A 41,669-nucleotide genomic window follows, 5' to 3' on the forward strand; every position below is an offset into this window, starting at 1 on the left:
CGCGCCTTCACCCTGGGCCAGCCCATCGCCAGCCTCGGCATCGACGCGCAGGGCCAGTTCCTCGCCATCGGCCTCGGCCGCCCAAGCCACAAGGAGATCTACCGCCGCACATCGCTCAAGCAGCCGTACGTCACCCCGACGGGTGGACCCGCTCCCATCGTGGTGATGCAGACCGCCACATGCGTGCAGGGCACGGGCGCGACGCCCACCGACAAGGAAGCGTTCCGCATCAGCGGACCGGTGGGAGGCGCGCTCAGCGTGGCGTTCAGCGCTGACGGAAAGCGCCTGCTCGTCGGCGGCGCCGATGGCACCTTGCGCGTCTGGCTCATCACCGATGGCCGCGCCCGCCTTCTCTCGATGGGACATTCAAACGGATGACGCTCTGGGGCGGTCGCTTCGAAGGCAGCCCCGCGGCGGAGATGCAGGCCTTCTCCGAGTCGCTGGGCATCGATCTGCAGATGGTCGATGAAGACGTCGACGCATCGATGGCGCACGTGACCATGCTCGCCGAGCAGGGCATCGTCACGGCGCACGAAGGGCAGGTGCTGCGCGACGGTCTCGAGGCCGTGCGCGCGGAGATCCGCAGCGGAGCCTATCGCCCCGGCATCGACCGCGAAGACGTGCACATGGCCGTGGAGGCCCGCCTCACCGAAATCGTGGGCGAGGTGGGGGGCAAGCTACACACCGCGCGCTCGCGCAACGACCAGGTGGCCACCGACGTGCGCCTGTGGCTGAAGCGCCGCCTCGGCGCGCTCGATGGGCAGCTGCGTCGGCTCATCGGCGTTCTCGTGCGCCGGGTGCGCGACGATGGCCGGACCCTCTGTCCCGGCTTCACCCATCTGCAACGCGGCCAGCCCGTGTGGCTGGGGCACCATCTGCTCGCCCACGCCTGGCCGTTGCAGCGCGACCGCGAGCGGCTGCGCGATGCCCTGCGACGCATCGATCTGTGCCCCCTCGGCGCAGGCGCCATGGCGGGCACACCCCACCCCATCGATCGCCACCGCTCCGCTGCGCTGCTCGGGTTCAGCGACGTCGCGCCGAACGCCATGGACGCCGTATCAGCGCGCGACCACATCATCGAGGCCACCTCGGTGTGCGCCATCATCATGGTGCACCTGTCGCGCATGGCCGAGGAGCTGGTTCTCTGGTCGAGCGCGGAGTTCGGCTTCGTGCGGCTGAGCGACGACTGGTCGACCGGCTCGAGCATCATGCCGCAGAAGCGCAACCCCGACGCCGCTGAGCTGGTGCGTGGCAAGAGCGGCCGCGTCATCGGGGCGCTGAACGCCCTTCTCGTCATGACGAAGGGGCTGCCGCTGGCGTACAACCGCGACCTGCAAGAAGACCGCAGCGCGCTGTTCGACGCGGTGCACACCGCCACGCAGTGCGTCAGCGTCACCGCAGGCATGTACGACACGCTCGCGTTCCGCTCCGAACGCTACCGATCTGCACTCGAGGGCGACTTCCTGCTCGCCACCGAGCTGGCCGACCACCTGACCGCGCGAGGGGTGCCGTTCCGCGAGAGCCATCACGTGGCGGGTCGCCTGGTGGCATGGTGTGAAGCGCGAGGCGGGAACTTCTCGCTGCTGACCCCCGAGGTGCTCACCGCGCACCATCCCGCCTTCGACGCCGATGCGATGCGGGCCCTCGATCTCACCGAGGCCGTCGAGCGCAGGCGTTCTGCGGGGGGAACGGCCTGGTGCGAGATCGAGAAGCAGGCAACGCGTCTCGAGGCGCTCATCACATCGTGACATCAGCGACCCTGCCGCAGGCAACAGCGCGCTACTGATTGGCTGGCAGCGGCTTGAGCACGATGCGCACCGGATAGTTCGACCCGGGCTCCGGAATCAGGCGCACCTCGGCTTCCTGCTTGGTCATGGGCGGCAACAGATACTCCCCCAGACCGAACTCGCGCGGCCCTGAAGCGCGCATGAGCGGCGTCTGAGCGACGCGGCCGTCGATCATCACCGTTCCTCGCGCCAGACCGCCCCCCACCGCAAAGACCACGTACACCTTCCGCTGCTCGGCAGTCGGGTTGCGCAGCAGCAGGCGAATCCGATGCTCGACCCCATAGCTGCCGACGTTGGGCGAACCCTCTCCCAGAGGCTCATCGTACGGCGGGCCACCGATGGTCACGAACGTGTACGGTCCCCCCACCGAATACTCGGCCGTGCCTTCGCGAACGGGCGGTCCGAACAGCCCCTTCCCCCGCACCACCGCCGACAGGGGCGGAGGTGGCGCAGACGCTGTGCTGCCCTGCGAGGCGTCGGCGCTCATCGCCTCGACCACGAGGGAAGGGGGCGTTCCCGACAGCACGGCAATCCGACCCATGCCGCACGCAATCTCTCGCGAAGCCAGAAGGCGCGCATCGAGAACGAGCGCCTCCCGAGGCCCCAGTCGCATGCGCACCCCGCTGCCTCGCGCCAGCCATCGCACGTACCGCCAGGCGGCCAGATGTCCGGCGTAGAGCTCGTCGCGCGATGGACCCGCGCCGCTCTCGGCAAGCAGCAGCTCCACCGGCGACGCGGTCCGGTTGACCAGACTGACCTGGAGGAATCGGGGCGGTGCCTCTGGCGCGTTCTGGTGATGGAAGTAGAAGACCGTGGCACCGCTGCCGATGGGCGTGTCGAGAAGGGCGCCATCGACGTCGATGCGCTCCGGATGGTTGCTTGCCGCAAGGGCCGCCGCTTCACCGAACTGCGCCGATGACAGGGTCACCGATACGGTGACGCGACCCACCACCGGGCGTAGCATCTCTCCCTCGAGCCAGGCGGTATAGACGCGGCTGCCTCCAACACCCGCTCTCCCGCCCTGGCTGAAGAGCGTCAGCTGCGCCCCCTCCGCGGACGCCGCGGCCTGGTCGATGACGCGCTCGCACGCGTCGTCGACGAAATCGGCTTCCGGCGCGGCCCCGGCGATCTGCGCACGAACATGGGTGGGAAGACGCCCCGCGGATTCGAGGATCATGATCTCGAGATCGGCCACGGCAGTGCCCTTGACGAGATGGATGACAGCGTTTCCGGGAGACCGTCCGCAAACCCGCAGGCGATGGCCCACCAGCCCCGCGGTGAGGCCGGCCCCGTCGGGCAGCTTGACAGAAGCTCCGCTCCACGACGGCGGCAGCGCAACGATGCACGTCTCACCCACCCCCAGCTCAACCGCCTGGGGAACGCGCGTCGCGTCGCGCGCATCGCGCGCCGCCGCGCGCAGACGCGCGACCCAGCCCTCCACGAGGGCCTCGGCGCTCGTCAGCGACAGGCTCTCGGCCTGGGCCTGCGTGGCGGGCAGCACCACGCACCCGCGCCAGGTGAGTGCCGGGCCGTCATCGCCGCGCCCGACCGCCACCGCCGCCAGGGAATCGCGAGACGCGGCAACCAGCGCCAGACGACGGGCCAGTCGCGGGCCTTCGCGCCTCACCTGGGCGGCACTCGCGCATGGGACGAGAAGAGAGGCCTCCCCGACGGCGAACCGCACACAGGGGCGTCCGCTCGGCGTCGTGGCCGCAGACCACCGCACCTCCACCCGCTCTCCGGCAGCCGACGCGACCGACGTGCCCCCCCGTGAGGATCGCGAGGGCGGATCTGCTGCCGGCGCGCCGGAGGCGATCGTGCCGGCCAGCAACACGGCCAGCGTGACGAGGAGCGCGTGCCGGAGGCGTGCGCTACAGCGCATCGAAGGGGAGCCGCAGCTGCGTGGCATCCGCGTTCAGATCGGTTCTCGACTGGACGTACAGCCTTCGTCGGCTCGCAGCTCTGCGCGAGAGCGCGGGCACGGCGTCGTCGACATAGTCGTAGAGGCGGGTCAGGTTCTTGAAGCGCTCCATGATGCGCTGCACCTGGCCCTCAGAGCGGGGAGGCGCCGCCAGCAGGAGACGCGTTACAGCGGAGGCGTCGAACCCGGCGCCCAGCATGGAATCGATGACCACGAGCGCGCTGACCTGTGACGCGCGCACGCGCTCGAGGGTTGCGTGCCGATCGCTGCGGCCCAGGTCTCCGGTGAGCACCGCTGACGCAACGCCTCTCGACTCGAGCCCGGCCTGAAGAACCCGCGCGTGCTCCTTGCGGGTCGTCAGCACGAGGCAGAGCCCGGGAGGCGACTGCGAGACGCACTCATGCACGGCATCGTCGACGACCATCTCGTTGCGCGCGCCATCGTGGGAGATGGCATCGATGAGGGCGTTCCAGTCGCGCGCCAGGTCAGCGCGGGCCGTTCTGACCTCGGGCGCCGTCGGCAGTGCCTCCGGGTCGTCGAAGAGCCGCCCGGACTCGACCTCCGTCACGCGGTCGGCGTCCCTCCCCTGCCCTCTTCCCGACGCGGTGTGGGTGAACCGGGTGTGACGCGTGACCACCTCGACCACATCGTCGCGTCCCTGCTCGCGCGCACGAAGGACGGGGCCGACCAGCATCTCGACCATCCGGTCGAGCCCGTCCTCACGACGCCTGTCGGCGGAAAGCCCGAGAACATGGGCGGCCGGCACGGCCTCCAGCGCTTCCCACAGAGCGTCGAGAGGAACGCGATGACAATCGTCTGCCACCACCATGCCGAAGGGGCCATCGACCTCTGTGGCGCACCGCCGAACGTCGCTGTAGGTCGCGAGCACGAGCGGAGCGTCAACCGGCCCGGCCTCTTCGAAGCTGCGCACGTCGTGGGGCTCGAACCCGGCGAGAAGGGCCTGCTCGCGCCAGTGATCGCGTCGGGAGGGATTGGTGGTGAGAACGAGGGTGGGCTGACCGCGCTCGGCCACCACGGCGAACGCGACGGATGTGCGCACGAAGTCATCGCCATCGATCACCACACCGCTCTCACTGCGCAGGGCGACCTCCGCCAGGGCGCGCGCCTCCTGGGCCAGCACCGCGCCTGTCAGCCGAGGAAGCGCGGGCCAGCGCCACCGCACATCGAGCACCTCGCAGCGAACGCCATCCTCCTCGCACCACGCAGCCACCTGCTCGAACAGGCCACGCGGGACCCGCCAGGCACCATCGGCACGGGTCCACCCTGGCAGCAGACGGCGAGAGGGTCGCGCGCGTCGCTCGCCAGGGCGCTTCAGCCCGCGAGGATTGGGGAACGTGAGCCGTCTGCGCAACCGGCGGGCAAGGCCCGGGGGAAGGGGCCTCGAGAGCACGAGGCTGGCGCTGCGCACGACATCGACCTGCGAGAGCGCAGGACGACGCACCGCACGGCGCTCGCCCCCCTCGACCAGCGACGCGACGGTCGAGGCGCTGACGCGCCGGATGGACGCCAGCACCGCCGCTTGATCGGGCAGCACCCCAAGACCTCGCCGGCCCTCCACGAACAGGCCCCCTCCCACGTGGCGCGCGACACCGCCCAGGGGCAAGGAGAGGGTTCCGGGGGTGGGGCCGGGCACGATCTCTGAAAAGCTGCCGATGCGCTCGATATCGCCCCCGCTTGCGTGCATCAGCAGCGCCGATGCCAGGCGGCGAGCCTGCAGCACAGGGGTCTCCTCCTCGAGAAAGACCCAGGCGCGCAGACCCGGGTTGGAACCCGACAAAGCCTCCAGGAGAACCGGCACGCCGAGGGCGGCAGAGGCTGCGGCAAAGTCAACGGCATCGGTCTTCCACGCGCCCCCCTTCTTCCGGCGAAAAGACAAGGTGACATAGTGGCAGACGTCGTTTACGGCGGGATCGACATCGAGGGTGACGCTTCCCTCGAGATGCGCCCGGATAGCTTCGTGATCGAGCGCCGGATGGACCCGAGGGTCTATCGCGAAGGCGCGTGCGAACAGCGCGACGTGCGCAGGCGACACGGGGAGAGGGGAGGCAGGGGGGCGTTCCGTCGGGCGCGAAGAGGGCATGGAAGGATGTTCAATAAACAACGTGGCCTCCCTCTCTCGAGGAAGGCCACGTGGGGCGCGCCGCTACTGTGGGCGCGCGACTCCTTCTGGACGACATCACGGCCCGCCAGCGGCAGCTGCAACGAGATGCGTCGGTTTCAGGTCAGGGCGTCGAAGGAGATCAGTCGCAGTTCAGCTTCTTGTACATGATGTAGTGCGAGATGGAGCCAGTTGATTTGAACAGATCCCAGAAGATTTCCGGCGTCAACAAGGTACTACCCCTTTCGCGCGTCATTCTGAACCCACGCAAGTATAACACAGCCCCCCTGGTTTGGCAACGAGCCGTTTCAGGTTTTTTTCAGGTTCTCCCTGGCCTGGAGGTGAGCGGACGATGAAAGGCAGCGAATCACCGATGATCACCAGCCGCCAGAATCCGCTGGTCAAGGAGATCGTGGAGGCGGGTCGCAGACGACCGTCGGGCCTGTTCGTTCTCGAAGGCCCGCATCTCGCTGATGAGGCCCTGCGCGCCGACGTGCGCATCGTGCGGGTGCTGCTCGGACCGAACGCCGACCCTCACATTGCGGCGCGGCTTCGAGAGCGCGCTGAACGGGTCTTCGACGCCTCTGCCGAAGTCGTCGCGCACGCCGCCGACAGTCAGCATCCCCAGGGAATCGTCGCTCTCGCGGAAGAGCCCCCGCTCGCGCTCGAGCCCGATCGCGCCCGCGTGGGCCGGCTGCTGCTGCTCGATGAGGTGCGCGATCCGGGAAATCTGGGCACGATCATGCGAACCGCCTGGGCTTCCGGCGTTGCGGGCGTGATCACGGTGGGAAGCTGCGTCGATCCCTGGAACCCCAAGGCGGTGCGCGCATCCGCCGGAGCCTGCTTCCACGTGCCGGTGCTGCGCATCGCCGATCGCGCCGAGCTGCCCCCCTGGCTCGAGACGCACGGACAGCGGGCGCTGCGGGTCGAGGCAAACGGCCGACGCTCGTGCTTTGAAGCCGACCTCTCGTCGCCCGTCACACTGGTGCTGGGCAGCGAAGCGCACGGGGTGCACCCTGAGACCGCGGCAGCCTGCGCCGACTCGCTGCACGTGCCGATGCGCGGAGGGTGCGAGTCGCTCAACCTGGCGGCGACGGCGGCCGTTCTCTGCTACCTGGCCCTCGATCGGGAGACGCGGCTCAGGTCTTGAACCTGCTGCCCTTCTTCTTGCTCTTTCGCACCAGCACCGGCGCCTCGATCTTGGTGACGTCGTCGCCCACCTCGAGGTTGTCCTCACGGCGCTTGTGAAGCGGCAGCATGAAGAGAACGAAGTCAACGAACTTCGACCAGACGGGGCGGGTGCCGTACGAGGTGAGCCAGTCGATGGGCCCGCGATTGAGACGCCACGCGCTGATCTTGCGACCATGACGCTCGACGTGGATGAGCTTGGCGAGAAGCTGTGAGGCCCGCAGCTGATCACGCTCGTTGTGATCGACATCGGAGCGGGTGATGAGGGTGGCCTTCCCCTCCACGAAGAGCTTGCGCACCACCCGACGCACCGCGGGCACACCGCTGTTGATGCGGTAGAGCACGAAATCGCCCTCGCGTGTCTTCACGTAGTTCGTCGACTTGAAGACCATGAGATCACCCGGCTGGATGAACGGCATCAAGGTGGTGTCGGTGACGCGAACGTTGAACGCATTGCCCGCCGACAGGGTGTCGATGATGCGCTGGATGGCGTCCGCCGCGCCCTGCATGGCGAGAAAGCTGCCACGGTGCAGGCTGCCAGGGGAGATGTCGAAGCCTTCTTCGCTCACGCAGACGCCCTCCAGACCCACGAGCTCATGAGTGACCCACTGCTGCCGCAGCGTCGTCGGCGACCGCAGGCGGAGGCTGCGCACCCGTCGTGGGCTGCGCCTCCGTCGGATCGGCCAGCACGCCTTCCCAGCGCGCCACCACGGCGGTGGCGAGGCAGTTCCCGAGAACGTTCACCGCGGTTCGCGCCATGTCCATCACGGCATCGACACCGAGGATGACGGCAACCCCTTCCACAGGCAGGTTGAAGGTGGCAAGGGTTCCCGCGAGGATGACCAGCGACGCCCGAGGCACCCCCGCCACCCCCTTGCTGGTGAGCATCAGGGTGAGCACCATTAGCATCTGCTGGCTCAAGGGCATGTCCACCCCCGCTGCCTGCGCCACGAACACCGATGCCAGGGACAGGTACAGCGTGGTGCCGTCGAGATTGAAGCTGTAGCCGGTGGGAATGACAAACGACACGATCTGACGGGGCACGCCGAACCGCTCCATGTTCTGCATGGCGCGAGGCAGCGCGGCTTCGCTGCTGGTCGTGGAGAATGCGATGGTCACTGGTTCGCGCACGGCCTCAAAGAACCGGCGCACGGGGATTCGCGCGATCGCCATCACCGTGCCGAGCACGAAGACGACGAAGAAGAACAGCGCCAGGTACAGCGTGCCGATGAGCTTGCCCAGATACCCCAGCACCTGCACGCCCTGCCCTCCGATGGTCGCCGCCATGGCGGCCGCCACGCCGATGGGCGCGTACCGCATGATGAAGCCGGTGTACTTGAACATGACCTCGGCCACGCTCTCGCACAGCTCGATGACGGGCTTGCCACGGTCGCCCGCCGCCACCACCCCCATGCCGAACAGCACCGCGAAGACCACGATCTGGAGCACGTCGCCACGGGCCATGGCGTCAACCACGCTGGCGGGGAAGGTGTGAAGAAGGATGTCGGCGGCGCCGTGCATCTTCTGGGCATCGATCTTCTCCGCGCTTGCCGCGAGTGTCAGGTTGACGCCCGCGCCGGGCTGCACGAGGTTCACCGCGGCCAGCCCGACCAGAAGCGCAAACGTGGTCACCACCTCGAAGTACACGAGCGCCTTGAGGCCCATGCGCCCCACGGCCTCGAGCGAGCCGACCCCCGCGATGCCCACCACGAGCGTTGCGAACACCAGCGGAGCGATGATCGACTTGATCATCTGCAGGAACAATGTGCCGAGGGGCTTGAGGCTCACCGCCAGATCCGGGCGCACCACGCCGAGGGCCACACCCAGGGCCAGTCCGATGAAGATCTGGGCCGTGAGCCCGATTCCCTTGGCGGGAGCGGGTGGGGCGGCGGAGGCCTCGGCATCGATGCGCATGCCGTGAGGTTCGTCAGGAATGGCGTGAACGTCCTTCCGCGGCAGCGCACCGGACTGCACAGCAGACTCGAGCCTGCGGCAGCGCCCCCACCTGACGCAGACGGCTCGCGTCAGTGCGCGGGCAGGGGCCTGAGAAGACGGTCGAGCATCACCGCCAGCCGCACGCCGCCGACCAGCATCCTCCGCATGGCAATGCTCTCCGCCTGCGCCACATAGTGCGCCGAGAGCGGCTCGACCTCCCGGGGCAGGTGCTTCGGGTCGGTGATGACAGCCCCCGGCACGGCCCCCTCGCAGTAGACCCGCGTGACCGCAAGCTTCTTCCCCTCCGTGATCCACACGGTCGAATCGCCACCGCAGAACTTCGGGCGCCCCCCAACCTCCAGTGCGCGCGCACGCGCCGGCACGTCGGTGGACGCATGGACCACGAGCCCGTCCCAGAGCGCGTGCAGGTTGATGACACGACCCTCGGGCCGACAGACCGCCCAGAGGTTCCCCCCCTGATCGCCTCCGGGCAGCGCGCGGCTCACGCGCTCGACGCAGTGCAAGGGCTGATGCAGATCGCCGACGAGGTGCAAAATCCAACAGATCGCCTCAGCGCGCTCGCGGCGGGTCGCCCCGGGCCGGCGAAGCGTCGCTTCGCAGCACGCAAGGGCCGTGACGGCGTTGGGGGTGGGCGGTTCGGTCACACGGGTGCCATCGAACGAGATGCGCTGGTCGATGTAATGCCAGTCAGAGTGGACCTGATCCGGCTCGACACGAAAGGGATTGTCGCTGCTCCTGCGCTTGATGTCGTCTGGCCAGACCGCCGCCCGCCCCACCACGTAGGCACGCCAATCGGCGACAGCGGCAGCAACAGCCTCCTTCTCCCAGACGGGAAAGGACGGGTGCGCGCGCAGGATGATGAAGAGACGGGAGCGCGTCTCCTCGTCGAGACGGTTCCACGCGAGGTGCGCCACCAGCTCGTGACCGGGCCGGCTCCACGCGTGACAGAGCCCCGCGAGCTGCAGCCACACCAGTGCGCACATCACGACCCGTCTCGATCTCATGACAGCCTCCCCGATCTCGCCTCCGCGCCGAGCCCCCCGCGTCAGCCGCGCGTGCCCGGCGCAGGGAAGCGTTCCGCTCCGGCGGGCCACGATTCCTTCGCGGATGCGCCACCGCCCTCCGCCGTGCCGATGTCGCGGCCATCCGGAACGCTGTTCTGGCAGGCGTTGCCCTCCCCGACTGCGAACCCGCGCCTGCCCCTGGCTTGATAGCGAGGGCCCAAGACCCGACAAGGAACGTCATTCACGTGGAGCTCGCCAGACTGCTCGGCGGAGCGCACCCGCTCCTGGTTCACTTCCCCATCGCACTTCTCCCCATGGCCACCCTCATCGACCTCTTGGGCTGGTGGCGTCGCAGCGAACGCCTGGCCTGGTGTGGCTACTGGCTCACCTTGCTGGGCACGGTCGGAGGCGTCTGCACCTTCGTGTGCGGCATTCTCGCCGAGCTCTTCGCGGCGCGCAGCGGCGTGCCGCAGCACATGATCGAGGTGCATGAGTGGCTGGCGACCTTCGCCGTGTGGACCTTCATCGCCGTGGCCGTGGCGCGCATCCTGATGGGGGTCACGCTCCACCGGCGGAGCGCTCCGATCTACCTGCTGGCTGCCATCGCGGGCTGCGCGCTGCTCGTGATGGCCGCGCATCGCGGGGGGCAGGTGACCTACGCCTACGGTGCCAACGTGACCGGCGTGCAGCTGCAGCGGCTGCCGAGCGACGAAGACCTTGCGGTGCTGGCCCAGCATCAACGCGAAGACACGCTGCAGTACTCCAACCAGATGCACTGGATCTTCGGCGGCATCGTCCTGGCGCTCGCCGCGAGCGTTCTGCTCGAGCGCCTGCCGCGAGGACGGGTGCGCGAGCTGCGACGGATCATGCCGCTCGTGTTCGTGGGCGGCGGCGTCTACCTGGCCATCTTCAGCGACTGGGACAGCTGGCCCATCTCGACGCTTCGCCCCCTCACCGACCCCGAGGTGCTGCTGCACAAGTTCATCGCCTTGCTGCTGGTTGCCATGGGCGTGCTGTCGTGGCGCAAGCCGCCCCAGGCCGACACCTCGGCATCGACCTGGCAGAACCGCGTCATCGCCGTCATGTCGGCCATCGGTGGCGGCCTGCTCTTCACCCACGTGCACACCAACGCGCCCTACACGAACGTGGCCGTGGGCGTCTACCTCAATCACAGCGCCCTCGGACTGGCCGCCTTCGGCGTCGGAGCCGCAGTGCTCCTGGCCGACGCCTTCCCCCAGTCGAAGCGCATCGCGTGGCTCTTCCCGCTCTTCCTCGCCATCGAGGGCGCGCTGCTGCTCACCTACAACGAAGATCTGCCATGGTTCGCAGGCTACCACCGGATCTCGAACCAGCCAACGCGCGGCGGCGTGCTCGCCCACCTCGAGAAGGGTCGTGCTGAGCTGACCTTCGACCGCAACAAGGGGGTGCTCGATCTGTACCTGCTCGGCGCCCACGACGCACAGCCCCTCGAGCGGTCGGAGCCGACGCTCGACGGCGTCATCGAAGCCCGCCAGCGGGCCTTCCCCATTGCGTTCACGAGCGTGGAGAGCGGGCACTACCAACTGGCCCTCGACTGGCTGCGCGCCGTTCCCGTGTTCAACGTGCGCCTGGGCGCGCCGCTCGACACCTCGTTCGATCCCATCGTCACCGCGCCGCTGCTGCCCCCCCTCGAAGGCGCGGAGGTGGTCTACGCCTGCGCGATGTGCCCGGATGTGCGATCGTCGATTCCGGGCACCTGCAGCATGTGCGGCATGACGCTCGAGGCGCTGCCGAAGCCCGAGATCACGGCCCCCGCCGTGCCGCCCCACGACCCGGAACTCGACTGCCGTCTCGCAGTGCAGCGCCCCCCGAAAGCGGGAGAGCCCGTCAAGATGACCCTGACGCCGGTCGGACCCGGCGGCGCCACGCTCACCAACCTGCACATCATGCACGAGAAGTTGATGCACCTCATGATCGTGCGCGACGATCTGAATGCATTCGATCACGTGCACCCGATCCGCCAGTCGGACGGCTCGTTCGTCATCGAGCACACCTTTCCCAGCGGCGGGCAGTACGTTCTCTTCGCCGAGATCGCGCCCACGGGCCGGCACGCGCAGCGCTTCCGGATCCCGGTGACGGTGGACGGGCCGGCCGCGCCACCGCCCCCTCACCGACCGCAGACCGCCCTCCTCCAGCAAGGCGACTACACGTTCTCCCTCGACACGGGAACGCTCCCCGTGCGCGCGGGTGGCGAGACGCCCCTCACGGTGAGCATCTACAAGAACGGACGTCCCGTCGAGGACCTGACGACCTGGCTGGGCGCCGCAGGGCACTGCGTGATCATCTCTTCCGACACCCTCGACTACGTGCACGCCCACGCGCTGCAGCTGAGCGCGGTGCAGACCCCCGCCGGTCCCGACATCGCCTTCCACGCTCGACTGCCTCGCCCTGGACGGTACCGCATGTGGGCCCAGCTGGCCCATGGCGACAAGGTGCTCACCGCCGACTTCGATCTCGAGGCGCGCTGAGCCCCGCCCATCATCGCAATCGCGCCAAGAGGGTCGCTCTCGCGCGGAACACGGCAGGACTGCCCGTCGACGCGTGAGAAACCAACGCTCTCGCAACAACGGGTTCCGCGCATCCGAGGCCCTTCTGCGAACGAGGAGGGCCAGATGATCAGGGCGGGCGTCATGGGCGCGACCGGCTACACCGGACTCGAGGTGATCCGCCTGCTGTCGCGCCATCCGCAGGCGCAGGTGGTCTTCGCAACAGCCCGCTCGCAGGCCGGCCTTCGGCTGCCCGACGTTCACCCGGGCGCCCCGGACATGGCCCTCTCCGACGCGGCCGACGTGCGGCTCGCTGACGCCGACGTGATCTTTCTCTGCCTGCCCCATGGCGCAACCCAGACTGCCGCTCGGTCGGCCCTCGACGCGGGATGCGTGGTCATCGACCTCTCCGCCGATCACCGCCTGCACGATCCCGCCACCTACGCACGCTGGTACGGGTCGGCGCACGCGCACCCCGACCTTCTCGGCGAGGCCGTCTACGGGCTCACGGAGATGCGTCGCGAAGCCATTCGCGAGGCCCGTCTCATCGGCAACCCCGGATGCTATCCGACGAGCATCCTGCTCGGCCTCGCCCCCCTGCTCCAGAGCGGCCTGCTCTCCGGCGCCACCGTCATCGCCGACAGCAAGAGCGGCGCCAGCGGCGCGGGCCGGACCCCTTCGGTGCCGCTGCTCTTCACCGAGGTGAATGAGAACGCGCGCCCGTACAACGTGGGCCATGTGCATCGCCACGTCGCTGAGATCGAGCAGGAGCTCTCCGCGCTTGCCGATGGCCCCCCTCCCACGGGAATCGTGTTCTCGCCGCACCTGCTGCCTGTGAACCGTGGCATCATCAGCACCCTCTACGTCCCGCTCTCCGACGGCGGAGCCGACGCGTCGGTCCGCTCGCTGTACACCGAGCGCTATGCGAGAGAGCCGTTCGTCCACGTGCTGCCGGAAGGCCAGACCGCCAGCCTCGCCCACGCGGTGCGCACCAACCGGGATGTCATCAGCCTGCATCCGGTCCCCGAGCGAGGCATGCTCATCGTCGTGAGCGTCATCGACAACCTCCTGAAAGGCGCCGCGGGTCAGGCGGTGCAGAACATGAACGTTCGCTTCGGGCTCGATGAGACGGCCGGCCTTCCATGAACGCGCCTCTCGTGCTCAAGGTCGGCGGGCAGGAGCTCGACAGCCCCGCGTTTCTGGCAGGCCTGGCGCAGGTCGTGACCGCCCTGCCCGCGCCGCCCGTCATCGTGCACGGCGGTGGCAAGGGGTCGACCCGCCTGGCCGACCGGCTCGGCCTCGAGACCCGCTTCATCGATGGACGCCGCGTCACCGACGACGCCACGCTCGAGATCGCGGTGATGGGGCTGGTGGGGCAGGCCAGCACGCAGCTCGTGCAGGGTCTCGTGACAGGCGGCGTGCGGGCCATCGGGCTGAGCGGCGTGGACGCCGGTCTGGTCACGGTGGCGCCCGCCGCCCCCCGCGACCTCGGGTGGGTGGGCGAGCCGTCGACGGTGCGTCACGAGGTGCTCCACGACCTCGTCAAGGCAGGGTTCGTGCCTTGTCTCGCGCCCATCTCCCTGGGCGATGACGGCTGCGTGTACAACGTGAACGCCGATACCGTGGCGGCCGCCATCGCGGCAGCGCTCGGAGCGCCCGCCCTGGTCATGCTCACCGCCGCGCCCGGTGTGCTGCGCGACGGCCAGATCATTCCCACGCTCACCCCTCACCGGATCGAGCAGCTCATCACCGATGGGGTCATCCGCGACGGCATGATCCCCAAGACCCGAGCAGCGTGCGCCGCCCTGGCGCGCGGCGTGCGCAGCACGCGCATCATCGATCTCGCGGGCCTCACCGCGTGGGTCGCAGATCGCGAAACGCCACAAGGAACCGAGGTGCGGCCTGAATGACAGCGACCCCGACCGTCTCCGGCGAGACCCGTCTCGCCCCCACCTACAAGCGACCTCCCATCGTGTTCACGCGGGGGGAAGGGGCCTGGCTCGAGGACAGCAGCGGTCGACGCTATCTCGATGCCCTCGCCGGCATCGCGGTGAACGCCCTGGGCCATGCCGATCCTGAGACCGTCTCCACCATGCGCGAAGCGGCCGGCGGGCTGATCCACGTCAGCAACCTCTTCCACACCGAGCCCCACCTGCGTCTCGCGGAGACGCTCTGCGCCAAGAGCTTCGCCGATCGCGTCTTCTTCTGCAACAGCGGGACCGAGGCCATCGAGGGGGCGCTCAAGTTCGCCCGTCTCGCAACGAAGCGCCACGCGTTCGTGGCCTTTCACGGTTCGTTCCACGGGCGCACCATGGGGGCCCTGAGCGTGACCTCCGGCGACCGCTATCGCGCCCCCTTCGAACCGCTCGTGCCCGGGGTGACCTGGGCCTCGTTCGACGACCCACAGGGCGCCGTCTCCGCCATCACCGCGGAGACCGCCGCGGTGATCGTCGAGCCCATCCAGGGAGAGGGCGGCATCCGCCCCGCGCCAGAAGGCCTGCTGCGCGCGCTTCGCCAGCGCTGCGACGAGACGGGCGCGCTTCTCGTCTTCGACGAGATCCAGTGCGGTCTCGGGCGCACCGGCGATTGCTGGGCCCACGAGGCGACCGGCGTGACGCCGGACATCATGACCCTGGCCAAGCCTCTGGGAGCGGGCCTCCCCATCGGCGCGATCCTCATGCGCGAGACGGTGGCCACGACCATCTCACCCGGCGACCACGGGAGCACCTTCGCGGGCGGACCGTTCATCTGCAGCGTGGCGAACGTGGTGCTGCGGCGCGTGACACAAGAGGGGTTCCTGGCTCGGGTTCGCGAAGCAGGGGCTCGTCTCGGCACCGCGCTGCGCCGCCTCGACCACCCCTGCATCACCGAGGTGCGTGGGCGCGGATTGATGTGGGGCGTGCAGCTGCGAGAAGACGTGCTCGTGGCAGAGGTGGTTCAGCGCTGCCTCGATCAGGCGCTCATCATCGGCTCGAGCGGCGGCAACACGGTTCGCCTGGTGCCTCCGCTGATCGTGACCGACGACGAGATCGACATCATCGCGGCCACGCTCGACCGCGTCCTAGGAGGAACACCACGTTGATAGAGGTGCGCAAGGCGCGCATCGGCGAGGCCCAGGCCATCACCGATCTCGTGAATCACTACGCGCGCAACGGGCTCATGCTCTCGAAGACGCTGCTGCAGGTCTACGAATACGTGCGCGACTTCGTCGTGGCGGTCGACGAAGACGGCACCATCCTCGGCTGCGGCGCCCTGCGCCTCATGTGGCACGACCTCGCTGAGGTGCGCTCCCTCGCCGTGCACGAGAGAGCCCAGGGCCTCAAGCTGGGACGCCGCATCGTCGAAGCGCTCATCGCGGAGGCGCGCACCCTCGATCTTGCGAGGGTGTTCGCACTCACCTATCAGCGAGACTTCTTCGAGAAGCTCGGCTTCCATGTGGTCGAGAAGGAGATCTTCCCGCAGAAGGTCTGGCTCGACTGCAAGGGCTGTCCCAAGCAGTCGTGCTGCGACGAGATCGCGATGCTCTACGTCATCGACCCGGATCGCGCCGCGCGCGGCGAGGCCGAGTTCACCCTCCACTCCGGAGAGGCCGCACTGGGGGCGCACGGCCCGCAGCCGAAGGTGATCGCGCAATGAGCGCGCGCCTCGCCCTCTCCGACGGAACCGTTCTGCGGGGACGCGCCTTCGGCGCGCGCGCCACGCGCCTGGGGGAGGCCGTGTTCAACACGAGCCTCACCGGCTACCAGGAGATCCTCACCGACCCGAGCTACGCCGGACAGATCATCGTCATGACCGCTCCCCAGATCGGAAACACGGGCTGGGTTCCGGAAGACGACGAGAGCCGGGCCATCTTCGCCAGTGGGCTCGTGGTGCGCGAGGCCAGCCCGACCGTGTCGAGCTGGCGCTCGCGCGAGACGCTCGACGCCCGCCTCACCCGCGAGGACACCCCCGCCATCGATGACATCGACACCCGCGCCCTCACCCTGCGCCTGCGCGATGAAGGCTGCCTGCGGGCCGTGCTCAGCACCGAGGAGAGCCTCGATGACGACGCGCTGGTCACCATGGCGCGCGATTGGCCCGGACTCGACAACGCCGATCTCACCGGTGAGGTCACCTGCGCCGCGCCCTATGCATGGACCGAGTCGAGCGCACCAGACTGGGCGCCCCTCGACGCGGCCGCCAGTCAGGACCCGCTCCGTAAGGTGGCGGTGTACGACTTCGGCGTGAAGCGCAACATCCTGCGACGCCTGCGCGCGCTCGGATGCGACCTCACGGTGGTGCCCGCCCGCACCCCCGCCGAGGAGGTGCTGGCCCTCGAGGTCGACGGCATCGTGCTGAGCAACGGACCCGGCGACCCGGCGGCCCTCGACTGGGCCGTCGAGACCGCACGCACCCTCATGCGCGCGGAGGTTCCGCTGCTGGGCATCTGCCTGGGCCACCAGATCCTGGCGCGGGCCCTTGGCGCCCGCACCTACCGTCTCAAGTTCGGCCATCACGGTGGCAACCAGCCCGTGCGCCACCTGCCCAGCGGGCGGGTCGAGATCAGCGCGCACAACCACAACTTCGCCGTCGACCCGGAAACGCTGCCGGAAGATGCGCGGCCCAGCCACATCAACCTCAATGACGGCTGCTGCGAGGGCTTCGAGCACGCCACCCTTCCCCTCATCAGCATCCAGTACCATCCGGAAGCCGCCCCTGGCCCGCACGACGCCGATCCGGTCTTCACCCGGTTCGTCACGTCGATGCACACCGTGAAGGTGGGGAACTGAACGTGCCCAGACGCACAGACCTGCAGACCATTCTCGTGCTCGGCGCCGGCCCCATCGTGATCGGGCAGGCAGCCGAGTTCGACTACAGCGGCACCCAGGCCGTGAAGGCACTGAAAGCCGAGGGGTACCGGGTGGTGCTGGTGAACAGCAACCCGGCCACCATCATGACCGACCCGTCGATGGCCGACGCCACCTACGTCGAACCCCTCACCCCCGAGGTGGTGGAGTCGATCATCGCGCGCGAGCGCCCCGACGCCCTCCTCCCCACGGTGGGTGGCCAGACGGCCCTCAACCTCGCCGTGCACCTCGCCGAGTCCGGCGTCCTCGAGCGCCACGGCGTGCGACTCATCGGAGCCAGCCTCGAGGCCATGCGCCTGGCGGAAGACCGCAGCCGCTTCCAGGCGGCCATGGAAGCGGCGGGCCTCTCCATGCCGCAGGGAGAGGTCGCCCGCTCCCTCGACGAGGCCCGGGCCATCGCCGAACGCATCGGCCGCTATCCTCTGCTGGTGCGCGCCTCGTTCACGCTCGGCGGCAGCGGGGGCGGCATCGTGGCGACCCCCGCCGAGCTCGAGGCCAAGGTGACCTGGGGGCTGCGCGAGTCTCCCACCCACGAGGTTCTCGTGGAGGAGAGCGTGCTCGGATGGAAGGAGTACGAGCTCGAGGTGATGCGCGACGGGGCGGGCACCTTCGTCGTGATCTGCTCCATCGAGAACTTCGACCCTATGGGCGTGCACACCGGCGACTCGATCACGGTCGCGCCGGCCATGACCCTCACCGACCGCGAGTACCAGCGCCTGCGCAACCAGGCCCGCCGCGTCATGGATGCGGTGGGGGTCGAGACGGGCGGCTCGAACGTGCAGTTCGCCGTCGACCCCCGCGACGGTCGGGTGCTCGTCATCGAGATGAACCCGCGGGTGAGCCGCTCCTCGGCCCTGGCGAGCAAGGCCACCGGATTTCCCATCGCCAAGATCGCCGCGCTGCTCGCGGTGGGCTACCGCCTCGACGAGCTGCGAAACGACATCACCAACGCCACGGTCGCCTCGTTCGAGCCGAGCATCGACTATGTGGTGGCCAAGCTGCCGCGCTGGGCGTTCGAGAAGTTCAAAGGGGTCGACCCCACCCTCGGTCCGCAGATGAAGTCGGTGGGCGAGGCCATGGCCATCGGCCGTACCTTCCGACAGGCCTTTCTCGAGGGGCTGCAATCGCTCGAGCTGTCACGCCCCCCCTTCCCGTCGGCCGATCACACGGTGTGGGACGGTCGCGTCGAGAGCCTCGCCACACCGCGCGCTGAACGGATCTGGGCGATCTGGGAAGCCCTGCGCGCCGGCGTGTCGAGCAGCGACATCGCGCGGGTCAGCGGAATCGACCCCTGGTTCCTCGATCAGCTCACCCGGGTCGTCGACCTCGAGCAGCGCATCGAGGCTGCGCCCGCGCTCGATCGTGCGCTGCTGGAAGAGGCCAAGCGCAACGGCTTCGGCGACGCGCACATCGCCGCGCGCCGCGGCATGACCGCCGAGCGCGTGCGCGCGCTGCGCGCAGAGCTCGAGGTGCGACGCACGTTCCACATGGTCGACACGTGCGCCGGCGAGTTCTCCGCCAGCACACCCTACCTGTACGGTGCGTACGAGAGCCGCAGCGAGGCGCCGCCCTCGTCACGGCAGAAGGTCATCATCCTGGGGAGCGGTCCGAACCGCATCGGACAAGGCATCGAGTTCGACTACTGCTGCGTGCACGCCGCTCAGGCGGTGCGCGAGGCCGGGCACGAAGCGGTCATGGTGAACTGCAACCCCGAGACCGTGAGCACCGACTACGACGCGTCCGATCGCCTCTACTTCGAACCGCTCACCCTCGAGCACGTGCTCGACATCGTCGAGCGCGAGCAGCCCCTGCTCGGCGTCATCGCCCAGTTCGGTGGCCAGACCCCGCTCAACCTGGCTGCACCGCTGGCGCAACGCGGCATTCCCATCATCGGAACCCTCCCCGACGCCATCGATCTGGCCGAAGACCGGGGGCGGTTCAGCGCGCTGCTGACCGAGCTCGAGATCCCCGCGCCGGCCTTCGGCATGGCCGGCTCGCTCGCGCAGGCGCGCACGGTGGCGCGGGAGGTCGGATACCCGGTGGTGGTTCGACCCTCGTACGTGCTCGGCGGCCGCGCCATGGCCATCATCTACGACGAGGAAGACCTCGAGGAGTTCGTGGGCCACGCCCTGGCCGCGTCTCCCGGGCAGCCGGTGCTCATCGACCAGTACCTCGAGAACGCCTATGAGGTCGACGTAGACGCCGTGGGTGATGGCGATCGCGTGGTCATCGGGGGCATCATGCAGCACATCGAGGAAGCCGGCATCCACAGCGGAGACTCGGCCTGCGTGCTTCCCCCCTACAAGATCTCGCTCTTCCATCTCACACACATCCGCGAGTACACCGAGCGCCTCGGTCTGGCGCTGGGCGTTCGCGGCCTCATGAACGTGCAGTATGCCATCAAGGACGACGTGGTGTATGTGCTCGAGGTGAATCCCAGAGCCAGCCGCACCACTCCGTACGTGTCGAAGGCCACGGGCGTGCCCCTGGCCCGCGTGGCCGCCCACGCGGCACTGGGACGCTCGCTCGACGCGCAAGGCTTCATGGAGGAGCCCACCGTGCGCGGATTCTTCGTCAAGGAGGCGGTACTGCCGTTCCGGAAGTTCCTGGGGGTCGATACCCTGCTCGGCCCGGAGATGCGCAGCACCGGCGAGGTGATGGGGCATGCCCCGCAGTTCGGGCACGCCTACGCCAAGGCCGAGCTGGCCGCGGGAGATCGGCTGCCCCTGCAAGGCCGGGTGTTCGTCAGCGTCAACGATCTCGACAAGAGCGCGGCCCTGAAGCTCGCCCGTGATCTGCATCGGCTTGGCTTCGAGCTCTGCGCAAGCCGCGGGACCGCCGCTTTCTTCCAACGCGCCAACCTGCCCGTGCAGGCGCTGAACAAGGTGAGCGAAGGGCACCCCCACGTGCTCGACGCGATGGAGGCAGGCGAGATCGGCCTCATCATCAACACCCCGGCGGGATCGGTGGCGAACAACGACGGCCAGCTGATCCGCACCGCCTCGGTGCGGTGCAACATCCCCCTGATGTCAACGCTCAGCGCCGCGCAGGCCGCAGTCAGCGCCGTCGCATCGCTGCGCGCAAACCCGTTCTCCGTCGCCCCGCTGCAGGAGGTGGCGTCAGAGCCGCCCCGGCGCGCCCCGCAGACGTGACCCCACCGCGTGCACAGCGCTGCACACGACGCGACTCCCCGATTTGATCATACCAGAAGAAAGAGAGACACAGCGCCCATGACATCGACCCAGCAAAAAGGCAGAGTTGTACTGGCATACAGCGGCGGACTCGACACATCGTGCATCCTCAGATGGCTCATCGATGAGGGCTACGAGGTCGTGGCGTACATCGCCAACGTCGGTCAGGACGAAGACTTCGAGGAAGCCCGGCAGAAGGCGCAGGCCATCGGCGCGAGCAAGATCTATGTCGAAGATCTGCGCCGCGAGCTCGTCACCGATTTCATCTTTCCCGCCATCAAGGCCAATGCCATCTACGAGGGCCGATATCTTCTGGGCACGTCGCTGGCGCGTCCCTGCATCGCGCGCCGACACGTCGAGATCGCGCGCCTCGAAGGGTGTCAGTACGTCTCGCATGGCTCGACCGGCAAGGGGAACGATCAGGTGCGCTTCGAGCTCACCTACTACGCCCTGGCCCCGGACCTCAAGGTGATCGCGCCCTGGCGCAACCCTGAGTTCCTGGCACGCTTCAAGGGGCGGCCCGACCTGATGGCCTACGCACAGGCCCAGGGAATCCCGGTCACCGCGACGGTGGCCAAGCCGTACAGCATGGATGACAACCTCTATCACATCAGCTACGAGTCGGGCATCCTCGAAGATCCGAAGCAGGCCCCCACGGCCGACATGTTCCGCTGGACGAAGTCGCCCGAGGAAGCCGAGGCAACACCTGAAGAGATCGCCATCCACTTCAAGGACGGCAGCCCCGTGAAGCTCGAGAACCTCACGGCGAAGAAAGCGTTCGAAGAGCCGCTCGAGCTCTTCATGGCGCTCAACGACCTCGGCAGCCGTCACGGCGTCGGCCGCATCGACATCGTCGAGAACCGCTTCATCGGCATCAAGTCACGCGGGGTGTACGAGACCCCCGGCGGCACCATCCTGCGCGAAGCCCACATGGACATCGAAGGCATCGCCATGGACCGCGAGGTGATGCGGCTGCGCGACAGCCTGTCGCCGAAGTTCTCCGAGCTCATCTACAACGGCTTCTGGTTCAGCCCGGAGATGGAGTTCCTCATGGCCGCGCTCGAGAAGAGTCAGGAGGCCATCGACGGAGTGGTCTATCTGCGTCTCTTCCGCGGCCGCGCCACGGTGATCGGGCGCGAGTCGCCGTCGTCGCTCTACGACCGCGACCTGGTGAGCATGGACATCGAGGGCGGTTTCAACCCCCTTGACTCTGAGGGCTTCATCAAGATCAATGCCATTCGCCTGAAGGCACATCACGCCATCATGCAGCGGCGGGCAAAGAAGGCCGAGAGCGCCGCGCTGGCCCCGGTCTGAGGCGTGTCGGTCGCGGGCGGAGGCGATGACGCCTCCGCCCGCACAAGGTTGATGACTGACGGAAGGGGAAGGCGAGATTGTCTCGTGATGTCGAAGAGAAACGGGTGAGCGAACGTTCTCCCGTCGTGCCGCGTACCGTGGGTGAGGCGCTCGACGCCTTTCTCATGGCCGAGCGCCTGCGACTGGCCGAGAGCACGCTTCAGCGCTACCGAAACGTCATCACCCTGTTCCGCATCTTCCTCGAGAACTCCGAGGTCCAGGCGGCGCCCGGCCTCCACGCCGACGTCGAGATGATGGCGGTTCTGGCCGAAGAGTTCGTGAACGGCTTTCTCGCCAACAAGCTGGCGCGCGGAGAGAGCACATGGCGAAACGCCGCCACGGTCATGCGCCGCCTGCTGCGATGGCTCGACGACCGCCTGCTCGAGGAGTACACGCCGGATGACGGCGTCGACAAGACCTCGACCGAGGTCACCGCGGCGGTGAGCCTGCACGATCTGCTGGCCCAGCACCTCGGGCAGCAGCCTCCTGTGCATGCAGTTCGCCACCGACGCGACGTGTTCATCGTGGCGCGCACCGAGCCTGGCGCCATGTGGCTCACATCAGCCACCGGAGGCGACGAGGTGGGCCCCGTGAGCGTGCCCATGGCCGTGTCGCAGATCTGTCGCGTGGGGTGGGAGCTCAACGGCCTGGTGGCCCGCTCGTTCGGCGGCTGGCGGCTGCTCGAGGTCTCGAGCGTCAACGCATAGGCCCCGCCACGTCTGCGATGGGCAGGCGCTACCGCGGCACGTCGCCCTCGAAGTCTGCGAGGGCGTACGTCAGAACAGCCGCCACCGCGGCATTCACCCGCAGCTCAGCCGGGTCGATCTTGTCGAGGGTGTCGGCCGCCGTGTGGTGATAGTCGAAGTAGGTGCGGCTGTCTTGCAGCAAGCCAAGGGTGGGAACCCCTGCATCATCGAGGGGAGAGATGTCTGCGCCGCCGCTCCACGGATTGCGCTGCATCGCCGGCGCCCCGGCCCCCGCGAGGATCCGCGTCACCGGTTCGAGGAGATCGGCCAGCTGGGCGCTTCCATGGAGATTGAAGCCGGCTGGATGTCCCGCGCCGAGATCGCTCTCGAGCGCAGCCACATGCCGCGAGATCTCCGCGCGATGAAGCGCGGCGTAGGCACGCGCACCCGCCAGGCCGTTCTCCTCGTTCATCCAGGCCACCATGCGAACCGTGCGTGAGGGATGAAGTTCGAGACGGGTGAGCAGTTGCATCGTCTCCATGGCCACCGCCACCCCCGCGGCGTCATCGAGGGCGCCGGTGCCCAGGTCCCACGAGTCGAGATGACCGCTCACGAGAACGATCTCCAAGCTGCGCACCGGATCCAGGGTCTGTGGCGTCAGGCGCAGGAAGAGCTCTACCCGACCCTGCCTCGCCAGACGAGCGATGAGCATCGCATCTTCGGCCGCAACGGCAGCCGCGGGAACCTTCGGAACGCCATCAGCATAACGCATGTTTCCTGTATGGGGAAGCCGGAACTCAGCCCCGCCCGCCGAGCGCACCAGCGCCGCCACGGCCCCCTTTCGTGCCGCGAGGGAAGCGCCCCGCACCCGCGGTTGCACGGCCAGATCATAGGCCTCTCCCCCCTGTCCGATGCGGGCCAGGGCCTTGTCGAACGCAACATCGAACAACACGATCGTGCCGCGCACCACGTCATCGGGCAACGCCTCGAGCGCGGTCATGCTCTCCACGACGAGCACGGGCGCGCGCAGCCCCTCGGCCGCGGTGGCTACGCTGCCGCCAAGCGCCGTGAGCGCAAGCCTCTGCTGCACCCCCTTGGGCTGGCCAGGCCAGGCCACGATGGCACCCGTCTCCTCTCCGCGTACCCAATGTGGCACCTCGACCGGTTCGAGGCGCACGTCGAGGCCCAGGTCACGCATTCGAGCCGCCACATGCGCAACGGCCGCCGCCGCCTGGGGCGACCCGCTGAGACGCGGACCGATGTGATCGCACAGCCACGCACACTGCTGCCATGCGTAGTCGCTGCGAAGCGCCGCGTCGCGCAGACGCGCGAGGTCAGACCGAAGCGCGGGGGCAAGCCCGTGCGACGGGGGTGCTGGTGCCGCCCAGACCGTGCCGCAGCGTAACGCGGCCCATGCCGCGAGTGCCAGCAGAGCGAGGCGGAGCGCCGTGGCGCACCGACGGACGAGGCCTCGCGAGAAGCTTCTCCCCGCCGACTCTGGCGCGCGCTTCACCGCACCACGGCGTCCGGCCGCCTCACACCAGCCGGCTGAGCGCTGGGCTGCTCGCCCGCCTGAACCCGCTGCTCCTCGAGGAGGTCGGCCCAGGCCCGCATGTAGGTCACGGCATGCGACCGCTGGTTGCGCAACAGATCACGCTCTCCTGGAGGCAGGCACCTCAAGACCCTCGGGTCGGAGAGGTTCTCGAGCGTGCGGAGATCGCTCGGCGCGAGCCCCGCTTCGAGAAGCAGGTCGATGAGGGCGTCGAGCTCGAGACCGCTCGTGCTGCAGTAGAGGGTCGACTGCTCGCTCCAGTCGCCGCTGCGTCGCAGGGCGAGGGCGTGGATCTCGTCAGCGGTGAGCGGGGTGAGCGACTGGGCCAGATGCCCGCAGTTGCAACGCCCCATGTGCCCCCACTCGTAGGGCGAGCCGCCCGCGATGCGATTGGCGGCATCGCGAAGTGCGCCGATCAGGCGCGGAGACGGGGTAGCCATTCGTATGCGCCTCCTTGACGTTGAATGACATCATGGTAGCACGGCAGTGGCGCGTCTTCCAGGGGCTCGATCAACAGGCCGCCTGCTGCGACGCGGAACGATCGCACCCATCGCACCGCCCGCAGCTCGCGGCCGGCAGACGCTGGCCGAAGTACGCGCTGATGCGCGCATGGCGACACGCCCCCCGCAGGGCGGAAAACTGCGTCATGCGGCGTAGCAGCTGCGTGCGCTGCAGACGATGTCGGCGCAGGTCGTCGAGCGCCACGTGGCCGTCCGGTGCAGGCCGCACCCAGGCGAACGGCTCGACACGGAGCACGCCCGTGGCGATGAGCGCTTCGAGGCTCCGCTCCGCCACTGACCGCTCGCGGGGCAGCAGGCCAGGCAGGTCCTCGATGCGCGTGACGCGCAGCCTTCCCTGCTCCGCGGCGGCGACGAGGCGCCGCGCCATGGCGTCGTCCGGAAAAGACCTCTCGATGAGTGCGCGATGCACCTGTTCATCGTCCGGCGACTGCAGAAGAACGCAGCGGCACGGTTGCCCGTCTCTCCCGCCTCGCCCCACCTCCTGCACGTAGGCCTCGAGGCTGGCGGGCATCTGCAGGTGAACCACCGCGCGCACGTCTGGCTTGTCGACCCCGAGGCCAAAGGCATTGGTGGCCACGACGGTTGGCGCCTGCCCCCCGACAAAGGCGTCTTGCGCCCGGCTCCTGGCCTCCGGCGACATGCCGGCGTGGTAGCAGAGGGCGCCGAGCGCGCGAGCGGTCTGCTCTGCCTGCATCCGCGTGGCCGCATAGACGATGGCAGCGCCGGCGCCGGCTATCGCGGCGCGCACCTCGTCCAGACGATGCGCTGGCGCGATGGGCCGCACAGAGAGGTGCAGGTTCTGGCGATAGAACGACCCCACATGCTCCAGCGGATCGCGCATGCGCAACGCCGATGCGATCTCGCGACGCACCGCCGGCGTTGCGGTTGCGGTGAGCGCGAGGCGCACCCGCGCCCCGATGCCGTCGAGGGCGGCCCCCAACCTGCGGTACGACGGTCGAAAGTCGTGCCCCCACGCGCTGATGCAGTGCGCTTCATCGACAGCCACCAGGCCCACCCCCACCCGTGCGAGCAGGGCTGCGAACGAGGCCCCTTCAAGACGCTCGGGGGCAAGATAGAGCACGCGCAGCCGTCGCTGCTCGAGAGCCGCCAGCACCTGCTCACGCTCGGCGCTCTCAAGGCCGGCGTGGAGCGCCGCACAGGCCACCCCCCGGCGCCGCAGCGACACGACCTGATCGCGCATGAGCGCGATCAGGGGAGATATCACAACGGTGAGCGAGCGCGACAAGCAGGCCGGCAGCTGATAGCACAGCGACTTGCCCGTGCCGGTGGGCAGCACGCCGAGAACGTCGCGACCCGCAAGAAGAGCGGTGATGATCTCACGCTGCCCCGCCCTGAACCCTTCGTGTCCGAACACGTCACGCAGCACACGCAGCGCCACTTCTGACAAGGCCATTCCCCATTCCGCGGAAGAGATACGCGAAGCGACGGGCTGGCAGCATACGACTCGCCAGCCCATACCAATCGCGGGATTCGCGGGCTACAGGGTCTCGACGACGATCTGGTCGTTTGTGTAGATGCAGATCTCCGACGCGATGCGCAAGGACTCGCGCACCACCGCGTCTGCCGGGAGCGAGGTGTTGCGGGCCAGCGCCCGCGCCGCGGCCAGGGCGTAGGGCGACCCTGATCCGATGCTGGCGATCTGGTCGTCGGGCTCGATGACGTCGCCATTGCCGCTGAGCACGAGCAGGGTGTCCTTGTTGCCCACCACCAGCAGCGCCTCGAGCCGCCGCAGATACTTGTCAGAGCGCCAGTCCTTGGCCAGCTCGACCGCGGCGCGCAACAGATTGCCGTTGTACTCCTCGAGCTTCGCCTCGAGCTTCTCGAACAGGCTCAGGCCGTCTGCCGCCGAACCCGCGAAACCACCCACGACCTTGCCGCCCGCCATGCGACGGACCTTGCGGGCTCCGTGCTTCATGACGGTCTTGTCGAAGGTCACCTGGCCATCGCCGGCCATGGCCATCTGACCGTCGCGCAGCATCGCAACAATGGTTGTAGAGCGGATTCTCACAAGCAGCTCCTCTTCTGGCACCCGGTGGGTCGACGAACCCTCTTCCCGCGTCGCGCCTCATCCCCGCGTGTCTGCGAGGGGGCTGCGAGCGCGGTAGCGGTTGCCCGGCGCCCGCTGCACCCGCCCCGTCATCTCGAGACGGACCAGCAGGCGCGCCACGGCGCGCATTGGCATTCCCGAACGCGCCGCAATCTCCTCCACCTCGAGCCATCCGCCGTCCGCAAAGCCATCGTCGGCCTCCAGCACCGCGAGGAGCGCGGCAGACTCGTCATCAGTCGCGCTCGACACACGTACCGGTGGCACGGTCAGCCCGAGCTCGCAGAGCACGTCGCCCGCGTCACGGGCAAGGGTGGCCGTTCCTTCCGCGAGCAGCTGGTTGCACCCCGCGGAGACTTCGGTGAGAATGCTCCCGGGAACGGCAAAGAGCGGTCGCTCGTGATCGATGGCATACTCCGCGGTGATCATGGCCCCGCTGCGCATGCCCGCCTCCACGACCAGAACTGCGCGAGAGAGACCGCTGATGATGCGGTTTCTCGCCGGGAAGTGCCACGGCATCGGTCCCTCTCCCGGGGGGAAGGGGCTCACAACGGCACCCTGTCTCTCGATGGCGGCTTTCAGCGAACGGCTCTCCGGCGGATAGCAGAGGTCGACACCACATCCGAGGACCGCCACCGTGAGCGCGTTGCAGGCAAGTGCGCGTCGGTGGGCCGCCTCGTCGACGCCCCGAGCCATTCCGCTCACCACCGTGAGGCCGGCACGAGAGAACCCCTCCACGAAGCTCTCGGTGGCGCGCAGCGCATAGGCGGACGCGCGACGCGTTCCCACGACGGCAACCGTCGGCCAGCGGCTGAGCGCCTCCACGCTTCCACGTACGTACAGCGCGAGGGGCGCCGACGACAGCGTGCCCAGCAGCGGAGGGTATGCTGGAGATCCAAGCGTGACAACGGCACAGCCAGCCGCGAGCGCCTGGGCGTGGAGCGCGCCGGGATCAAGCGTGCGACGGGCCGCCACCAGCGCCTCGACCGCGGGACCGGGCGCGAGCGAGCGCAAGGTCGTGGCGGGCGCTTCCCATACGTGCGCCGCCGTGGGCAGATGGGGCTGAAGGCGAGAGAGTGTTGCGGCTCCGAATCGCGGCACGCGAGAGAGAGCCAGCATGGCTTCGACCTGACCGATGGAGGCAGACATGAATCGTCCCCCGATTCAAACGCTGCGCACACGGTGTCATAGAGCTGCGGTGAACAAGATCTCCCCGACCAGGGATCAGCGAACGTTGAAGCGCGTCTGTCCCACGGTGACCACGTCGCCGCGATTGAGGAGCACACGTCCTCCGATGCGATGACCGTTCACGTAGGTGCCGTTGGTGGAGGAGAGGTCTTCGAGCCACGCCTCACCCCGCTCCACCCTGACACTCGCATGGCGACGCGAAGCGGCGCTGTCGTGCGAGATCACGATGTCTCCCTCTTCGCGACCGATGACCGTCTCTCCCGACTCAAGCGGGTGAGAGACGGTCGCATCGTCGGTCACCAGCATGAGGAGCGCGGCGGCGCTGGCGCCAGACGCCGCAGCTGTCGCGGGTGGCGCTGGGATGAGCGCCGTGGGGCGGGCCGCCGGCTCGACCGGCGCCGTGCTGCTGGTGCTGGGAACAGCCTGGGCGGCGGAGAGCGGCGAGGGCTCGACAGGCACTGCTTCGGGCAAAGGCTCGGGCTCACGAGCCGAGGGAGAGGACACCGGAAACTCCGGCACGGCCACCACGGGAATCGACCCGGCTGCCCGCGAGCCAGGCGCCGGGATGGCGGAGGGGCGCCGTGCACCCGCCTCGATGCCGAGGCGCTCGAGAAGATCGAGAAAGCCCGGATAGCGCGAGGTGATGCGATTGAACTCATCTTCCGCCTCGGTGTTGCGTCCGCGATTCGCAAGCGCGGTGCCATACCCGTAGCGCGCATCGAGCATCAGCTGGGGGTCGAAATCGGTGCGCGTGAGGATCTTCTTGAAGATCTCGAGCGCCGTCTCCGCATCGTGGGTCTCGACACAGGCCCGCGCGAGAAGGATGAGGTTGCAGAGCGAGATGTTGTCGTCCGGAAGGGTGTCCTTGAGCAGGGCGATGACGTCGCGCCATCGTCCGGCCTCGATGTAGTGGAGCGAGAGGAAGAACCCCACGACCGGATTGTCTGGAAGCACCCCGAGAAGCTGGTCGAGCACCGTGCCCGCCTCCTCGTCATCACGAAGGCCGCGGTGCGCCAGCGATAGCAGGATGCTCACTCCGAGCAGATCGGGATAGAAGGCGAACGACGAGTTCTCCGTGAGGCACAGCGTCAGGCGAAGCGACGGCACGTACTTGCGTATCTTTGTGCCGAGACGTGCCTGGCAGAGCAGCACCTTCTTGAAGCTGTGCACGGCGCTCTCGTACGCTTCGAGCTCGAGCGAGATCGCGCCGTGCATGAAATAGGCGTCGGCGAACTGCGCGTCTTTGGTGAATGCGTCGCTGAAGCGCTCGAGCGCGTCGCGCAGCGCCCCTCTGAGCAGGGCTTCATAGCCGGAGACGAACGAGCGCTCCGCTGCCGGCACCGCGATGTTCTTGAGCACATTGGAGAAGAAGCGGCGAGGCTGCTGCACCTCGAGCAGCTCGATGACCGGTCGCATCTGCCCGAAGACCGGATGCAGATGCCGCTGATGAAAGACGCCCGTCTCCCCGACCTGTCCCCGCGCATCCTTGGAAGGCACGAGGGCGCGTGACACCTCGCCCACGCCACGAGCCGCCATGCGGCCCGCGAGAGAGACGCCGTCTTTCAGGGTGTCGAAGATCTCTTCCTTGCCCAGAGCAATCGCCTCCTCGATGGAAGCGCCTGGAGATGCGCTTCACGAACGGTTGCGCGCCCAGTATGCGCGAGACGTCAAGGCCCCGTCAACAAGGTGCGCGTGAACGAGTTGTTGCAAAGTCCCGGTTCTCTCTTCGCGGTCGAGGCCGCGCAGTCCCGCGCGCACGAGCGCCTTCCCTCGGCTTCCCACGGAAGAGAAAGAGAGAGGCGGGCGCGCCACCTCCCTCTGTATACCCTCCGTCGACTGCGGCTCGAGGCGTCGACCTCAGGGCGTCGAGAAGACGAACTCGGTCTTTCCGAGGCGCAGGCGGTCGCCGTTTCGCAGGACGCGCTGCTCGCCTGCGGCCATCTTGACGTTGTTCAAGAAGCTGCCGTTCGACGAGCCGACGTCTTCGAAGATGTACTCGTCGTCATTGCGCAGGATCTGCGCGTGGCGACGAGACACGTACGATTCCGGGTCATCGTTGGTGAGATCGACGTCGGGCTCGATCTGATCGGCAGGGCTGCGACGTCCCATGGTCGTGATCTCCTTGTTGAGATCGAACTGCTTGGTGCCATCGGCCAGGGCGATGCGCGCGCAGCCGGACGCGGCTGCCACCGGAGCGGCCGGAGGCGCCACCGGGACGGGCGCGGACACGGCTGCCGGGGCCGGACTCGAGCCGAGATTGGCCCCGCAGTCGACGCAGTAGGCCTCGGTCGACGGGTTGTCGGCCCCACACGACGGGCACTGCACACTCGCGCCCGTCGCTGCCGGTGCGGAGGGCGGCGCGGCGGCCGGTGCGGGAGGCGGCGCCACCGGCGTCACAGCGGGCGCCGGAGGTGGGGTGGACGAGACATCGTGGGGAACGACCACGAGCTTTGCGCCGCAGTCTTCGCAGTAGGCGGCTCCTTCGAGATTGTCTGAACCGCAGACGTCGCACTTCATACCAGAGACGGGCTCCTTTCGAATTCGGGACGGAGTGATTTTTTCAGGAGGTCGGTGGCAGGGGCACCTGGTCGAGCAGCTGGGTGAGCTTTCGCGTGCCGTACTGCAGCTTCTTGGTGCCCGCCGACGACGCGGCCGCACCGGTCTCGATGCGCTGGGCTTCTTGCAAGGCCTGCTGCGCAAGATCGCCCTGGCCGCGCTCGAGAAGCGTGGTGGCCGCGGAGCGGAGCAGCTGCGTCGCCTTGGCCCGATCGCCCGCCTGGGCCAGCTCGAGCGCTCGGGTCTGCTGGCGGAACACCGAGACGAGATCGACGACGTTCATGACCTGAGGCGTGACCACCGACGCCAGCGCCGGGTCAGGGGTGTAGCCCACCAGCACGTCACGGCTGACCGACGCATCACGCACCTGAAGAGAGGGCAGATCGTAGGTGGCTTCGACCTGGGCCACACGATATGTGCCCGCCTGTCGAGAGGGCAGCTCGAGCTCGAACAAGGTCGACTGTACCTCGTTCGACTGCAGATCGGCGAGCTGGACCGTGGCTTCGCGATCGACCATCTGCAGCTGACCGAGGTCATTGATGAGCGGCTTCACCTTGAAGGCCCGTCGCACACCGATGTCCTTGGCGAGCTTGAGCTTGATGCGCGGGTTGCGCACCACCACCGACTGCACCCCCTGCAGCTCGTCAGCGAAGATCTGGGGGATGTCACGCGGATCGTCGATGTAGTACGACTTCCCCCGACACCCGTTGGCGATGCCGAGGAGCAGCTCTTCATTGAAGTCATCACCCACGCCGATGGTGGACACCGAGATGCCATCGCGGTTGGCCTCGAGACAGCGCTCGTGGCACTTCTTCTCGGCCTGGGTGAGACCATCGGTGAGGATGACCACATGGTTCATGCGATCTGGCGAGAACGCGTTGCGCACCTGGCTCACCGCGGCCTCGATGCCCTTGAGCATCTCGGTGCCGCTGCCCACATCGACCTGGTCGATGTTCTTGATCATGCGCTTGGCCTGCTCCTTGTCGTAGAGCTGACCGCTGGGAATCAGGACGCGAGCCTTGTCGGCGAACGCAATGATGGAACAGAGATCGGTGGGGCGCAGCTGATCGATGACGAACTGCACGGCATTCTTGACGTACTCGAGCTTGCGCGCCGCGTACATCGAACCGCTCTTGTCGAGAACGATGGCCAGGTTGAGGGCCGCGGGACCCGCCCCCACAGCCTCTCCTGGCCTCACCTCTGCAAGCAGGTAGAGCAGCTTCCGCTCGCTCGTCACCAGGACATTCTGGTAGCTCAACAGCACGTCGAGCATCACTTCTTGTGCCATGCGCGTTCCTCGCCTCTCCGTGTGCGGACCTCAACCCGCGCCGAACCTGCAGGCTCGGGAGGGATATCGCACTTCAATTGAATTGCGCAGGTTTCCTCCAACACCGCGTCACCGCCTGCCCTTCGCTCCCCTGCTCGCGCGCTGATGATCAGGCGCTCGCGGGAAGGATGTGCACGATGATGGCCGTGGCGTTGTCGTCGGCGCCCCGACGCAGCGTCTCCTCGATGAGACGCTCGCAGGTCGCTTGAGGATCGTCGCCCTGCCGCATGAACCCGATGATCTCGTCCTCCGAGAAATATTCCCATACCCCGTCTGAGCAGAGGAGCAGGCGATCGCCCCGAGCCAGCTCCCGCGTGTAGAGGTCGACCTCGAGCTCCCCCTGGGTTCCCAGGGCGCGATAGAGATACGAGCGCTGAGGAGAGGTTCGGGCCTCCTCGCGGGTCAGCTGACCGATGCGCACCAGCTTGCCCACGAGCGAGTGATCTTCGGTGACCTGATCGATCTGCTGCGATGCAGGGCGGTACAGATAGGCGCGGGTATCCCCCGCGTGCCCGAAGACGGCATGCGGCCAGTCGATCATCAGCGCCGTCAGGGTCGAGCCCATGCCGCGACGCGACTCGTCCTGGCGAGAGTAGTCGAACACGCAGCGGTTGGCCGTCTCGATGGCCTCGTGCACCAGCTCCTCGAGCCGTGGCACCGTCTCTGTGGGACGAAGGCGGCTCGTGTCGGTGCCGGTCTTCACGGGGATGCAGCTGGCGAGAACGTGGCTGGCCATCGATCGGATGGCCAGCGAAGATGCCTTGTCACCCTCAGCCTCGCCGCCCATGCCGTCGGCAACGACCACGAGGAGCGCCTGCGTCGGCACAGAGTGCTCCCACGCGGAGAAGCCCGTCACCAGGAGACTATCCTGGTTCACCGATCGCACGCAGCCGACGTGCGACTTCATGCCGATGACACACGGGAGGAAGCCTGGCGCCCACGGCTGCTGCGGCGTCGAGGCCTCACCTGCCGAAGCGGGCTCGGAAGCCGGCGGCGCTGCCTCCGAGGGAGAGGGCGCCGGAGGGTCGGCTGGCGCAGGTGGCGCCTCACCCGCGGTGGTCGGAGCCGCGTCGCCAGCGGTGTCCTCAGCCCCGCCCAGCAGAACCTCTTCCAGGGCGTCAGCCATCTCGTCGGCCGAGGAGAAGCGGTTGCGAGCGTCCTTGCTGACGGCCTTCATCACAGCCGCCTCGAGACGAGGGGGAACGCCCTTCACGTGGGTTCGCAGAGGCGGGAAGAAGAAGAACTGCTCGCGGCTCACGGCAGCCGGGCTCTGACCGGAGAGCAGGAAGTAGAGGGTGGCCCCCACCCCGTACACGTCGGATGCGACGCACGGCGAACCGCCCACACCGAAGGCCTCCGGCGCGGAATAGCCCTCGGTGACGCTGCACACCGCGGGGAGGTCGTCGATGCGAGCGAGGCGCTCATAGCCGTCGAGCAAGGCGAGCCCGCCATCGTCGATGAAGATGTGCGACGGGTGCACCCCGAGATGCAGAAAGCCTCGCCCGTGAAGCTCGGAGAGCGCCTTCAGCGTGGCGATGCCGATGGCAACGACGTCATCGTGGGGCAGCGGACCGCCATCCTGACGGTAGGGCTGAAGCGCGCACTGCGGGAGGGGGTCTCCCACCAGAAAGCCTCGCCCTTCGCGATAGAAGAAATCACTGACCGCCCACAGATGCGGGCACTCGCTGGCCTGCAGGGCACGCCAGGCTGTTGCCGCGCGAGACGGGTCTTCAGGGTGAGGCTGGCCAGGCGAAGCCTCATCGGCCTTCTCGAGGGGCGGCGCCTCCGCGTCTTCGAGGACGCGAGCCGCCTTGCCGTCACGCGCGCGAATGGCCTCGTAGACGTTGAACGCGCCGTCGACGCGCGCCGAAGCGACGATGTACCCTGTGCCGGGGATCTCGCCCAGGGGCAGGAGATCGTGACGCTGACGCTGCTCGAGAACGACGGGGGCCGCCGTCAGCAGTGCCCCGCAATCGGCACAGTAGGTCTCTTCACCGGGGTTTTCGAGCTCGCACGATGGACACCTCAAGAACCGTTGCTCCGTTCTGTCTGCCGCGCACAACCCCACCAGGTGAGGGCCCGCCGTGACGTACCTCGTGCAGGTGGGCTTCTCTGGTATTTCAGCGGAATCCTCCGCTCCCGTTGCGGCGGCGCGACGGTCAGTGCAGCGGCACCGTGAACAGGTTCATCCACGGGAACCAGCGCGACAGGGGATGACCCCGAGCGAGAAGGAAGGCGATGAGCGCAAGGTTCAGCCCGCAGCAGCACGCCGCAGCCACGGCGAACACACGCAGCGCGATTCGCTCATCGCTCGGGCAGGCGTAGTAGAGCACCGCCAGCAGCAGAGCCGCCACAAACCCGAAGACGGGGATGAGCGAGGCCACGGCGAGGAGGGCGGCGAGTATGACGCCCAGCAGGCTGAGACGCGCGGGCTCGATGGACACGCACACAGGCAGGCGGACCTCCCCGGCGGGGCTGCGAAGGAAGACCTCGGTTCGATGTGTGCCCCCCTCGCGCAGCGAGGAGGTGTACACGGTGACCTCCACGGTCGCGTCCGCACGCTCGAGGAACCGAGGCTCGATGCGAACCATGCGCCGTTCCGGGCAGGACAGTGCACCACGCGCCCCTCCCGTCACGCGCACCTCGAGCCGGCGGGTCTCGCCCTGTCGCAGCGTGCCGAAGTCGAGAGCCGCGGGGGCGAACGCCAGCGCCATCTTCTGGGTATGCACAGGGGCTTGAGGCTCCGGCGACGGGGGCATCGCTGGCCGTTGCGCGAGCGGAGGGGCGGATCGGCCGGCAACGCTGTCGAGCGCTTCCCGCAGAGCCGCCCCCATCTCGGCCATGTCGGAGAAGCGATCGGCCGGGTTCACCGAGACGGCACGAAGAACGACGGCGTCCACGGCGGGTGGCAGGCCGCCACAGATCGACGAGGGCGGGAGGAACACAAACATGTGGTCGGTGGGGGCGCGCGCGGTGAGCAGATAGTGCAGCGTGGCCCCGAGCCCATAGACGTCGACGCGGCCATCGCTCTGCCTTGCGCCGTACTGCTCGGGCGCTGCGTAGCCAGGCGTGCCCAGGGCCACGGTGTCCGCCGCCTTCTCGGCGGAGTGGAAGCGAGCGATGCCGAAGTCGATGAGCTTGATGGCGCCATCGGTGGTGAGCATGACATTCGAGGGCTTCATGTCACGAAAGATGACCGCAGGGGAGCGGCCGTGCAGATAGACGAGCGCCTCTGCGAGCTCGACGCACCACTGCAGCGCTCGGGAGGGGTCGACCGGGCCCGACTGCTCGACCCGTCGCTCGAGGGTCTCCCCTTCGAGCAGCTCCATGACGAGATAGCGACGCCCCCCCTCGATGAAGTAGTCGCACACACGGGGAAGCGTGCGATGGCTGAGCGCTGCGAGCATGATCGCTTCCTGCTCGAACAGCCGCCCCGCCTGCTCGAGGTCGTCGCCATCGAGATGATCGACCCCCATCTCCTTCACCGCCCACACCGCGGTGGCTAGACGTCGATCGCGTGCTCGATAGACGGCACTCATGCCCCCTCGCCCCAGCAGCGAGACGATCTCGTAGCGCTCGGCGAGCACGGTTCCCGGGGGCAGCAGATCCGAGTCTGACATGGCAGGCACAAGGTTCGGCGCGGCGACTCCTCCAGGCCTGCCATCGCACGCTGACCGCCCAGGGCCTCCCCAGAACGCGAAGAGGGGCCGTCGCCCGGATGAGCGACGGCCCCCCTCCTCGCGGCGAAGATTCGCCGCCCGTGGCTACTTGAGCTTGATCTCGGCGCCGACCTCGGCGAAGCGAGCCTTCATCTTCTCGGCCTCTTCCTTGGTCACGCCTTCCTTGATGACCTTGGGCGCGCCGTCGACGAGCTCCTTGGCCTCCTTAAGGCCGTGGGTGGTGAACTCGCGCACCACCTTGATGACCTGGACCTTGTTGGCATCTGCCTTCACGGAGGCGAGCTCGATGTCGAACGAGGTCTTCTCCTCCTCGGCAGCGGCAGCGCCGCCACCCGCCGCGCCGGCGACCGGCATGGCAACCGCGGCCACGGGCGCTGCGGCGGAGACGCCGAGCTTCTCCTCGAGGGCCTTGGTCAGCTCAGCCGCCTGCATGAGCGTGAGGTTGCAGATGGCATCCATGAGTTCTTCCTGGGTAAGCGTAGGCATGATTGAAGTTCCTTTCTCTTCGTTGAAACGTGGGTTGTGCTCGGGTGAGATGCGACCGTATCAGGCTTCCGCGGCTGCGGGAGCGCCTTCAGGCTGCTTCTCGGAGATCTGATGGGTGATGCTCGCCACGCGGCGTCCGGGCTCCTGAAGAAGCCGCATGAGCTGCTGGTGCGGAGCGATCAGCATGCCCAGCAGCTGCTGGTAGATGACCTCGCGGGACGGCAGCGACGCCAGGGCGTCGATTCCCTTCGCATCGAGGACCTGCCCATCCATGTAGGCGGCCTTGATGTACGGGGGCTTCTGCTTGCGTTCCTTGAGGAAATCAGTCAGCGCCTTTGCGAGCGTGACCGGATCCTTGTATCCGAACGCGATGGCCGTGGGGTTCTCGAAGTGTGCGTCGAGCCCCGTGATGCCAAGCTCACCAACGACCTTGCGGGCCAGCGTGTTCTTGACGACCTTGTACTCGCCGTCTTGTTCGCGCAGCCTTCCGCGAAGCGCAGTGATGTCCTTGACGTCGAGTCCGTCGCCTTCACCGCGGTAGTCGGTCAGGATCGCGATCTTCGCGTTCCCGAACTTCTCGCGGAGCTCTTCGAGGCTGGCGGTCTTTCTGGCCATGGCCTGCTTGTGCGTGAGTGCCATACGCTCACCTCCTCTCTATGAATCCGAGGCGCGCGTCTTGGGCGCGTCTCGGTCGATGTGCCACAGGCACGGAAGGTGAACCTGCCAAAAAGCCCTCGCCACCGCTGCGCCCATGTCGGGCCGGATGTCGAGGGCTCCAGGAAGCGCGCAACGCCTGAGCGACACGCGGTCGCGGCAGCGGCGCACACAGAAGTTGCTTTCTGGACGTTCACCTCGGCAGGCGGCTTGCGCCATTCTCCCAGCCCGGTTCGTCGCGAAGGGTCTCGCGGTGATCGGGCGGGCACCTGCTGTCTACGGCTTCGGTATTATAGGAGATTCGATTCATTGCTGTCAAGCGAGGACTTGCGCTCGCCGCGGTAGTGTGATATCATCTCGCATCGTTGGGCTCTCAGCAGCCGCGTGCTTCTACTTCTGCCTGCACGGCTGAACACGCAACCGCTGCGCTGAGCGGGCCGCGCGCTTCCTGCGCATCGCCCCGCCCGCCGACAAGCCGACGGCGACCGTGCGCTGAAGTGAAGCGCGCAGTGCCGCCCGCGATTCCTGTTCGAGAACGGAGACATCACTCATGGCTATGGTCTGCGACCTCTGTGGCAAGGGCCCGGTGAGCGGGAACACGATCAGCCACTCCAACCGCAAGACGCGTCGCCGTTGGCTGCCGAACCTGCAGTCGACGAGCCTCACCATCAATGGCAAGGAGAAGGCGGTTCGCGTGTGCACGCGCTGCCTTCGCACGCATCGCAAGGCCGCGGCGAACTGATACCCCCGCAGCCGTTCCCGAGAGACGTCACCATGCCGTCGCCGCTGCGCTTGCTGAAGACCGTCACTCTGGTTGTCGTGGCCGTGGGCCTGTGCCTCACCCGAGGGTGGGGGCAGGTCTACGATCCGCACACGGGTGACCCCCCCTCTCACTCGCACGTCCAGTTCACCACGAACGATTGGCAGGTCGAGGCAACGCCAGACGGCGGCAAGCTGAGTGGCACCTGTCGTCTCGACTGCTACGTCGATGAGTACGACCAGGTGTACCTCAAGCTCCGCGGCCTGAAGGGCCAGGGGCTATACACCGTCTGGATGGTGAAGCGCGACAAGGGCGAGAGCGAGGAGCGCGCGGGCGTGTCGCGCCACTGGAACGGCGATGACGCCAGCCGCTTCGACTTCACCGCCGAGCCGAGCGGCTCGGGGTACTACAACGGCTGGACGCAGAAATGTCCCCTGGGGCGCTGGAAGTTCCTCGAGGTTCGCTACCACCCGAACGGCAACATGAAGGACCTCGACTCCAGCGTGGTCGCTCTGCGCGTTCGGCTGCGACCGCAGTAGGGCGGTTGCGTCCGCTCACGCGGGTCTGGCTGGCAGCAGCCCTCTACACCGCGCTCTACTCCTGGTTCTGCGTGCAGCGCGCCGTCTCCGCCTACTACGGCGATCCAGACTACGGTCTCTTCCAGCAGAGCTTCTGGACCACGCTGAACGAGGGCTGGCTCTTCTACAACACGTACGAGAGCGGCACCCACTTCTCGAAGCACAACTCCCCCATCCTCTTCCTCGTTCTCCCGTTCTACGCGGCGCTCCCGCGCCTCGAGACACTGCTGGTGGTGCAGACAGCGGCCATCGCTCTTGGGGCCGTGGCAGTCTTCAAGCTCGCCGCGCTGCTGGTTGACGAAGAGAGCGCGGTGCTCCTGGCCTGGTCGTACCTTCTCTACCATCCGATGCACGGCGTGAGCTATGACCAGTTCAATGAGCTGGCCTTCCTGCCCGCTCCCCTGCTCTTCGCGTTCTACTTCATGGTTCAACGCCGCATGGGCTGGTTCTGGGCCTGCATCACCGCCTCGCTGGCCTGCAAGGAAGACGTGCCGTTCGTCACCTTCGGCCTCGGGCTGTACATGATCTGGCTCGGACGCAACACCCGCCGCGAGAGCGAGTCCCCGGATCGTCTGGTGCGCCATGGCCAGCTGCTCGCCCTCATCTCGGTCGCCTGGCTCCTGCTGTCGCTGCGCGTGATCTTTCCGCTGCTGCGCGATGGCGCGACCTGGCCGTACTTCAGAGAGCGCTATGGCCAGTTCGGCCGCGACTTCACCGAGGTTGCGCTGAACCTTCTCGCGCACCCCTGGATCATCGTGCCATACCTGCTGCGTCGGCATGCTCTGCTCGTGCTCGTAGAGCTCACCGCCCCGCTCGCCTTCCTCCCCTTCCGAGCCCCCGCCGTGGCGGCGATCCCGCTGGCCACGTGGGTCGTTCTGCAGCTGTCGTCGTTCGGCGCGATGCACAACTGCGGCTCACGGTACATGGCCCCCGTGATCGCGTGCATGTTCGCGGCGACCATCGTCGGGCTGCGCAACGTGGTTGCCGCGACGGCCGTCTCCGACGACTCTGTCGAACAGGCTGCCCAGCGTCGCCGGACCGGTCTGCGCTGGAGCCGGTGGGTTCTCGCCCTCACCACGCTCTCGACACTTGCGCTCGATACCACCCCGATGCGCTTCCCCTTCCGAGGCATTCGACGCCCCACAGCCCATCAGATCGCAAGAAACGCGCTGGCCGAGCGCGTTCCCGCCAGCGCCAGTGTTTCGACCCAGCCGGAGTTCTACGCGCCGCTGAGCCGCCGCGCCGATGTCTGGCTCGGATACCATCCCGGCACGGACTACGTGCTCGTCGACCCCACCCCTGATTTCACGGGCCACGCAACGTGGTTCGATCACGCCCGCTGGAACGTGAACCTTCCGCAGATCGTTGCGCGGGGCGAGTACGTGATGGTCGACCAGGCAGACGGTGCGGTGCTGCTCAGACGCGTGCCCTGGGCGATGCGGGGGGCTCGCCGGCCTACTGCTCCTTGAGGCCGCCGTTCAAGGTGTACTGGGGATACCCCGTGGGCAGGCTCAGGTCGAGATGCGTGACGCCGGTGCACGACATGGTGTAGTTCGCAGGTGTCGTGGCACTGGTGTAGCCATTCGTGTAGCAGGAGTTGTCGAGCGCGGACGGGCACTTGGCGATGATCTTCAGGTAGGTCGGCGTGAGAGAGGTCAGCATCACGGGGTAGCGCTGGTCGTTCTCCTCTGAGTACATGGTGAGGGCGGTCGCCGTGTTGCGCAGGTTCGACTCGCACCCGCTCAGGCGCGTGCGGGCCTTTGCGCGAACGAAGTTGGGCAGGATGATGAGGATGAGCACGGAGATGAGCGACAGCACCACCATGAGCTCAATCAACGTGAACCCTCGACGCACCCGTACTCTCTTCTGACCGTGCTCGCTCACAGGTAAATCTCATCCTCGCGCGTGGAACTGCTCCACATCGTTCTGCTCTCGCCCATCACAGGACCACCGTAGAGCTGTTCATAGCGGCATTTGCTGCGTCAACCCGTTCCTTGATGGTTCTCACGGCAAACGGAAACTCCGGGAAGAACACCGAATCGATCCAGCAGGTGCGGCCCGCCATCTCGAGGGTGCAGATCTTCACGAAGCTGCCTTGCACAGGCTTCACCACGATCTGATGCCAGTCTGCCGCAAGCATGGAGTCGCTGTCGCGGATCACGAGCCGCCGCGTCTCCATGATGACGCTCTTGAGAGCGTACGACAGATAGATGAACACTGACGTTGCGACAAGTCCGCCCGAGAAGAACGAGCAGAGGCCTACCGCAAGATACCGCAGGGACGCATCACCCGGAGGGATCACCCTGTAGTAGTACATCGCCGAGATGACCAGCAAGACGGCGGGGAGCAGGGGCAGGATGCACAAGAAGAGCACCCTGCCCCTGTTCGCGTGAATCGTGCGTGTCTCGAGCGAGATCGGTGCTGACGCAGCGGCTCGCTTCTCGGTTGGCTTCATCTGCCTGAGCAGATCGGTCTTATCGTCGCCAAAGCGATATGGGTTGTTTGTCTTTGAGTCGTCTCCCATGTTCGCCACACCCGTCTCCGGTTGTTCCGGCTGATGGGTTCGACATTGCAGCGACAGATCCTGTGCCGAGCGAGGCTCGAGCGTGGGTCTCACGCCCCCGTGGCTACGCCTCTCTCTGCGGCTGTTCAGGCGTGGGACAGACGCTCGCGCAGCTCCTCGAGCGCAGCCTCCGCACGATCAGCAGATGTGTCGGCGGGTCCGACACTGGCCTCGACAGCCGCGAGCGCCTGCTGCACGGATGAGAGAGACGCGTGCACCTGACGAACCGCGTCGCGGATCTCGCGCGCCGAACCGCTCACGTCGACACCGGTGCGATCGGACTTGATGACGGCCACCGACGCGTCGGTGAGCGACAGGCAGGTCTCCGCGAGACGAAGTTCAGAGAGGCTCGGCGTCAGGGCGCCATCGATCTGGCTGCTTCTCTGCAGCGCCTCGGTCAGGGCCTCACGCGCATCGTCGAGAACCGCGAGCACGCCGTTCTCCGACGGGAGGCAGGTGCGCAGGTCTTGCAGGCAGACAGCAGCGCTCTCGAGGTTGCGGGTGATGCCACGGCCATCACCAACGGTGCGAGCGGCACCGATCTCGCAGTCATGAAGTCCGTTGCGAGCGCTCCACAGCTGGAAGTCGAGCTGCTCACCAGCCCCCCGGACGTTGCGGCTGGGCGTATCGGCCTCTGCCTGCGCGAGCGGACCTTCGAGGCGATGCACGTCGCTTCGCGCGCGGTTCACCGTGAAGTCAGCATACTCGACATCAGACTGCGCGTCCGCCAGGCCTTGGCGAGCCGAGCGGAGATGCTCGAGGGCAAGATCGAGGGTGGTCCCAGAATCGGTGACGGTGGAGGTCCGAGGGCAGGCGATCTCTGCTGAGGGAGGCGCATCGACCGCGGCGCGCAGCGACGGCGACGGCGACGCAGGGGAATCAACAGCGCCGAACGCTGACGCGTCGCTGGTGGCGTAGAAGTCGACCCCTTCCTCGCACGCGATGCACTCGCGGGGAAGGGAGACGTGGAGCAAGCCACTCTTTCCGCACGACGGATCCGTGACGGGGATGCGTATCACGTTCGCATTCTGGATGGCGTCCAAGCGCTGGCGGTATCCCTGCTGCTGATCTCACGGCTCGCGACGCACTGGGGGGGCAGTGGCGTTGCGGCGGCGGTGTTCTCCAAGAATATCCGCACAGCGATGGCGAGACAATTAACAAG

General features: G+C 67.6%; 34 protein-coding genes. 14 read left to right on the plus strand and 20 right to left on the minus strand.

Translation table 11 applies throughout. The features are described from left to right. Both EB084_00395 and argH read left to right on the plus strand, forming a co-directional pair. Positions 1 to 378, plus strand: a 378-nt coding sequence (locus EB084_00395; protein NDD26713.1) for a hypothetical protein, incomplete at its 5' end; no start/stop codon positions are given. Next, positions 375 to 1,748 (plus strand): argininosuccinate lyase, encoded by a 1,374-nt coding sequence (gene argH, locus EB084_00400; GenBank protein ID NDD26714.1) that lies wholly within the window; start codon positions 375 to 377, stop codon positions 1,746 to 1,748. The genes EB084_00395 and argH, both read left to right, overlap by 4 nt. A gap of 31 nt (positions 1,749 to 1,779) precedes the next feature. On the opposite strand, the gene EB084_00405 is transcribed toward argH, so the two are convergent. After that, positions 1,780 to 3,696: a hypothetical protein gene (locus EB084_00405; GenBank protein NDD26715.1), complete on the minus strand. Its 1,917-nt coding sequence runs from the start codon at positions 3,694 to 3,696 to the stop codon at positions 1,780 to 1,782. Beyond that, positions 3,659 to 5,809, minus strand: coding sequence for a hypothetical protein (locus EB084_00410; GenBank protein NDD26716.1), 2,151 nt, complete (start codon positions 5,807 to 5,809; stop codon positions 3,659 to 3,661). The genes EB084_00405 and EB084_00410 overlap by 38 nt, the downstream gene beginning before the upstream one ends. Before the next feature lie 370 nt (positions 5,810 to 6,179). Between EB084_00410 and EB084_00415 the strand changes: the two genes are divergently transcribed. Continuing rightward, positions 6,180 to 6,977: an RNA methyltransferase gene (locus tag EB084_00415; GenBank protein NDD26717.1), complete on the plus strand. Its 798-nt coding sequence runs from the start codon at positions 6,180 to 6,182 to the stop codon at positions 6,975 to 6,977. On the opposite strand, the gene EB084_00420 is transcribed toward EB084_00415, so the two are convergent. The 3 genes from EB084_00420 to EB084_00430 form a co-directional block, all read right to left on the minus strand. Next, positions 6,967 to 7,668, minus strand: coding sequence for a hypothetical protein (locus EB084_00420; GenBank protein NDD26718.1), 702 nt, complete (start codon positions 7,666 to 7,668; stop codon positions 6,967 to 6,969). The two genes, EB084_00415 and EB084_00420, sit on opposite strands and share 11 nt — an antisense overlap. Beyond that, on the minus strand, positions 7,610 to 8,929 hold the full coding sequence (locus tag EB084_00425) for a dicarboxylate/amino acid:cation symporter (GenBank protein NDD26719.1): 1,320 nt from the start codon (positions 8,927 to 8,929) through the stop codon (positions 7,610 to 7,612). The genes EB084_00420 and EB084_00425 overlap by 59 nt, the downstream gene beginning before the upstream one ends. Positions 8,930 to 9,039: 110 nt before the next feature. Further along, entirely contained in the window at positions 9,040 to 9,975 is a 936-nt protein-coding gene (locus EB084_00430; GenBank protein ID NDD26720.1) for a hypothetical protein, read from the minus strand. Positions 9,976 to 10,220: 245 nt separating this feature from the next. Here EB084_00430 and EB084_00435 point away from each other — a divergent pair, with 245 nt between their 5' ends. The 9 genes from EB084_00435 (at position 10,221) to EB084_00475 (ending at position 22,598) form a co-directional block, all read left to right on the plus strand. Further along, on the plus strand, positions 10,221 to 12,482 hold the full coding sequence (locus EB084_00435; GenBank protein ID NDD26721.1) for a hypothetical protein: 2,262 nt from the start codon (positions 10,221 to 10,223) through the stop codon (positions 12,480 to 12,482). Positions 12,483 to 12,626: 144 nt separating this feature from the next. Continuing rightward, positions 12,627 to 13,646, plus strand: coding sequence for an N-acetyl-gamma-glutamyl-phosphate reductase (locus EB084_00440; protein ID NDD26722.1), 1,020 nt, complete (start codon positions 12,627 to 12,629; stop codon positions 13,644 to 13,646). Next, a complete protein-coding gene (argB, locus tag EB084_00445; GenBank protein NDD26723.1) occupies positions 13,643 to 14,410 on the plus strand; it encodes an acetylglutamate kinase in 768 nt (255 codons plus the stop codon). The genes EB084_00440 and argB overlap by 4 nt, the downstream gene beginning before the upstream one ends. After that, positions 14,407 to 15,582 (plus strand): acetylornithine/succinylornithine family transaminase, encoded by a 1,176-nt coding sequence (locus tag EB084_00450; protein NDD26724.1) that lies wholly within the window; start codon positions 14,407 to 14,409, stop codon positions 15,580 to 15,582. The genes argB and EB084_00450 overlap by 4 nt, the downstream gene beginning before the upstream one ends. Next, complete coding sequence (locus EB084_00455) at positions 15,579 to 16,136, plus strand: N-acetyltransferase (protein ID NDD26725.1); 558 nt, start codon at positions 15,579 to 15,581, stop codon at positions 16,134 to 16,136. Before EB084_00450 ends, EB084_00455 begins: the two co-directional genes overlap by 4 nt. Then, positions 16,133 to 17,269: a carbamoyl-phosphate synthase small subunit gene (locus EB084_00460; GenBank protein NDD26726.1), complete on the plus strand. Its 1,137-nt coding sequence runs from the start codon at positions 16,133 to 16,135 to the stop codon at positions 17,267 to 17,269. The genes EB084_00455 and EB084_00460 overlap by 4 nt, the downstream gene beginning before the upstream one ends. Positions 17,270 to 17,271: 2 nt before the next feature. Beyond that, positions 17,272 to 20,499, plus strand: coding sequence for a carbamoyl-phosphate synthase large subunit (locus tag EB084_00465; protein ID NDD26727.1), 3,228 nt, complete (start codon positions 17,272 to 17,274; stop codon positions 20,497 to 20,499). Positions 20,500 to 20,577: 78 nt separating this feature from the next. Further along, a complete protein-coding gene (locus EB084_00470) occupies positions 20,578 to 21,852 on the plus strand; it encodes an argininosuccinate synthase (GenBank protein NDD26728.1) in 1,275 nt (424 codons plus the stop codon). A gap of 104 nt (positions 21,853 to 21,956) precedes the next feature. Further along, on the plus strand, positions 21,957 to 22,598 hold the full coding sequence (locus EB084_00475) for a hypothetical protein (protein NDD26729.1): 642 nt from the start codon (positions 21,957 to 21,959) through the stop codon (positions 22,596 to 22,598). A 28-nt stretch (positions 22,599 to 22,626) separates the two neighbouring features. Here EB084_00475 and EB084_00480 read toward each other — a convergent pair whose 3' ends face one another. The 12 genes from EB084_00480 to EB084_00535 all read right to left on the minus strand — a co-directional run bounded on the left by EB084_00480 (position 22,627) and on the right by EB084_00535 (position 36,591). Continuing rightward, on the minus strand, positions 22,627 to 24,009 hold the full coding sequence (locus EB084_00480; protein NDD26730.1) for a M20/M25/M40 family metallo-hydrolase: 1,383 nt from the start codon (positions 24,007 to 24,009) through the stop codon (positions 22,627 to 22,629). 77 nt (positions 24,010 to 24,086) lie between these two features. Continuing rightward, on the minus strand, positions 24,087 to 24,569 hold the full coding sequence (locus EB084_00485; GenBank protein NDD26731.1) for a hypothetical protein: 483 nt from the start codon (positions 24,567 to 24,569) through the stop codon (positions 24,087 to 24,089). Between the two features lie 70 nt (positions 24,570 to 24,639). Then, on the minus strand, positions 24,640 to 26,127 hold the full coding sequence (locus EB084_00490; GenBank protein ID NDD26732.1) for a RecQ family ATP-dependent DNA helicase: 1,488 nt from the start codon (positions 26,125 to 26,127) through the stop codon (positions 24,640 to 24,642). A gap of 21 nt (positions 26,128 to 26,148) precedes the next feature. After that, positions 26,149 to 26,679 (minus strand): ATP-dependent protease subunit HslV, encoded by a 531-nt coding sequence (hslV, locus tag EB084_00495; protein ID NDD26733.1) that lies wholly within the window; start codon positions 26,677 to 26,679, stop codon positions 26,149 to 26,151. A gap of 57 nt (positions 26,680 to 26,736) precedes the next feature. After that, positions 26,737 to 27,864: a DNA-protecting protein DprA gene (dprA, locus tag EB084_00500; GenBank protein ID NDD26734.1), complete on the minus strand. Its 1,128-nt coding sequence runs from the start codon at positions 27,862 to 27,864 to the stop codon at positions 26,737 to 26,739. A gap of 75 nt (positions 27,865 to 27,939) precedes the next feature. Continuing rightward, a complete protein-coding gene (locus EB084_00505; GenBank protein ID NDD26735.1) occupies positions 27,940 to 29,439 on the minus strand; it encodes an FHA domain-containing protein in 1,500 nt (499 codons plus the stop codon). 321 nt (positions 29,440 to 29,760) lie between these two features. After that, complete coding sequence (locus EB084_00510; protein ID NDD26736.1) at positions 29,761 to 30,420, minus strand: FHA domain-containing protein; 660 nt, start codon at positions 30,418 to 30,420, stop codon at positions 29,761 to 29,763. 43 nt (positions 30,421 to 30,463) lie between these two features. After that, positions 30,464 to 31,747, minus strand: coding sequence for a VWA domain-containing protein (locus EB084_00515; protein ID NDD26737.1), 1,284 nt, complete (start codon positions 31,745 to 31,747; stop codon positions 30,464 to 30,466). A 148-nt stretch (positions 31,748 to 31,895) separates the two neighbouring features. Continuing rightward, complete coding sequence (locus tag EB084_00520) at positions 31,896 to 33,854, minus strand: hypothetical protein (GenBank protein ID NDD26738.1); 1,959 nt, start codon at positions 33,852 to 33,854, stop codon at positions 31,896 to 31,898. A gap of 91 nt (positions 33,855 to 33,945) precedes the next feature. Then, positions 33,946 to 35,406, minus strand: a complete 1,461-nt coding sequence (locus tag EB084_00525) for a serine/threonine protein kinase (GenBank protein ID NDD26739.1) — start codon at positions 35,404 to 35,406, stop codon at positions 33,946 to 33,948. A 144-nt stretch (positions 35,407 to 35,550) separates the two neighbouring features. Further along, entirely contained in the window at positions 35,551 to 35,952 is a 402-nt protein-coding gene (locus tag EB084_00530; GenBank protein NDD26740.1) for a 50S ribosomal protein L7/L12, read from the minus strand. A 60-nt stretch (positions 35,953 to 36,012) separates the two neighbouring features. Beyond that, on the minus strand, positions 36,013 to 36,591 hold the full coding sequence (locus EB084_00535; protein ID NDD26741.1) for a 50S ribosomal protein L10: 579 nt from the start codon (positions 36,589 to 36,591) through the stop codon (positions 36,013 to 36,015). 565 nt (positions 36,592 to 37,156) lie between these two features. Here EB084_00535 and rpmB point away from each other — a divergent pair. Further along, a complete protein-coding gene (gene rpmB / locus EB084_00540) occupies positions 37,157 to 37,348 on the plus strand; it encodes a 50S ribosomal protein L28 (GenBank protein ID NDD26742.1) in 192 nt (63 codons plus the stop codon). A 445-nt stretch (positions 37,349 to 37,793) separates the two neighbouring features. Then, positions 37,794 to 39,413, plus strand: coding sequence for a DUF2079 domain-containing protein (locus EB084_00545; GenBank protein NDD26743.1), 1,620 nt, complete (start codon positions 37,794 to 37,796; stop codon positions 39,411 to 39,413). On the opposite strand, the gene EB084_00550 is transcribed toward EB084_00545, so the two are convergent. From EB084_00550 to EB084_00560, 3 genes are all read right to left on the minus strand, one after another. Next, complete coding sequence (locus EB084_00550) at positions 39,400 to 39,828, minus strand: prepilin-type N-terminal cleavage/methylation domain-containing protein (protein NDD26744.1); 429 nt, start codon at positions 39,826 to 39,828, stop codon at positions 39,400 to 39,402. The genes EB084_00545 and EB084_00550 overlap by 14 nt on opposite strands. A 55-nt stretch (positions 39,829 to 39,883) precedes the next feature. Beyond that, positions 39,884 to 40,477, minus strand: coding sequence for a hypothetical protein (locus EB084_00555; protein ID NDD26745.1), 594 nt, complete (start codon positions 40,475 to 40,477; stop codon positions 39,884 to 39,886). A gap of 116 nt (positions 40,478 to 40,593) precedes the next feature. After that, a complete protein-coding gene (locus EB084_00560) occupies positions 40,594 to 41,550 on the minus strand; it encodes a hypothetical protein (protein ID NDD26746.1) in 957 nt (318 codons plus the stop codon). Between the last annotated feature and the right edge of the window lie 119 nt (positions 41,551 to 41,669).

Source organism: Pseudomonadota bacterium (assembly GCA_010028905.1).
Taxonomy (GTDB): domain Bacteria; phylum Vulcanimicrobiota; class Xenobia; order RGZZ01; family RGZZ01; genus RGZZ01.

Excerpts from the sequence above, each read along its gene's own strand:
- argH (NDD26714.1), top strand. The coding sequence starts at position 375 with ATGACGCTCTGGGGCGGTCGCTTCGAAGGCAGCCCCGCGGCGGAGATG.
- EB084_00405 (NDD26715.1), bottom strand. The coding sequence starts at position 3,696 with ATGCCACGCAGCTGCGGCTCCCCTTCGATGCGCTGTAGCGCACGCCTC.
- EB084_00410 (NDD26716.1), bottom strand. The coding sequence starts at position 5,809 with ATGCCCTCTTCGCGCCCGACGGAACGCCCCCCTGCCTCCCCTCTCCCC.
- EB084_00415 (NDD26717.1), top strand. The coding sequence starts at position 6,180 with ATGAAAGGCAGCGAATCACCGATGATCACCAGCCGCCAGAATCCGCTG.
- EB084_00425 (NDD26719.1), bottom strand. The coding sequence starts at position 8,929 with ATGCGCATCGATGCCGAGGCCTCCGCCGCCCCACCCGCTCCCGCCAAG.
- EB084_00430 (NDD26720.1), bottom strand. The coding sequence starts at position 9,975 with ATGAGATCGAGACGGGTCGTGATGTGCGCACTGGTGTGGCTGCAGCTC.
- EB084_00440 (NDD26722.1), top strand. The coding sequence starts at position 12,627 with ATGATCAGGGCGGGCGTCATGGGCGCGACCGGCTACACCGGACTCGAG.
- argB (NDD26723.1), top strand. The coding sequence starts at position 13,643 with ATGAACGCGCCTCTCGTGCTCAAGGTCGGCGGGCAGGAGCTCGACAGC.
- EB084_00450 (NDD26724.1), top strand. The coding sequence starts at position 14,407 with ATGACAGCGACCCCGACCGTCTCCGGCGAGACCCGTCTCGCCCCCACC.
- EB084_00460 (NDD26726.1), top strand. The coding sequence starts at position 16,133 with ATGAGCGCGCGCCTCGCCCTCTCCGACGGAACCGTTCTGCGGGGACGC.
- EB084_00470 (NDD26728.1), top strand. The coding sequence starts at position 20,578 with ATGACATCGACCCAGCAAAAAGGCAGAGTTGTACTGGCATACAGCGGC.
- EB084_00485 (NDD26731.1), bottom strand. The coding sequence starts at position 24,569 with ATGGCTACCCCGTCTCCGCGCCTGATCGGCGCACTTCGCGATGCCGCC.
- EB084_00490 (NDD26732.1), bottom strand. The coding sequence starts at position 26,127 with ATGGGCTGGCGAGTCGTATGCTGCCAGCCCGTCGCTTCGCGTATCTCT.
- dprA (NDD26734.1), bottom strand. The coding sequence starts at position 27,864 with ATGTCTGCCTCCATCGGTCAGGTCGAAGCCATGCTGGCTCTCTCTCGC.
- EB084_00505 (NDD26735.1), bottom strand. The coding sequence starts at position 29,439 with ATGGCGGCTCGTGGCGTGGGCGAGGTGTCACGCGCCCTCGTGCCTTCC.
- EB084_00510 (NDD26736.1), bottom strand. The coding sequence starts at position 30,420 with ATGAAGTGCGACGTCTGCGGTTCAGACAATCTCGAAGGAGCCGCCTAC.
- EB084_00515 (NDD26737.1), bottom strand. The coding sequence starts at position 31,747 with ATGGCACAAGAAGTGATGCTCGACGTGCTGTTGAGCTACCAGAATGTC.
- EB084_00525 (NDD26739.1), bottom strand. The coding sequence starts at position 35,406 with ATGTCAGACTCGGATCTGCTGCCCCCGGGAACCGTGCTCGCCGAGCGC.
- EB084_00530 (NDD26740.1), bottom strand. The coding sequence starts at position 35,952 with ATGCCTACGCTTACCCAGGAAGAACTCATGGATGCCATCTGCAACCTC.
- EB084_00535 (NDD26741.1), bottom strand. The coding sequence starts at position 36,591 with ATGGCACTCACGCACAAGCAGGCCATGGCCAGAAAGACCGCCAGCCTC.
- rpmB (NDD26742.1), top strand. The coding sequence starts at position 37,157 with ATGGCTATGGTCTGCGACCTCTGTGGCAAGGGCCCGGTGAGCGGGAAC.
- EB084_00545 (NDD26743.1), top strand. The coding sequence starts at position 37,794 with ATGTCCCCTGGGGCGCTGGAAGTTCCTCGAGGTTCGCTACCACCCGAA.